The 51,422-nt window shown below is 38.8% G+C and carries 59 protein-coding genes and 1 pseudogene; 7 read left to right on the top strand and 53 right to left on the bottom strand.

Annotation, left to right across the window (positions count from 1 at the left end):
- From BLR42_RS14315 to BLR42_RS14265, 12 genes are all read right to left on the bottom strand, one after another.
- Window positions 1-483 (bottom strand): hypothetical protein (locus BLR42_RS14315; RefSeq protein WP_139165174.1); only part of this gene is annotated, 483 nt, incomplete at its 3' end.
- A 115-nt stretch (window positions 484-598) separates the two neighbouring features.
- Window positions 599-892: a zinc-ribbon domain-containing protein gene (locus BLR42_RS14310; protein ID WP_170832794.1), complete on the bottom strand. Its 294-nt coding sequence runs from the start codon at window positions 890-892 to the stop codon at window positions 599-601.
- 36 nt (window positions 893-928) lie between these two features.
- Window positions 929-1,927 carry a hypothetical protein gene (locus BLR42_RS14305; protein ID WP_091870472.1) on the bottom strand — a complete coding sequence of 333 codons (999 nt, stop codon included), beginning with the start codon at window positions 1,925-1,927 and terminating at the stop codon, window positions 929-931.
- Window positions 1,914-2,417: a hypothetical protein gene (locus BLR42_RS14300; protein ID WP_091870470.1), complete on the bottom strand. Its 504-nt coding sequence runs from the start codon at window positions 2,415-2,417 to the stop codon at window positions 1,914-1,916. Before BLR42_RS14300 ends, BLR42_RS14305 begins: the two co-directional genes overlap by 14 nt.
- A complete protein-coding gene (locus BLR42_RS14295) occupies window positions 2,401-2,988 on the bottom strand; it encodes a hypothetical protein (protein WP_091870467.1) in 588 nt (195 codons plus the stop codon). Before BLR42_RS14295 ends, BLR42_RS14300 begins: the two co-directional genes overlap by 17 nt.
- Window positions 2,989-2,998: 10 nt before the next feature.
- Window positions 2,999-3,520, bottom strand: coding sequence for a hypothetical protein (locus BLR42_RS14290; protein WP_091870465.1), 522 nt, complete (start codon window positions 3,518-3,520; stop codon window positions 2,999-3,001).
- A 22-nt stretch (window positions 3,521-3,542) separates the two neighbouring features.
- Entirely contained in the window at window positions 3,543-4,088 is a 546-nt protein-coding gene (locus BLR42_RS14285; RefSeq protein ID WP_091824139.1) for a MotA/TolQ/ExbB proton channel family protein, read from the bottom strand.
- Between the two features lie 142 nt (window positions 4,089-4,230).
- Window positions 4,231-5,229, bottom strand: coding sequence for a zinc ribbon domain-containing protein (locus tag BLR42_RS14280; protein ID WP_170832792.1), 999 nt, complete (start codon window positions 5,227-5,229; stop codon window positions 4,231-4,233).
- Between the two features lies 1 nt (window position 5,230).
- On the bottom strand, window positions 5,231-5,578 hold the full coding sequence (locus BLR42_RS14275) for a Mor transcription activator family protein (RefSeq protein ID WP_139165173.1): 348 nt from the start codon (window positions 5,576-5,578) through the stop codon (window positions 5,231-5,233).
- A 385-nt stretch (window positions 5,579-5,963) separates the two neighbouring features.
- Entirely contained in the window at window positions 5,964-6,455 is a 492-nt protein-coding gene (locus tag BLR42_RS24240; RefSeq protein ID WP_369094662.1) for a YfcE family phosphodiesterase, read from the bottom strand.
- A gap of 16 nt (window positions 6,456-6,471) precedes the next feature.
- Window positions 6,472-6,627 carry a hypothetical protein gene (locus tag BLR42_RS22830; protein ID WP_170832791.1) on the bottom strand — a complete coding sequence of 52 codons (156 nt, stop codon included), beginning with the start codon at window positions 6,625-6,627 and terminating at the stop codon, window positions 6,472-6,474.
- A gap of 240 nt (window positions 6,628-6,867) precedes the next feature.
- Window positions 6,868-8,808, bottom strand: coding sequence for an oxidoreductase (locus BLR42_RS14265; protein ID WP_026512180.1), 1,941 nt, complete (start codon window positions 8,806-8,808; stop codon window positions 6,868-6,870).
- Between the two features lie 276 nt (window positions 8,809-9,084).
- On the opposite strand from BLR42_RS14265, the gene BLR42_RS14260 reads away from it, so the two are divergent.
- On the top strand, window positions 9,085-9,696 hold the full coding sequence (locus BLR42_RS14260; RefSeq protein ID WP_091870458.1) for a TetR/AcrR family transcriptional regulator: 612 nt from the start codon (window positions 9,085-9,087) through the stop codon (window positions 9,694-9,696).
- Between the two features lie 407 nt (window positions 9,697-10,103).
- Here the strand turns inward: BLR42_RS14260 and BLR42_RS22825 are convergent, their stop codons facing one another.
- Window positions 10,104-10,247, bottom strand: a complete 144-nt coding sequence (locus BLR42_RS22825; RefSeq protein WP_170832790.1) for a hypothetical protein — start codon at window positions 10,245-10,247, stop codon at window positions 10,104-10,106.
- The gene (locus BLR42_RS14255) at window positions 10,247-10,564 is read right to left on the bottom strand and encodes a multidrug transporter (protein ID WP_091870455.1); all 318 of its coding nucleotides are present in this window, start codon (window positions 10,562-10,564) and stop codon (window positions 10,247-10,249) included. The genes BLR42_RS22825 and BLR42_RS14255 overlap by 1 nt, the downstream gene beginning before the upstream one ends.
- Window positions 10,565-10,768: 204 nt before the next feature.
- Between BLR42_RS14255 and BLR42_RS14250 the strand changes: the two genes are divergently transcribed.
- From BLR42_RS14250 to BLR42_RS14240, 3 genes are all read left to right on the top strand, one after another.
- Window positions 10,769-11,047, top strand: coding sequence for an HU family DNA-binding protein (locus BLR42_RS14250; protein ID WP_091870452.1), 279 nt, complete (start codon window positions 10,769-10,771; stop codon window positions 11,045-11,047).
- A gap of 381 nt (window positions 11,048-11,428) precedes the next feature.
- The gene (locus BLR42_RS14245) at window positions 11,429-12,616 is read left to right on the top strand and encodes an AAA family ATPase (RefSeq protein ID WP_242879341.1); all 1,188 of its coding nucleotides are present in this window, start codon (window positions 11,429-11,431) and stop codon (window positions 12,614-12,616) included.
- Window positions 12,613-13,353 (top strand): hypothetical protein, encoded by a 741-nt coding sequence (locus BLR42_RS14240; RefSeq protein WP_091870450.1) that lies wholly within the window; start codon window positions 12,613-12,615, stop codon window positions 13,351-13,353. Before BLR42_RS14245 ends, BLR42_RS14240 begins: the two co-directional genes overlap by 4 nt.
- A 110-nt stretch (window positions 13,354-13,463) precedes the next feature.
- On the opposite strand, the gene BLR42_RS14235 is transcribed toward BLR42_RS14240, so the two are convergent.
- From BLR42_RS14235 to BLR42_RS14045, 39 genes and pseudogenes are all read right to left on the bottom strand, one after another.
- Window positions 13,464-13,910 carry a hypothetical protein gene (locus BLR42_RS14235; protein WP_091870447.1) on the bottom strand — a complete coding sequence of 149 codons (447 nt, stop codon included), beginning with the start codon at window positions 13,908-13,910 and terminating at the stop codon, window positions 13,464-13,466.
- 186 nt (window positions 13,911-14,096) lie between these two features.
- Window positions 14,097-15,569, bottom strand: coding sequence for an AAA family ATPase (locus tag BLR42_RS14230; protein ID WP_091870445.1), 1,473 nt, complete (start codon window positions 15,567-15,569; stop codon window positions 14,097-14,099).
- A 626-nt stretch (window positions 15,570-16,195) separates the two neighbouring features.
- A pseudogene (locus BLR42_RS14225) lies at window positions 16,196-16,519 on the bottom strand (carboxymuconolactone decarboxylase family protein); the annotation flags it as partial.
- A 19-nt stretch (window positions 16,520-16,538) separates the two neighbouring features.
- On the bottom strand, window positions 16,539-16,703 hold the full coding sequence (locus BLR42_RS22820; RefSeq protein ID WP_170832789.1) for a hypothetical protein: 165 nt from the start codon (window positions 16,701-16,703) through the stop codon (window positions 16,539-16,541).
- A 187-nt stretch (window positions 16,704-16,890) separates the two neighbouring features.
- Window positions 16,891-17,493, bottom strand: coding sequence for an LURP-one-related/scramblase family protein (locus tag BLR42_RS14215; RefSeq protein ID WP_091870440.1), 603 nt, complete (start codon window positions 17,491-17,493; stop codon window positions 16,891-16,893).
- A gap of 97 nt (window positions 17,494-17,590) precedes the next feature.
- Window positions 17,591-17,893: a magnetosome magnetite crystal formation protein family gene (locus BLR42_RS14210; protein ID WP_091870437.1), complete on the bottom strand. Its 303-nt coding sequence runs from the start codon at window positions 17,891-17,893 to the stop codon at window positions 17,591-17,593.
- Between the two features lie 162 nt (window positions 17,894-18,055).
- Entirely contained in the window at window positions 18,056-18,658 is a 603-nt protein-coding gene (locus tag BLR42_RS14205; protein WP_091870435.1) for a pyroglutamyl-peptidase I, read from the bottom strand.
- Window positions 18,655-19,182, bottom strand: a complete 528-nt coding sequence (locus BLR42_RS14200) for an NUDIX domain-containing protein (RefSeq protein ID WP_091870432.1) — start codon at window positions 19,180-19,182, stop codon at window positions 18,655-18,657. Before BLR42_RS14200 ends, BLR42_RS14205 begins: the two co-directional genes overlap by 4 nt.
- Window positions 19,183-19,209: 27 nt before the next feature.
- On the bottom strand, window positions 19,210-19,521 hold the full coding sequence (locus tag BLR42_RS14195; protein WP_242879339.1) for a hypothetical protein: 312 nt from the start codon (window positions 19,519-19,521) through the stop codon (window positions 19,210-19,212).
- Window positions 19,522-19,565: 44 nt separating this feature from the next.
- Window positions 19,566-20,495: a hypothetical protein gene (locus BLR42_RS14190; protein ID WP_091870430.1), complete on the bottom strand. Its 930-nt coding sequence runs from the start codon at window positions 20,493-20,495 to the stop codon at window positions 19,566-19,568.
- Window positions 20,496-20,754: 259 nt separating this feature from the next.
- On the bottom strand, window positions 20,755-21,003 hold the full coding sequence (locus BLR42_RS14185; protein ID WP_091870427.1) for a hypothetical protein: 249 nt from the start codon (window positions 21,001-21,003) through the stop codon (window positions 20,755-20,757).
- 173 nt (window positions 21,004-21,176) lie between these two features.
- Window positions 21,177-25,295 carry a C40 family peptidase gene (locus BLR42_RS14180; protein ID WP_091870424.1) on the bottom strand — a complete coding sequence of 1,373 codons (4,119 nt, stop codon included), beginning with the start codon at window positions 25,293-25,295 and terminating at the stop codon, window positions 21,177-21,179.
- 249 nt (window positions 25,296-25,544) lie between these two features.
- On the bottom strand, window positions 25,545-26,096 hold the full coding sequence (locus BLR42_RS14175; RefSeq protein WP_091870480.1) for a flavin reductase family protein: 552 nt from the start codon (window positions 26,094-26,096) through the stop codon (window positions 25,545-25,547).
- A 25-nt stretch (window positions 26,097-26,121) separates the two neighbouring features.
- Window positions 26,122-26,706: a nitroreductase gene (locus BLR42_RS14170; protein ID WP_091870421.1), complete on the bottom strand. Its 585-nt coding sequence runs from the start codon at window positions 26,704-26,706 to the stop codon at window positions 26,122-26,124.
- Between the two features lie 384 nt (window positions 26,707-27,090).
- Window positions 27,091-28,770 carry a M3 family metallopeptidase gene (locus BLR42_RS14165; RefSeq protein WP_091870419.1) on the bottom strand — a complete coding sequence of 560 codons (1,680 nt, stop codon included), beginning with the start codon at window positions 28,768-28,770 and terminating at the stop codon, window positions 27,091-27,093.
- A gap of 145 nt (window positions 28,771-28,915) precedes the next feature.
- The gene (locus BLR42_RS14160; RefSeq protein WP_091870416.1) at window positions 28,916-30,193 is read right to left on the bottom strand and encodes an ATP-binding protein; all 1,278 of its coding nucleotides are present in this window, start codon (window positions 30,191-30,193) and stop codon (window positions 28,916-28,918) included.
- Window positions 30,194-30,411: 218 nt separating this feature from the next.
- A complete protein-coding gene (locus tag BLR42_RS14155) occupies window positions 30,412-31,212 on the bottom strand; it encodes a DUF5131 family protein (protein ID WP_091870414.1) in 801 nt (266 codons plus the stop codon).
- A 48-nt stretch (window positions 31,213-31,260) separates the two neighbouring features.
- On the bottom strand, window positions 31,261-31,536 hold the full coding sequence (locus BLR42_RS14150; protein ID WP_139165172.1) for a hypothetical protein: 276 nt from the start codon (window positions 31,534-31,536) through the stop codon (window positions 31,261-31,263).
- A gap of 174 nt (window positions 31,537-31,710) precedes the next feature.
- Window positions 31,711-31,833 (bottom strand): hypothetical protein, encoded by a 123-nt coding sequence (locus BLR42_RS23805; protein ID WP_278289276.1) that lies wholly within the window; start codon window positions 31,831-31,833, stop codon window positions 31,711-31,713.
- Window positions 31,834-31,936: 103 nt separating this feature from the next.
- Complete coding sequence (locus BLR42_RS14140; RefSeq protein ID WP_091870409.1) at window positions 31,937-32,488, bottom strand: hypothetical protein; 552 nt, start codon at window positions 32,486-32,488, stop codon at window positions 31,937-31,939.
- 9 nt (window positions 32,489-32,497) lie between these two features.
- On the bottom strand, window positions 32,498-32,926 hold the full coding sequence (locus tag BLR42_RS14135) for an SWIM zinc finger family protein (protein ID WP_091870407.1): 429 nt from the start codon (window positions 32,924-32,926) through the stop codon (window positions 32,498-32,500).
- 11 nt (window positions 32,927-32,937) lie between these two features.
- Entirely contained in the window at window positions 32,938-33,378 is a 441-nt protein-coding gene (locus BLR42_RS14130) for a flavodoxin domain-containing protein (protein WP_091870404.1), read from the bottom strand.
- Window positions 33,379-33,491: 113 nt separating this feature from the next.
- Window positions 33,492-33,878 carry a hypothetical protein gene (locus BLR42_RS14125; protein ID WP_242879336.1) on the bottom strand — a complete coding sequence of 129 codons (387 nt, stop codon included), beginning with the start codon at window positions 33,876-33,878 and terminating at the stop codon, window positions 33,492-33,494.
- A gap of 22 nt (window positions 33,879-33,900) precedes the next feature.
- Entirely contained in the window at window positions 33,901-34,164 is a 264-nt protein-coding gene (locus BLR42_RS14120; RefSeq protein ID WP_091870477.1) for a hypothetical protein, read from the bottom strand.
- A gap of 290 nt (window positions 34,165-34,454) precedes the next feature.
- On the bottom strand, window positions 34,455-36,815 hold the full coding sequence (locus BLR42_RS14115; RefSeq protein WP_091870403.1) for a hypothetical protein: 2,361 nt from the start codon (window positions 36,813-36,815) through the stop codon (window positions 34,455-34,457).
- A 1-nt stretch (window position 36,816) separates the two neighbouring features.
- Complete coding sequence (locus tag BLR42_RS14110) at window positions 36,817-37,305, bottom strand: hypothetical protein (RefSeq protein WP_091870401.1); 489 nt, start codon at window positions 37,303-37,305, stop codon at window positions 36,817-36,819.
- Between the two features lie 71 nt (window positions 37,306-37,376).
- Complete coding sequence (locus BLR42_RS14105; protein ID WP_139165171.1) at window positions 37,377-38,033, bottom strand: IS630 family transposase; 657 nt, start codon at window positions 38,031-38,033, stop codon at window positions 37,377-37,379.
- Window positions 38,003-38,521 carry a COG3415 family protein gene (locus BLR42_RS14100; protein ID WP_044917184.1) on the bottom strand — a complete coding sequence of 173 codons (519 nt, stop codon included), beginning with the start codon at window positions 38,519-38,521 and terminating at the stop codon, window positions 38,003-38,005. The genes BLR42_RS14105 and BLR42_RS14100 overlap by 31 nt, the downstream gene beginning before the upstream one ends.
- A gap of 152 nt (window positions 38,522-38,673) precedes the next feature.
- Complete coding sequence (locus BLR42_RS14095) at window positions 38,674-39,618, bottom strand: hypothetical protein (protein ID WP_091870397.1); 945 nt, start codon at window positions 39,616-39,618, stop codon at window positions 38,674-38,676.
- A gap of 97 nt (window positions 39,619-39,715) precedes the next feature.
- Window positions 39,716-40,696, bottom strand: a complete 981-nt coding sequence (locus BLR42_RS14090) for a hypothetical protein (protein ID WP_091870395.1) — start codon at window positions 40,694-40,696, stop codon at window positions 39,716-39,718.
- Window positions 40,697-40,719: 23 nt separating this feature from the next.
- Entirely contained in the window at window positions 40,720-41,088 is a 369-nt protein-coding gene (locus BLR42_RS14085) for a hypothetical protein (RefSeq protein ID WP_091870392.1), read from the bottom strand.
- A gap of 66 nt (window positions 41,089-41,154) precedes the next feature.
- On the bottom strand, window positions 41,155-42,096 hold the full coding sequence (locus tag BLR42_RS14080; RefSeq protein WP_091870389.1) for a hypothetical protein: 942 nt from the start codon (window positions 42,094-42,096) through the stop codon (window positions 41,155-41,157).
- Window positions 42,097-42,414: 318 nt separating this feature from the next.
- Window positions 42,415-43,704, bottom strand: a complete 1,290-nt coding sequence (locus tag BLR42_RS14075; protein WP_091870386.1) for an ATP-binding protein — start codon at window positions 43,702-43,704, stop codon at window positions 42,415-42,417.
- Between the two features lie 163 nt (window positions 43,705-43,867).
- Complete coding sequence (locus BLR42_RS14070; RefSeq protein WP_091870384.1) at window positions 43,868-45,718, bottom strand: VirD4-like conjugal transfer protein, CD1115 family; 1,851 nt, start codon at window positions 45,716-45,718, stop codon at window positions 43,868-43,870.
- The gene (locus BLR42_RS14065; protein WP_091870381.1) at window positions 45,711-46,250 is read right to left on the bottom strand and encodes a hypothetical protein; all 540 of its coding nucleotides are present in this window, start codon (window positions 46,248-46,250) and stop codon (window positions 45,711-45,713) included. Before BLR42_RS14065 ends, BLR42_RS14070 begins: the two co-directional genes overlap by 8 nt.
- A gap of 9 nt (window positions 46,251-46,259) precedes the next feature.
- Window positions 46,260-46,955: a hypothetical protein gene (locus tag BLR42_RS14060; protein ID WP_091870378.1), complete on the bottom strand. Its 696-nt coding sequence runs from the start codon at window positions 46,953-46,955 to the stop codon at window positions 46,260-46,262.
- 87 nt (window positions 46,956-47,042) lie between these two features.
- A complete protein-coding gene (locus tag BLR42_RS14055) occupies window positions 47,043-48,116 on the bottom strand; it encodes an NINE protein (protein WP_091870376.1) in 1,074 nt (357 codons plus the stop codon).
- A gap of 94 nt (window positions 48,117-48,210) precedes the next feature.
- The gene (locus BLR42_RS14050) at window positions 48,211-48,606 is read right to left on the bottom strand and encodes a hypothetical protein (protein WP_091870373.1); all 396 of its coding nucleotides are present in this window, start codon (window positions 48,604-48,606) and stop codon (window positions 48,211-48,213) included.
- A gap of 119 nt (window positions 48,607-48,725) precedes the next feature.
- Window positions 48,726-49,085 carry a hypothetical protein gene (locus BLR42_RS14045; protein ID WP_091870370.1) on the bottom strand — a complete coding sequence of 120 codons (360 nt, stop codon included), beginning with the start codon at window positions 49,083-49,085 and terminating at the stop codon, window positions 48,726-48,728.
- 177 nt (window positions 49,086-49,262) lie between these two features.
- Here BLR42_RS14045 and BLR42_RS14040 point away from each other — a divergent pair, with 177 nt between their 5' ends.
- The 3 genes from BLR42_RS14040 to BLR42_RS14030 form a co-directional block, all read left to right on the top strand.
- Window positions 49,263-49,487 carry a helix-turn-helix domain-containing protein gene (locus BLR42_RS14040; RefSeq protein ID WP_091870368.1) on the top strand — a complete coding sequence of 75 codons (225 nt, stop codon included), beginning with the start codon at window positions 49,263-49,265 and terminating at the stop codon, window positions 49,485-49,487.
- Between the two features lie 590 nt (window positions 49,488-50,077).
- A complete protein-coding gene (locus BLR42_RS14035) occupies window positions 50,078-50,839 on the top strand; it encodes a ParA family protein (protein WP_091870365.1) in 762 nt (253 codons plus the stop codon).
- The coding region (locus BLR42_RS14030) for a hypothetical protein (protein ID WP_207648551.1) at window positions 50,839-51,422 on the top strand (584 nt) is incomplete at its 3' end. The genes BLR42_RS14035 and BLR42_RS14030, both read left to right, overlap by 1 nt.

Here is a 51,422-nt window from a genome sequence, read left to right as displayed (position 1 = left end):
CCATTTATCCAGAACCCATGGCGGATATACAATTGTTTTATCATTGTCCATAATTTCTCTGATTTCAGAATTTAGGAGTTTCTCTATTTCTCCCCATCTGCTGATAATTGAGTCATAATCTTCCTTACTTCTGAACATTGATAGATCACTTGGCGTACTCTCGCTATATGTAAAGCACTCATTGCAAGCTATCTGATAAAGCCTTGCTAATAGCTTTTCATCTTTATTGCTCTCATAAAAACCGATTAAGTCATCAAACAGTTCTTCCAAATATACTTCCGTCTGATCACCACATACCCATTCAGAAGCGCTTGGCATAGAAATAAGCGCCATATCTCCCGTCTTTTTCCCAACAACTACGGCATGGTCATCAACACAAACGCCAAATACCATGTAAGAATCAGGATACTCATATATCGATATAAGCGGCCACAGTTCTGATTCATGTTTAATTATTTCATATGCATCAAACAGAGAAACCAAAGTGTTCTTCCTCCATTATCTTTGTTAAATCCGCCGTTTTGCAGCTCTCGTATTTTATGCCTATAGTCTACAAAACCCAATGGACATAATTTGTCCATTGGGTTATATCTCATAATTAAAACATTCCAAATTCTTCGCTAATTTTTGTGATAGGTGATTTGCCGCATACCGGACAATACTTACTGTTATCACCACCTAATGTATTAACTGTCCATTTATTCCCACAGGCCTTACATTTGTACTTTACCGTTACTGGCGGCCCATATACGCATGTAATCCCATTATCAAAGGGATCAAATTTGCCCTCTCCACGTTTGGTTCCACAGTAAGGGCAAAATTTATCTTTTTCTCCTAATGGTTTATGACAATTACCACAATAACAATCATCTTCCTGGAATCTATCGCTCATATTCATCCTCCAAGGTTCTGATAACTTTAATCAACGTCACTTTTTATTTGTATCCTCCACAAACCTAAGAACAGTCATCACATCACTAATATTATTTGGCTCCTGATAAACATATACATAAACGAGAATAGCATTATCTACCTCTTGAAATATGAATTCAACCTGATATTTTTCACCAAGTGCCTGTTTATATGTATCCCTGTAATACTTATAGCTTGCGCCATAATAAGTAGTTATAGTTTTCAATGGAAACTCTTTTAATGTATCCTTACCTAGAATGTCCTTTATTATAGCTTTTTCTATCAGATCATTTTCTTTTTGATCGTTGATATCAACCATTTTCGTCTTGTCAAAGTAGCAAATAAAAAGGCTTTCCGCTTTTGCCCTTTTCTTCCCTATCTTATTAAGAGTGTATTGATATCCGGGCATATTACCCAATTTTTCACTTTCAATATCATGCTCGATTGCCTTCCATCCAGACGGAATAAAAAAATTAAAGCCGCTTTCAGCAAACGTTCTTTTGACAAGAGATGTTTTGTTTACTATCGTTCCATCTAGCAAAATATATGTATCATCTGCATAAAATGTATTAGGGCTACTCATAACATTATCTATGTTCATGCTTAGACTATATTTGACAAGTCCCACATTCAGTTTCCCAAAAAGGCTTATCTGATCACCTTCTTTAAAGTTTTCTAATGCAGCTTTATCAGTCGTTTTACACGTAATAACTCTTTTTGTTTGCTTGTCTATCCCTAAAGAGAGTTCTTTATTATTTTTTTTCTTAGAAATTATGGTTCCACTAATCAGATAAGGATTTTCATTATATTTTTCCTTCGCATTTTTAGGATCTGATTCAAACGCATTAATAACGACATCAGCAGAAGTACATTGATATAAAACGTTTTTTTCTGTATCCAATATTACATCTGGTTTTGCAAACCATGCTCCACATAGCATAATATTCATTAGGATCAGCATGGTACATACTGCTATTGTCCCAACTCTTTTTCGTAAGTGGTTAATCTGCATCATATTTAAACCCCATTTCAGAACTCAATCCTAATAGTATTTCATCAGCTTCGCGATATACATGAGCTTCTGCATAATCGTCTATTAAGCGAACTTTTTCACTACCGGTGTAAAGCTGTTTTATTTTTTTTGATAACTCATCCGTAGAAATGGCAACATCCTCCCCATGAACAAATATTTCTCTGTCCCGGATTCTTACCTTTATAGTTTCTATTTCCTTTTTACCATTACCTGCGGGCTCTACTGAATTAACCTGCTTCGACTCGCTACTTTTTTCTGTTGAACTATCAGATGATTTTTCTTTTTGGGTATCTTTTTCTTTTGTTTTTCCTGTCTCCTCCACTCCTAAAACGGAAATTTCTATTGCCTTATCAAGATTAATTAATGTATCTGTTGTTAGTTCTACCGACTTTTTTCCAAATCCGCACATGAGAGAAGCACATAACAATAAAAAGATAGCCATTCCTATCCGTTTTTTATTCGTCTGTTTCATATTCAAATCCCTTCTCGCTCAGAATTCTCATAACCTCATGAAACGTGTGAGCTGAGGCATAACCGTCAATGACATATATAGTATTTCCCTCGGGAAGCCTATTTACTTCTGTTTCAAATTCTTCTACATCACAAACGAATTCATCTTTAAATAATATGTCCGTTCCCTTTACTATTACATACTGAGTGTATACTACCCCATCATCAGAGACATAATTCCCAGATGGATCAAATCCTTCAGCCAATTCTCCATTAATTGGATCTGTATCTTCACTTTCTAATTCTGTTGAAAATAAAATGCCAAATCCCCTTTCACCATATCTCAAATAGACACCTGAGAAAAACAATATGCAGCCTACAAAGAATAAAATTCCGGTTTGAATCCAATAGCCTTTCCTAGCTTTCTGTAATAATGCAAAAGTTCTAGGTGCTGTATAATGCGCATAATCATCCTTCCGTTTAATAACTATCTGATAGTTCTTATATAAAGGCTCAAATAAGTACATCAGACACATAAAAACGGATACCAATATCATAATTGCGCCAATTATCATCATAAATATAGGTATCATAATTATCCCTTTATTTTTCTCTTATATTGGGGTACTCACTACTTAACTGAGTAAAGATTTCCTTTATTGCTTTTTCATCCCTGTAAAGAATATCTTCATCATCTTCATTAAACGACAAAACAACTACTCTCTCAGGATTTTCAGCAACATAAGTACTAAGATATTTGTTTAGTTCATCATACCCATCTGAAACACGCAGTCCCTTTAGTTGCGGTATTTCTGGTATTTCAGACTGTTTGTCTGAATTCAAGATGGTAATATGTCTAGTGACCAAGTCCTCATCATATTGTGCATTCACAGTGATATATGAAATATAATCCGATACCGAACCTAGTGATTCTATTTGATCACTATAGAGTTTTTTCAATTCGTTAAAATCATTTTCTTGTTGCTGAATGCTTTCTTCCTTAGCTGCATACGTGTTCTTTGTTTCTTGGAGCTGACACATAACAACCAGCAGTATAATGAAAACAACATCCAGCAATGAAGTTAAATCTATTAATTTGTTAGATTTGTTCCTACGTCTCTTCATATCTTAATCCCTCAAAAATTAGTTATTCAGATATATTTCCCAGCATTACTGCGTTATTAACCTTCTTATCATAATCTTCGAGGATAATTTCTGTTTCATTTATTGTTCTTGAAGGACCAACAGCATCTACAAACTTCAAAATAATGGCAAAAATCAGTCCATAAAAAGTTGATCCCAATGCCAAATGTAATGAAGAGAATATTGTGCTAAGGTCCTCCGTATTAAGCTGCATGATGAGTCCAGCAACAGTTCCAAGAATTCCAAAAAGCGGGAATAACGGAATCAATTGTGAAAAAGCCTCATGCCATGAGCATGTTTTGTTAAAAGCTGTTTCCAGTTCCCTTATAGAATCTGGAGTGACTTTTTCACTATCTGCCTGATCTTCCACTTCATGAGTGTTCTTGTTCAGCATACTTTTTGTATTTTTCCAATTCATAATGGATTTTATTTGATTGTAGTGCCCTAGAATAGCAATATAATTACCCACAAGTAAAACAATCAGTAACACACCACAGATTAGAATTATGGCATTCATTTTGCCCGCCAAGAAACTGTAAATAGAACTCATTTGGACCCCCTTATGAATAAATATGATTAATATACATTATACATCATGCTTGTCGATATAACGCTAAAATTTACTTAAAATATCATCGCATAATGTTTAACATAGAGCCAAGGCGTTTTATTACCCTGGCTCCGTAATAGTATCATTCTATCTCCGCTAATTTCTTATATATTCTTGTTGTTACTTCCATATAATATGCATAATCCGCAGGTGACATATTGCTAGTGTTGAGATTTGATATCTTGGTAGCAAAATCGGTGTATTTTTGCATTATTTCAGTATAATCTCCAAGCATACTTGCAACATCAGAAGAGTTTGACTTGTATTTCTTCATAAATTCTATGTACTCATCCATGAATTCCTCATAACTATCAAGAAGGTCTTTTAAGTCTACGCTTACTCCTTCTGCACTTGATGATACAGATTTATTTACCTTTGCAGTATTAAGCATCCTGTCATATCTGGCCATAGCTTTATCCGCATAGCCTGAAGATGTAACTATTGTCACCGCGACAAATTTCTTGCTGTATGAGTTATAAGTAGCTACACATTTCATATGTGCGCTTATTCCTTCATATGTACCTTCATATGCTTTTGACCAGCACGGCAAACTATCGATATTCATATCATCTGTACTTACTTCTTTAGGTGAAGTAAGAATAGCATCAGCATTAGATTTGATTGCCTCATAAATCTTGGCTTCTAAGTCCTTATCCGCAATATCAAATCCTTCAGGTATGTCTAGATCCGTACTCTCAAACAGGATATATGATCTACCACCTTTTGTTTTATAAGACTGTCCTCCGCTCGCATTCGAATCTGCGAACTCATATGCTTCAGACATAGGGAATACTATCCCACCTATCTCTATATCAGTTGTCTTCTCCTTTCCGATAGCTTTAGGAAAATCCTCATTCATCTCATGATAAATGAATGCTCCTGCACCTATTACTAACAGCAGAAAGATTATAAGTATAATCTTCCATACCTTTCTCTTCTTTTTGGGCTTTTTAACATTATTATTTTCTGTATAACTGATGGGATTTTGTGTACGATCTTCGTTTGAGACGGCTTTGCCGCAATTAGTACAGAATTTTTCGCCTTCCTTCAATTCAGAACCACAATTAGAACAAAATGCCATATCACACCTCCTCATTCTCATGCTTGATTTCGGTAATAATCTGCCTTATTCTCCTCTCAGATAGTCCCATTGCCCTTGACAGCTCAGCAGGTTTCTGATCATTCATATTTTCCTTTATGAATTCCTTTGTGTATTCCTTGGAATATAGCCTCTGGGGAAAGGTAACATTTAGACCTGAAAATCTCTTCCAGATTTTTATAGTTGCGGCATCCCCTAGTAGTTCTGCCAATTCCTTATAAATTCCTCCATATAGGTCTGGATTACTATTCACGCCTTCTATCACCTCCTCATTTAATTGTAATTTTTCCGATTTGAAATTATCCTTTGTTATTTTCCTTGTATTTTTCATGTGAAATTTGCACTGCATATTTCCTTTTATATTTGCAGTGCATTCCTCCTTTCACTACAAGGTGTGTAATTTTTGCGGAATTAATTCAGAGGTGGCATAGCCGCGAGTGCAGATAGCACAAGACTTTTCATATATTAATAGAAGAATCAGATTAGCCATTTTGAAGAAAAAAAGACACCATAGCATATTGCTATGATGTCGATACTAATCATCCACCTTATAACTAAAGAAAAATAGACAATACTATTTCCCCAAACTGGTTAATTTATTTTTGCTCTCCTCCTGCTACTATATAAGCATAGAAGGAGGACCCTAAAAATGAATACTAAAGGAAACCTATAAGGTACCGTCACTGTGGCAGGATCCCGGTGGCGGTGCTTTTGGGTTATGGAGTATCTTCTATTTCTTTGATTTCTGGGATAATCTCATAATCATCTGTTACCGTTACAACTGCATAAGTGGCCCTATCCCCACTAACCTGCGGATAACAGATGCTTCCCGGATTTACAAGAGTGATATTATTTTCTTTGTCCTTTACAATCTCAGCAAAATGACTGTGCCCGAAGAGGACAAGATCAGCACATCTCGATTTAGCAGCCTCTTTTAAGGTCTTAAGGCTTTCCTCATATTTAACATTGTAGGCATTTCCATGTGTTACCCATACGTTTAAGAAGCCAGCCTTGAATTCCTCGTTAAGTGGAAGACTGTTTCCAAAGTCACAGTTGCCGCGGACTATCTTTACTTCATAGGATGGATCATCTCCTGTTATGGAAGAAATAGAATCCTGGATATCACCGCAGTGAACAAGAAAATCAAAGGGAGATTCCTCTTCAATGGCCTTTTTTGCAAATCCCGGATATCCATGTGAATCTGATATTACTAGTATTTTTTGTTCATAACGGTATCTCCGTTTCGTTATTATCTAAGGGATAAATGAAGAAATCCTTTGCATCAAGCTCCTCTTCTTCCCCAAAGATGTTAAGCTGTTTTGCACCCTCCAGCATATGGTCATATGCTTTCTTTTCTTCATCTGTCAGTTCTCTTGCCACGATAGGTCTCCTGCCTGTATATTACTCTTTTCTAATTATATGGCACTCCGGATTAATTAGCGAGACCAGACAACACCATGGGTATTCCCACAGCACCGCCTGGCCTCTATTATCTGAAGAATCTTTAAATCTCTTCAAGTAAATAATTTTTAGCTTTTAAAGTTAGCTTTGACCATTAGTAAAATCGTCAAAAACGGTTGATATTGAAAGGGAACTATCAAAAGAAATTCCGCATTCAAATCAAAGACTTGAACCTGCATAGAATCCTTCTCTTACAGCATCACCAATCTTGCCGAGTTTCATGCTATCACCAATGATTCTTGTCTTTGTAGGATATTTATCCCTGATCTTTTCGGCAACATCTCTTACAGGTCTCATTCCAAATGCTGCAATAACAGTATCTGCCTTTATTTCTTCCCTTGAACCGTCTGCTTTCTCAATAGTAACTGCATCAGATGAGATGGAAACAACTTTTGAATCGGTCTTCATCTCTACCCCATTTTCAGCAAGCTTCTGGAAAAGTGTTATCTTATTGATGAACATTACATCCTTTCCACATTCAGGAAGCATCTCAACAATGGTAACTTTCTTTCCAAGCTCAGAAGCCATCTCAAGGGCTCCATCAAGACCTGAAAGTCCACCACCGCAGATTACAATGTTATCACCCTTGATCCTGGACTGATCCTTATGTGCATCCAAGATAGTAACCACATTGCTGCCATCTATTCCATCTATCGGAGGAACAAAAGGCGCTGCTCCTGATCCTATAATGATGTTATCGCAATCAGAAAGGAATGCTTCATCACCCTTAACTTCTGTGCCGAGATGTATATCAACACCCAGTTTTTCAAGCTGTACTGTAAGATACTTTGTGAATTTCTTAATGTTTGTCTTGAACTTAGCTGTGCAGATATCGCCCATCACTCCGCCAAGCTTATCGGACTTTTCATAAAGTGATACCTTATGACCCACAGTTGCAGCGACACGTGCAGCTTCCATTCCGGCAGGACCGCCACCAATGATAACAATTTTCTTGGGATTCTCTGTCTTAGTAAGCTTAAAGCGCTCTTCTTCCATAGCCTGAACATTAACCGCACAGGAAAGCTTTGTATGGTTATTCCAGATTCGTCCGATACAGAATTCATTACATCTAAGACATGGACGGATATCCTCTACTCTTCCCTCAATAAGCTTATTGCAGATATCGGGATCAGCTATAAGCGCACGTCCAAAGTTTACAAAATCTGCGTTGCCAGATTTGATGAGTTCCAATGCTGTATCAGGGTTGTGTGTTCCTGCGTTGAATATCGGAACAGTAACTGTTTTTCTTGCTTCCTCGCATACATAAGCCATGCATGCTTCTCCGAGATATGACGGAGGGAAGATATAATCAAGAGTCTCATAGCAACCTGCATCGATATCAAATGCATCAACGCCGCCTTCTTCCAGGACTTTAAGGAGTTTCATACTATCTTCAAGCGTTCTTCCACCTTCAAAGCGGTGATCTAATGATATTCTGAAAATGATGGGAAGCTTATCGCCAACAACACTCTTCATTGCCTGAACTATTTCAACGGGGAAACGAGCACAGTTCTCAGGACTTCCGCCATACTCATCAGTTCTCTTGTTCCATACAGGTGACATAAACTGATCGATAAGGTATCCTGCGTGCGCATGGATCTCTATTGCATCAAAGCCGGCATCCCTAGCCAGTCCTGCTGCAAACTTAAATTCTTCCATCATTTCCCTGATCTCATCTTTAGTAAGTGCATGGCACTTAATACTGGGGTCAAATACAGATGAGGTCTCTGATGATGAAATTGGAGGATTGCCCAATGTGTCAGGGAAGGCATTTCGTCCTGTGCCGGGACTTATCTGACATACAATCTTGGCGCCATAACGGTGAACTCCATCACAAACTGCTGTAAGTGACGGAAGAACGGTGAAACTGTCAAGATATCCCTCCATAGAACCCTGTGCAAGTCTTTCATTAAGCATCTGGCATCCCAGGAAGATTATTCCTGTACCGCCCTTAGCTCTCTCTATAAAATAGTCAATTTCCTGTGCATCCTTTCTGCCATTAGTAAATGCAGAGTTTGTGCCCATTGGGCTCATACCGATGCGGTTCTTGACTTCCATGTTCCCAATTTTAAACGGTGTAAACAATTCCTTATAATCCATTTTCTCCTACCTTTCCTACCCAAAAATGTTTTTGCATATTTACACAAGTAAATATATAGTTGCCATACGTAAATTATCACGTCATTAAAAATGTGTGTCAATAAAACATGGTGTCCAATCTGTATTTCTGTCACCTTACACAAATTTGTCTGACAACTTTTATTAATTTTTCTTACGGTATAAGAGTTTCGAAATAAAAAATATTTTACTATCGACACTTATAATAGTGCATGATATTATTGTATGGTTAATTTATGTTTACCGGGGTAAATTTATATGAAACAAATTACAAGAGATTCCATTAAAAATACTGCAATAGAACTTATAAGAAAAAAAGGATATTCCAGTGTCACCATAAATGACATCTGTGATTCATGTGGCATTACGAAGCCGACTTTTTACAAATATGCAGGCTCTAAAGATGAGCTTGTCCTGGATCTGTATGATACAACAGTAAAAGAACTGGTATCTGATCCTTACCATTTCATAGAAACTGATTCCTCATTAGAACAGCTTTTGTATATCTTCTCAAAACTGATAGAAGATACTACTGCTTTTGGATATGATCTTTTCAGTCAGATGATAATAGCAAATCTTCAGGATAACCGTCATAGCCTTGACATGCGCGATTCACTTACCAGAATGGGTGAACTCATAATTAAAAAAGCCCAGAATAAAGGCGAAATAAGAAATATGAATGATCCCCAAATACTGTACCATTCTCTTGCCCACCTCTTTACAGGCCATGAACTCAAATGGTGCATCAGCAATGGGGAGAGCAATGATTTTGAAGAATTTTATCTGGGTCTTAATGCCATGCTTGACGTAAGGGATGATCTGCGAGACTTATATAAAGACTACCTTACAAAACCCCAAAATAACAAATAACCCCCTAAACAATCCTCCCGGAAATGCACTATTTCTGTGAGGATTTATAGAAGTTTATCAATGAGAAGATACCTTATCTTTTCATGCGGTTTGAATATGCTTCTTTTCAGGAAGCTTTGACAGTTCCTTCTTAGGTATCATCGTGAGGAGTCCATGACAAAACGTCAGCTTTCCTTTTTGTTTCCTAGAGTTTTGATTTACGGTATTCCTTGTATCATATAAACATCAGAAATGATAACAACTCCCTCATAAGAACACAAAAACTTTTCTTCAAAAAAATAAGCTGGAACTTACGTGACAAAGTTCCAGCTTTCCCCATTAATGGGGTGCGGTGACTGCAGAAAAATATCCATGCCAATCATCCACCGCCATTTCTATATAATACTGTCCCTGTGATTTTCTATAGTTTACTCTTCCAATAAATCGTTGACGATTTCCTGCATTTTAGCATCAATCTGTGCAATCATTATGGCAGATGCTTCTACAGCATACCGGCAAGTATCGTTTACACCATAGCATACAATTATGTTCGCGTATCTGTTATCTTTCATTATCCTATCAGCCTTTTAATTATATCTTTTGTATCATCACTGAAGTCCTTAAGGTCTTCCATGGTTATGACCTTGTACCTTAAGAGAGAGACAAGATGATCATAAAAGTTTGATCTGCTTATATCTGTGATCACAACTCCGGGGTTTCTCTTGTCAGACTTTAGGCGCCCTTCAAGTGCCCAGTATTTATCAGACGGGAGCTTATCGCTGTTTAGGATTTCCTTATATTCCTCAACAAGCTTCCCCATATATGCTTCCTGCCACTCAGGAAGGTTCTTTCTAAAAAGTTTCCAGTCTTTTTCAGACAATCCTGCCATATTTCAAGTCTCCATTTTTCTGAATTATTACTTATAATTTTAAGGTTGTAGTATGCGTTTTACAATAATGAAGCCATGAACAATTGATGAACTAAACCTCATAAAATCAAGGAAACTTATTCACAAAATACGGCATAAGGCGTAAAATGAGACCAACCAGGGCGCAGTGCCCACAAATACACATTCTTACGGAGGTGACAAAGTATGAACAAGACAGAACTCGTTGAAGCTATGGCTAAAGAGACTGGCCTTAGCAAGAAGGACACAGAGAAGGCTTTAAAGGCTTTCACAGATGTTGTTTCAAAGCAGCTCAAGAAGAAGGACAAGGTTCAGCTCGTTGGCTTTGGTACATTTGAGACAGCTAAGAGAGCAGCAAGAAAGGGTAAGAACCCTCAGACTGGTGCTGAGATCAAGATCCCTGCTTCTATCGCTCCTAAGTTCAAGGCAGGTAAGGCTCTTAAGGACCTTGTAAACAAAAAGTAATCTGATTCATAAACCAAGTAACTATTAACTAAAGCAAATTTATCATTACAAATTAAGGCTGCTCACGAGAAAGTGGACAGCCTTTAATTTTGTTCTGATTTTAGTGCCTGTTGCCCGATCCAGAGCATATGAAATGGTCGAAGATTTTCTATATTTGCAACCGCTCTATTTTTGAATTAGATATGCCATTTTTAAGAATAAGCATGCTATTTAATTTCAATTTAGATAAGCACAAAATATACTTTTCAGTGACATTAAAAAGGCTGTTAGGTGGCTATTTTATGCGATTCTATAAAATTTAGATACACACTTTTTTAAAGAAAGTGCTATAATTATCTTGAATTTAGATAAAGCATTTTTTTCTAAAAGGAGCATATTTAAATGGGAGAAATGGAACTAAAAAAAATAGCTATTCAGAACTTTAAGTCATTATATGATGTTACATTTGAGCCGGGCAGAGTAAACGTATTTATTGGCGCCAATGGTTCAGGAAAGTCTTCTGTTCTGGAAGCCATAGGCGTCCTCAGTGCTGCTATGACAGACAGAGTTAATTCAAATAGTTTGCAGAGAAAGGGTGTCCGCCTTAGCACTTCATCTTTGTATAAATCTAAATTTTTGTCTGTTGAGAAAGAATCAAAAACAGTGGATTTTTCTCTGGAATGGCAGCTGGATGGACATGATTATAATTATATAAGTCATCTTACGGTTCCTAATGATGATGATTCATGGAAGTATTTTGCAGAAAGCGTGTCTTGTGACGGGGATGCTGTCTATGGTCGTAGTAACAGAACCAGCGCCCAGCTTAATAACAAGATCGGTTATTTTACAATTTCTGAGTCACTTGCAGCAAAGGAATATACTACAGCGGCCAAATATATTGGAAACTATGGCATATATCAACCGGATACATTAACTCTTAGAGGAACAGTTGCGGATCCTGCACAGGCTAATCCCATTGGACTTAATGGAGGCAGACTTGCTGAGGCAATACAGGATCTTCTCCATGAGGATGGTGAGGAGTATATGTTTGGAAGCATGTTCATGGAAGACATGCTTGAACTGATTGACTGGGCATCGGAATTTAAAGTCAGTAAGCCTAAAAAAACAATATTGAATCCAGGTGTTCCGACCACTCAGCAGATAATAGAGTTTAAGGATAAGTACCTGAAAGATACTGCATCATTCACTGGCTACGATGCCAGCGAAGGTGCGCTTTATGTCTTATTTATGCTTGCACTTGCTATGCATGAAAAGGCACCAAAAATGTTTGCAATCGATAGTTTTGATCATGCCATGAATCCAAGACTTGCAAGAAAAGTTACGGAAATATTCAGTCAGAAAATAATCGAAGAAAATAAGACTGTATTTATAACAACCCATAACCCGCTCGTTCTTGATGGACTGGACCTGTCCAACGATGCCATACGATTATTTACTACGGAAAGGAATAGGCAGGGTCATGTTGAGATAAGGAGAATTCAGGTATCTGATAAACTTCTTGAGATGAACCAGCCATTATCCAGGCTTTGGATCAATGGAGTATTGGGAGGCGTTCCAGAGTTATTATGAGCAAAGTTATAGGAATTGTCTCTGAGGGTCCGACAGATTATCTTGTCCTAAAAGCGGTTATCGATAAGATTACCGGCGAAACCAACAGATATCTTTCCCTCCAACCGGAGCGGGATATGCTTGGTCGATTTGGCAATGGCTGGAAGGGCGTATGGAGATGGTGTGAGGAAACAGAAGAAATTAATACGCTGATGAAAGCGGTGCAACCTCAGATAGATGCCATTGTTATACAGATGGATGGTGACGTAATCCGTAAGGAAAAAGAGGTACACTGCCTTTGTGATTCAACAGTATGTAAATACAAAGGTGCAGTTTTTCCCCTGCATTGCGATAAACACGATATAGAATGCCCTGCTGTAGTTCCGTGCAAAGATCATGTGGATGGGAGCATAGGCATAATGGAACATGGAGAAAATGTTCTTGCGCTAGCGCTCAAAGCTGATGATATGAGCCATATAGCAATCACTATACCATGTGACAGTACAGATGCATGGGTAGTCGCAGCATATGATGATTTGGATAATATTGAGGATTATGAGGATCCATGGAGGACAATTATAGCAAAAAAGAAATATTATCACGGAATACGTGTAAGAGGTGATAAGAAAAATGTACTTACATACGCTATTTTCAGTAATATGGTCGCTGAACGTTGGAATGAAGTGACTCAAAAATGCATATCTGCTATGAAATTGGATCAAGAAGTTAAAAGAATTCTTCTTAATGAGAATAAGTAAATCATTTGAAAAATTTAACGTGTGCGTTTTTGACAAAAAGGCAAAAGCGCACACGTTATTTAGATGCCGAAGTAATGTATACGCTAAAAGTCCTTGCTTTTTGAACCGGTTTAAAATGTCTTTCCTTTCAGATTTGTAACTATAGGTGATTTGGAACTACCATAAGAATCAAAATTCTTCATATCCCCACTACCACTAATTACGAGCTTTGCATCGTCTTCGTAGTAATAGGCCATTATGGATCCATCTCCTGCAGTTGAAAGGTCATATGACATTGTTGCTGCATCACTGTCATAAGATGTTCCACCAATAGTAAATACCGTGAAATGTTCAGTAGTGAATGTAAGAGTATCTTCTGTGATCTCGTAGCTTAAATCAGTAACAGACTCGTTATCATCTTCTACTCTCTGGACCTTTATCTCTTCTGCTTCATCGGGGATTTCAATGCCAGTTATCTCAATATCAACTGTGCTTTCATGTTCTACTGGCTGCCAGGTAATGCCATCCACTAAAATCTCAATGTCATAGGCATCATAGATTGTGAAGCTAGCGTCCATATCATTTAGATTAGATACATTTTCTTCTATCTCTTCGAGATAGGTGATCTCTTTTACAGCTAACGGTCTTTTTCCAAATATGAAATACCATCACAATTTGAGATTTTAAAAAAATATTTTAATTTCGTTTATTTTTTCCACACAGTAAATCTTTATAGTCTGATAAATAGACTCGGCGGTTCCTTTTCAAGGCTCTACAAATAAATCGTCCATTGAAATAACATTAACGAAATCACCAAAGTAACCACTTCGTTTAATTCCAAATGTGGTAATCAACGTACTATGTATTGCAGCTCTTTTGGGAATCATTCCCTGAAGTAGTTTCTTTCTCCTCTCCAAAACAAGGTGGTACTCTTTATCTACATCAAATTCATCACTATAGAACTTTATCTCACACATATTCACCACATTGTCGTTGCGAGAAATAATAAGATCAATCTGCGTTCCTTCGGCATCCTCAGAGCCTCTTTTTGACCATAACGACTCTGTAGTGACAACCCCGCTAATGCCTAATGCCAATTTTATCTGATCTATATGATTCCAGCATACATTTTCATAAGCATACCCTTTCCAGGTTCTGACTTTTGGCGATTTTTCAATATTTATCCAATTTTTCCTTCCTGCACTTCTAGTCTTTTTCATGAACTCAAGATAGAAATTACAAAATGGATCCGTCAGCTTATATAAGGTCTCTTTCTCATTCCCAAAAGACCAGTATTCCGTAATGAAATCCCCATTAATTAAGGCTTTCAGTTGTTTTGATAAATCTCCACCATCTGTTATCCCAACATAATCCGTTAGCTCTTTTCGGGATAGCCCTCTCCTCTTAGTACTTATAGCCTCGATAATAGACTTCATAGCATCCGCATTTGTAAAAAGCGATGAAAACAGCCTGTCATATTCATCTTTTAAAGCAGCATCTTTTGAGAAAAAGATTCTGTCAATATTCTGAGGCAAACTCAATTCTTTTTCAAAATAATTCAGATAATATGGTATTCCTCCTACCATCATATAAGCCTGAATCATGTCATATCGTGACATGATTACGGACTTGGACTCAAAAAACTTCTCGCACTCATGTAAAGAAAATGGACGTAACTTCCTTTCATACGTTACTCTTCCATATAATCCCCCATGATTGTTAATCATGTTATCAAGAATCCAGGAACTGGAACTCCCACAGACAATTACCATTACATTCTTTCTATGGCATGCCCATCCATTCCAGAATGCTTCAAAACCTGTAATAAAGTTGGCCCTGGGAGTATCAAGCCACTGTATTTCATCAATAAAGACTAACACTCTTTGCGATTTGTCATATTTTTCAGCAAGCAAATCCTCTAGCATATAAAACGCTTCAAGCCAGGATTTAGGAGCTTTTTCAGCTTTAGAACCATATTCAATCAGTGATCTATAGAAATGATCGAGTTGTTCTTTCATCTTGCTTTTTCTTTTACTCTCTGTTTCCTCCTCATCATCAGCAGGAGACAGCCCGGAATGTCTGAAACATATCCTGTCTTCAAACACTTCATCTATAAGATAGGTCTTTCCAACTCTTCTTCGACCATACAGTGCAACAAGCTCTGCAGATTTACTATCATAGAGTTCATTAAGCTTTCGTATTTCATATTTCCTACCTATAATTGCGCTCTCACTCATTATTATAATCCTCGGTTAGTTGTATTATTATTGTTATTATCGAGGATTATAACATTTTAAAACATTTTTATCAAATGCTATAATCCTCGACATAACTTACTTTATATAGTATTTCCGAGGAATATAACAAGCTTGCAATAATCGTCTATACAATTATTACAATCCAATCCTAATATCAGAATCAGAATGAGACTTTATGACTCTGCACAAAATAACCATATCAACAATTTTGATATTTATTCCATATCAAATTCCGAATATGGATTATAACCTTTAAGCACCTTCACAGCTTCATTCGATTTTTCCATGTCCATGCTTTTTGCTTGGGCTTTTTAACACCAGCAGGCATTATTGCTGTCATGTAATGGTGTCCCAAAGCTTCATAATGCAAAGGTCTTGGGAAGTATTAAATTTCTATAAATTCTCATCTTTGCAAAGTAATGATTTATGAATTCACATATAAACTTCACTTTAAGTTACGATTTCCAATGTAAGATAACAGCATAGAATAAAACATATAACCCCCTCTCATAGAAAACACTTTTCTTCATACAAATAAAATCCGGATTCTACGTGACAAGAATCCGGATTTCCTCATTAATCCATGTATATTATTCCATTTAGTTAGCTTCATAGACTTCCTTTGCCAATCTGAATGCTGCCCAGGCTTTAGGCCATCCTGAATAGAATGCTGCATGTGTTATCACAGCTGCAATCTCTTTTTGGGTAACACCATTTTTCTTGGCATTCTCAAGATGATGATTAAAAGAAATATCTGTAAGACCCTGTGCCATGAGCGCAACCACAGTAATGATGCTCCTGGTCTTTAGGTCAATATCCTCATTATTCCAGTTCTCACCAAAAAGAACATCATCATTGAAATGTGCAAACTCCGGAGCAAAACTCCCAAGCTGATCTCTGCCTGCTGTCTGAACAATCTTCTCTGCCATACTATTTCTCTCCTTCTAATCAGATGGTAAATGTTGCACCAAATGCCATTATAGCTTTACTGTTACACATATTTACGAGGGAAAGTCTCTCCAAAAACTGTGAATATATCTTTTGAACAGCTGCATCGCGCTGCTCTTTTCTTACTTCTGCTTTTCTTGTATCCTGAACATCATTAAATCTCATGGTATATTCCTCCTCATCTGTGTTGGTTGTTTGTGTTTTCTTTATGTCTGTATTATGCTTCTTATCCGTTTTTAAAAACACAATATCCATTGGGAATATTATCTATAGATTTGTTTTTGACGAGAAAGACGAAAAAGCCACAAAAAAGCTCTGGACTCTATATCACAAGAATCCAGAGCTTATAGTTTTAATTTGATGAACCTACTGATGCAGAAGTACTTGCAGCTGTTTCTCTATCCCTTATCATATGCTGAAGAGTAATAAGGATAGCAACTACAGCCTTTTCGTGTTCAGGTTTATAGATATCAATACAGTATTTGTCATGAATGGAAAGCATCTTCTGGGATATCACAGCGATAATCTCTCCCTTCCCATCATATAACTCAAAGTTGAGACCCAGAATATTTCCTTTAAGCTGCCAGCCAAGACCTACAATATTTGTAATGTCCTTGATTATATGAAGGATCTCATTTGATATTTCAAAGGAAGCCCCGCCTGTCATGGAAACAAAGTGGCGCTCATGGAGAGTAAAAAACTTCCTTTCTATGTGGGCGACACTGTTCCCGGATGCATCAAAAATATCTGTCTTATCATGGATCGAAGGGAACTTGGTCTCAGCGTGATATACCACATTTTCTGCAGAATCGGTTATATCGATCTTATGATGAAGCGTAAATACCTTTGAAGTTGTAAAAAGAGATTTTGCCGGTTCACCAAAGCGTTCTACATTGTTGACATTCGCAGCCTCACCGGCTTCTCTGAATCTGTGTACCTTTGAAAATACTCCCATACTTTTTTCATCCTTTCTTTTTTACTGTTATCGTTACAATTAATCCTTGAAAAAAGCGGACGGTGTGAAGGTAACACACCGCCCGCATGCGCATCTATCAGTTAAACAATGTATACTCTCCAATATAAGGAAGAGGCTTTTCGCTCATATTGAAAGCTCTAACGATTCCCATGATGGAAAGTACAACACATGCGATTCCAAGGATGCTACCACCAGTTGCCAGGATTCCTCCTGCCTTTGTAAGGAATGTTCCAACAGTACCAATAAGGTTAATTATAAGTGCCTGATTAAGATGTCTCCTTACAAGCGTATCATTTCTATCACGCATCAGAAATGATACAACAAAACCAATCCATGTAATATAGCTAAGTACTGCAAAAAGCTTTGAATTCTTATACATAACAGTGTCCTCCTCATTTAGGCTTCCGCCGTAAACATTTTTTTCATATCAGCTCATCTGATGTTTACAGTATATGCGAATCCATACATGGAATATATATCCACTATGAGGAAAAATGTGCTGCTATTTTGCTAATATCGAGAACATAATTACTTTATTGCATCAGCTATTTGTGATGGTCTCTATGCAGACCTGAATTCCCCTGGCAATTTCAGATATACTAAGCTCGGATTTTGTAATTTCCTCAGAATCTGAAGGATTTGGGACATGTATGAATCCAGCAGGAATGCATAAATCCTTCGTTTTCAGGTAATTCATGATCCTATAGAAAAGATCATTACATACATAAGCACCTGCTGAATATGAAAGCTCAGAGGCGATCCCTTCTTTTGTCATCTCCCCAACTATTTCTGTTACAGGAAGTGTTGAGAAAATACCATCGGCCCCATCTGAATCAATTTTCTCGAATTTTGGATTATTCCCCTGATTGTCAGGGATCCTTGCATCATCTATGTTAACTGCGATAACTTCCGGGGTTATTTTTGTTCTTGTTCCTGCAACACCAAGCATAATTATGGCATCAGGTCTGCATTCATCTATCCTCGTTTCCAAAATTGATGCAGCCAAGCCAAATACTACTGGCAATCTCATCACTTCAATATCTGCCTCTCCTATTTTCTCAGGAAGCAGCTTTGCTACTTCATAAGAGGGATTCGTCTTTGCATTATCAAATGGCTCAAAAGCCGAAACTATTACCTTTTTCATAATCTAGCCTCAATATCCTTAATGCCTCTGCCCATCTCTTCATCATTGTGATCCATGATGTGTCCATAAAACTCGCTAAAGGGCATGACCCTGACATCATTGACTTCGTAGTGATCATAGTCAAATCCGCTTTCAGGGACTTCAACTCTGATCATGAATATGGAGACAAGCATACCTGTTCCATCATCCCAATCTTTGATGTAATCAAATGCAAGCTCCAGATCATCAGACATAACATTTATTCCCAGTTCCTCTGACAGTTCTCTTACAGCAGCTTCTTTGGGAGTCTCTCCTGCTCTTACGCCACCACCAGTCATATCCCATTTACCGGCATAGTATCTCGCCCTTAAGGATCTTTGCTGAACGACGTATCTTCCTTCTCCCTTCCCGGGAGCAGGACTGTCCTTTGTCTTCATTATAATAAGGACATGTCTGAAATATTCTCCTGAAAACTTTTTCTCATGCTTTTCAATTGTTTTTCCTGTAGGCTTACCGCCCCTTGTAAACACCTCAATATATTCCATCTTAAAATCCTGCCTTATTTCTTACGACTACATATATTCATCTATATATTGTTTTTCTATGTATTCAATCACATCTTTTCCATTCTGAAATTCTATATATCGTGGCTCTCCACTGGAATACGTAAGATGATATATTCGATAGGATTTGTTATCTAGCAAAAATAACACATCATCATTGGAATAACACTTTGCCAGAGCTTTCACTTTTTTATAAGGCGTCAGATCAGATTCCCTGGCAAGCTGTTTCTGGAAAAAATCACAATTAAAATCTGTGCCCCAGTTGAAGTCATCACCATATTTCTCCTCAAGCATGTTAATTTCATATATTATGTCAAACATATCGTTAAATATCCTATAGATTCTTTATCCTCTTTGTATACCTATCACTTTTCCAATCTTGCACTTATCCAATTTTTATAATCAGCAAGCTCTTCCTCGTCCGTTATATCAAACATAGCATCCGCCACAATAGCTGTAATCTTATCCCAGTCTTTTTCAAGGCAGATTCCATCCACAGACTCTGTCTGATACAGTTCCATGAGGGAGTCATAGTTATATTCACCGCTACCATCATTAGCTCCGCATCTCTGGAAAGAAACATGATCATCATACTTAATAATCATGTAGGTTTTATCTATATCAGAAAAGAAGATTTCGTATTCCTCTTCCCATGAAACAGCATCAAACAGCGCTTTAAATTTCTCAAACGGATTATTAAAAATCTCCATAAACCTATCTGATACAATCTTCCCTCTTTCCATGATAAGCTCCTTAATAAGCGCACTATCATTAAGTTCTTTCCGCTTTCCGTTAGCAAAATACATATCCTGACATGTCATTTTTATATACTCTTTAAAACTAAAGCCCATTTTGAACGAATCCCAGTTATCATGCATATAATCGAGAAACAACTCCCAGCGTTCACCACACCCCCTATGAATAAACTGAAGGCTGGGCTTTTGATTTGTATTCCCTGGAATCGGAGCAAAATTTCCAATTAAATGATATTCATATGGATTATCGCGTCCGACATTGTGCTTTGGATTATTCATTACATCAAATAAAAACCTGTAACTTGTCTCATTATTACTTACTGTCATCCAATTTCTATTAATATGGAATTCAAATGGCTCTGCCGGATTCTTATCGTTGAAATACTTAGCTATAATGGTTCCCCATATAATCTGACATAAAGGTGATTGTTCGCAATCCCCTACTGTCCATTCTTCGTCAAAAGAGTACTTTTCTAAATCTTTTTGGATTGAATCTTTTAAGATTGCTTTTTTTAAATCTTCTATCCAAATCGACTGCATACTTTTCCATAATCTCTTTTCCTTTTGCCTGCAATAGCACATATCTATACGGATCCTTTCCGTCCCATATAATCTCAAAGCAAGAATAGCTTTGGTAAACCGGCGTCCTAATAATTTTACATCTTTTCATACCCTTAAAAAAGCGATTGGATAGCCTACTATCCAACCGCTCCTAGATTTCGATACAGTATTCGTGTGATAATTCCCTGCATGCCAGATACCTCTTATGCAGGAGGACCATGTATTTTCTTAATATCCATTATCTTCCATTCCCCTCTACAAACCATTTAGAATACATTTCCTCATAATAAAGATTTATCTCTTTACCTGATACGAGGCAGGTATAAAGAAGTCCATAGCTTCCCTTTAAAGTCTTTCCAGCTGCAGTACATCTTATTACTTTTCCCACCTTGTAGACTCTTCCGTCCTTCCATTTGATCACAAGCGGTTTAAGCAGACCTTCCCTCTTAAACTCCGCTATTACATCAACATAAACTTTGTTACTCATCCTTCCTTTCCTCAGTGCTACTGTCACCAAATAAATCCGCTTTATTACTTGCCTAAATTGCCATCTGCTTCGTTGTCGTCAATCGTCGTACCACTCGGTACGATTCATTCCTCCGCCTTGCAGAATGACAATTCATTCCGCGTAAAAAGCTGAAGTACTAGATGACAGCAGCACTAATCAAACAGTCTGTAATATATGCTGAACTTGTTTGTCGTATCACAGACAACAGTATTTCTTGGTTCTCCAGCGCAGTGTACCCACTTTGCTCTTCCTGTTGCTTCGTCAAAACCTGCAAAAATTCCTATGTGGTTTGACTTGGCCCCCGGCGGAGAAATGAATCCCACATCCCCTGGTTTTATCTCTGAAAATGAAACTTGCGTAAGATGCAGTCCATTTGTGAAGTTACTGGTGCTCATGCCTGGCGGCTTAATCCCTGTTACAGACCAATAGCACCATGAAACAAATCCGCTGCAGTCCAGACCTTTCTTTGTCCTTCCTTTATAGTCCGCATCAACAGTTGTTCCAAAACCATTTCCCTCAAAACCGGGTACAGCAGGCTTTCCTCCCCAGTAATACGGGATCTGTCCTACATAGGAAAGAGCATAATTTACATAGGCCTGCCGTACCTCTGATACATCACCAAGACTTTCAATTATCTCTTTTATCTGCTGATCTGAGAGAGCACCCTTTCCAGAAGGAAGGTTCGTGCTGTCTGAATATACGTCAGTTCCGTAAATATCCTCCCAGTCGTTGTTATAGAGCTCATCACACCAACTTCTGTTCTTCTTAGATTTCCACCCGTCATTTCTGTAGAATTCATCAAGCATTTCGCCGTAAGAACCAGAAAGTGAAAACTCTATCTCATTTTCTTCAAACTCAGTACATTCATAGTTCTTCGGAGTTTTATACTTTATGATCCCAGTTCCGCTGTCATAGGCTTTATATACATCTTCCTTTGTAAGCACAGTCACATATATGTTTATGTCTCTATAGCCATACGAAACAGATATAGGATCTTCTTCTGTGTTATCTGCTCCCGGTACTGGATGCCCCGGGCAGTAGTTATATTGTTCATCGTTTATATCAGGTTTATTACCCTGCCACGTAGAATAAGCACTGTTATAATTATGCTCTCCAAGTTCGTATGCGGCATCATAGGCTTCCTCTGCAGCCTCATAGGCAGCGTTATAGGAATCAAAATCGACGTTACCATCTGCATCTTCGTAATCATCTATATTTGGAGCATAGTCAGACCAGCTTGGAAGATAATCTGACAGATAGGGCATATCATCAAGCCAGCTGTCGAAATCTGTATCGTAGCTCTCTTCGTCAAAAGTGCAGCCACTCTGAGTTTTTGGAGATAGTTCCTTATAAAACATCACTCCTTCGCTCTTTGCACTTGAAGCTGCTGAATACACGCTATCGTCATTACAGTAATAGGTCTTTTGATCGAATGTCTTTCCGTCATATGGAAATCTGTCATTACCTTCCTTGTTATAAAGCTCTGACACCTTATATATAGGCTTGGGGTTTAGCTTATCGAATATCTCATCCTGTAGATCAGTTATCTTATCCGTATGCTTGTCATCGTAGTAGTTATCCGCCATGACAGCTGATAAACACAGCACATCCTTAATATTCGTTGTACTGTTTCCTATGGTTTTTCCCTCAGAATCCAGGAAGTATATGTGATATCCGTTCTTCGTTTCACTTCCCGGAATGTCATTGTGATAAATCCCGGCATCGGGATCACTCGGGCTTTCCGGCGATCCGTAATGATAAAGCTTTACTCCAAAATATGCCTCATCAGGATACAGCCCCTTTGAATCAACGTGATCTGCATCATGCTTTGGCGGCGACGTTGCTATATCAATCGCTTCCTGATATTTCTGAAGATCCTTGTCCTTTAGTCTGCTTATCCTGTCAGACATCTTTTCATCAAGTATAGTGCTCTCGAAAAGCGTACCCTGACTTGCAACTATCGACTGGATAGTTGCTGAAAGTAAAAGCATTCCTACAAGAAGAAGGATTATCAGAAACAGTGCCACAAAAGTCCAGATGGCTACCTTTCGAAGTGCCATATATACTTTTCCGATTCCCGCTTTTACAAATCTAACAGGAATAAAGGGAATGAGTATTACTTGTCCCACTTTCTTTCCAATACGAGTAGTCCGCTTTATTGCAGATGCGGATTTTCTTACCGCTTTTACATTCCTTATCTTGGAGACAGTTTTACCTGCATTTTTAACGAATCCTGTGCTTTTCTCTATCGCCTTGTAGGGAGCGCTCTTCTTAACAAGCAATTTAGCATTCTTCTTTATTATTGCTGCCTTGCCTATTCCTTTTTTGTATGTCCTACCGGGAGCGGAAGCGGCAACCTTAACTTTTGCCTTACTTACAGCCTTTGCACCTGCAGGCTTAACGACTCGTTTGTGTAGAACCCTTCCTGCTATCAGAACAGGATTTATTTTCTTATTTATTCTGTGGATCCTCGAAAGAGCATATGCGGAAAGCCTTGTAAACTCTTTGGCTGCAATAACTGTTCGGATAGAATGCGAAGTGTTCCTTATTCCTTCTAAAGTGGCATCATCGCTGTACTTAAAGTCATCTATATTCCTAAGGATCACTCTCCCTGAAAGCGTTCTGAAAAAGCCACGCTTCCCAAACCTTCTTATCTCTCTTATCCTTTTTGATCTTTCATAAGTTCTAAGAAGCGGCAGAATCCTGTCCTTGTGCTCCTGACTTACATGTATCTTCCCAGTCTCTATTTTCTTGATAAACTTCTTTAAGTCCTTCTTGTTCATCTTCTGGGGATTCATCTTTCTTAAAAGCTCATCCTCATGATAGGAGAAGTAGGTTTTTATCATGTTTTTATTTAGAGAACCGCTCTTATAAAGATCAAAAAATCTTGTATTGTCTTCCCTAAGGAGCTTCTTCTGACGATCACTCTCCCATTTTGAAAGCAGAATAACGTTCTTTCCCCTTACCTTGGTTTTGGCAAAAACGTTCTCCACTTTCTTTGTTTTCTCGGCAAACTCGGACAGCTCAATCTTCGCTTCTATGGCATCTGCTATTTCCTGCCTGTGTCTAGAAATATACCGCGCAGTCTTCTTATTGACACCTGACTCTTTAAGCTTTCTTGAAAATACCTTTGCTTTCTCATTAGACCTGAGCTGATCTATTGAAATCTGACCTGCGCCAACCAGCTCTGCTGTCTTTGCTGTGTTCTTTTCAAGCTTTTGTGCTGCATCCTTCGCCATCCTTGCGCTGGCCTTTAGCCCCATCTGTCCAAGACTTTCCCATACGTCATTAACTATGGTTGATATGCGGTAAAAGTCACTTCCTTGTTCTGAATCAATTGAGTCTGTCTCTACTCCCTGCAGCATAACGGCAGATGTCATTGTCTTACCGGCATTAGCAATACTCTCACTAATCGGGATCTTTTCCCCGGATATCCTGAACTTCCTGCTGTAATCTTCTTTTTTTGAATCGCTGTGTTTTTCTGAATTCCCAGATATCTGTCCGCCGTCAGCTTTAATATCGCTGGCTTTCTCTGTATCCCCCGCTTCTTTTCTGCGGTCAGGGATTTCTTTTTCATTTAATCTCTTATCAAAACTCTGCGCTCTATAATCTGCATACCCTTTTTCTGACCGTTCTTTTGAATTATTGAGATAATAGATGCTAAAAGTCTCTGATTTCGAATGTTCCTTTTGGGATGCCGGAATAGCGGATTCTTTATGTGTTATTTCTTCCGAAAAAGAACCTGTATCCTTTGAATCTGAAACATCAGCATTATGAAATTTCCTGGTTTCAGCTGCTGCAACCAACTCCTCTGCATCTGGCTTATCCTTTGGAAGTTCATTTATATGATGCGAGAGCTCCTCAATGGTATTTATCTTGTATTTCTTAGCCGGGGCTTCTTCCTGCTTGCCAGCAGTCCATTTCTTATCAATAGGTTTTTCTTTACTATGAACTGGGTCTTTATTGGAAATCGAAGAAACATAATCATGATGTGGCTCTTCATCTATATCTGCAAAACCCTCATCCTCATCACCGCTTTTCTTAGGTTTCTTCTTTTTCTTTGATTTTTTCTTTTTGTTTATCAGTGTTTTTCTATCCTGGATCAGAAGATCAATTTCTGAACTGTCAGGCAAAAGCTCAGCTATATATGCTTCGTCTTCACCTACAATCTCCTTGTATTCAAGGTCAGACAGTTCCTCTGCCGGTTTATCAACTTCCTCCGATAAACTGCTTTCTATCTCAGGTTCAAGAAATGAATTATTATCTTCCATCTGTACTCCCTTACTTCTCTCTAATAAGGAAATACCCTCAAAATCAAAGATTTTTCAGATCCAGATGAAATATTTATATTCAAAATTTGATATTTATATATTTTATATATGTATATATCTTATATATAAAATTATTGACACAATAAAATATCGGGGCCTACAGCCCCGAACCCCTGTGAAATCGGGCTCTGGATGACATTAAACTGCAATATCATCCAGAGCCCGATTTTAAAAAGTGTTTTCACTCATTTATTTTAGTTTCTGCCCATCTGAAAAGGCATTTCCTACCTTCTCACCTATTCCAACATAAGCATTGTTAAATGGATCAAATGCTATCGGCTTTAGCTTTTTCATATCTACCTTGCCATCAGTGATCACACTGTCATCAGCACTTACATTTACTATCTCTCCAACAAGGATTCCATCGGAAAAACTCTTAACTTTACATTCCAATGCCAGAGGAAGCTCATAAATAAGCGGTGCATCCACGAACTCACTCTTTGTTGCATGGAAGCCTGCCTTCTCAAACTTATCCGGAACCTTTCTTCCGGATTCAATTCCTACATAATCGCATGCAACCACCTGATCTTCAGTAGCCATGCTTACAGTAAAAGCGCCCCTTTTAGCAAGATTATCAGTTGTCTTGTGCTCTGAAAGGCTAATGGATATCTCCTTAAAATCTGTTGTTATTCCCCATGCTGCATTCATTGCATTGGGTACACCATTTTCATCATATGTTCCGATAATAAGTACTGGCTGTGGGTACATAAGTGGCTTAGCTCCAAAGTTTGTTCTGCTCATTCTTTCCTCCTTCATTATCTACTCCTTAAATCCATGTAACAGGATTACCTTTTCTTTCAAGCGCAATGCGATTAGGCATTCCTGTATCAGGATATCCAAGGATAAGCCCTCCTGTTATTGTTTCATCTTCCTTTATTCCCTTTTCCTGCAGAAAGGCACGCACTGCCTCGTTTTCATCCAGCCAGTGGAGCTGGTTTATCCAACATGAACCAAGGTCAAGGGCATTGGCTGCTATCATCATATTTTCAAGCGCACAGGCACTGTCAGCTATCGCATTGCCATAGCCTTTTCTGTTTGCTGTCACTATAAGCACAGGTGCGCTGTAATAAAAATTATAGTTACCTGTTTTAGCAGCATTTATGGAATTCTTAAGAGAAATGTAGGTATCTTCAGTAATTTCCATCTTGGCAAATTCTGTTTTCACAAGCTCTGACAATTCATTAAGTACTTCCTTATCAGTGATCACAAAAAAATGCGTGGACTGGCTGTTAGATCCACTAGGCGCATAGCGTCCTGCCTCAATTATTTTTTCAATTATCTCCTTATCCGGAGCTTCATCCTTGTACTTTCTGGTGCTCCGTCTTGTTAAAATGGCCTCTAATGCTTCCATTTGACTCCTCCTGCTGAAAAAGCCCCAACGTGAGGGGCTCTTGATTATCTATTTTGTATGTTATCGGTTTGTTTAACTACTTTCATCTTGGTCTTTAGAATTGCAATTATCGTTTTTTGTCGTGAAAGATTCCAATCAAAAACATTGATGATTTCTTATGAGCTTTGTGTTTACCTCCATTTGATTGTGTGCAATTCTTAAAGCAATAATAAACCGCTCATAATCAAAAATCAATGCCTAATTGATGCTGATTACGAGCGGCACCGCGTTACCTTATATTCCGAGATAACTCACTTACAGGCCTTATTGTTCCATGATAAAAAAGATCAACAAAACACAAGAAAATTCCGGGATAGCCTTGCTGCAGTAACATATGGTTTACAATTAGTCCAACTGTAGCTTGTCTTCCAGATGCTCTGCGATTTCTTTTATTACTTCTTCCTCGTATGCAGGCTTTAGGCCAAGACTCCCCAAAGAATCCGCATAATCCTTGCTTCCTCCTATTTCGCCAAGCTTCTTAAAAAGTTCTGCGCCTCTTTCCTTATTCTTATTGAACTCAGCTGCAAGATAGCATGCGGAAAGGTCACACAAAGAATAAGTGATCAGGTAACGAGGGAACGAGAATACATTTGAGTTCATGCACATTACGCATCCCTGCTCTCTGAGTTCAGGATTAACATATTCAATCCCTGGATTGTAAATGTCCGATAACTCATTGAATTTATCAATCCACTCCTGAATATCTGCGTCAGGATGAGTATATATAAAGGTCTCAAATTCATGAAACATACAGTAGTTACCAATTTCATTTAAGACACTGGTTATATGACCTTGGATATATTTCTGGGCATCATCTCCGAAGAATAAATCCGCATATTCATATGATATCTGTTCCATAGTCTTGGATGGTACTTCTGAAAGATCCTGAACCTGACTGTACAGCTCCATCAGATCGAATTTGTTCATTGAAAGCTGCTGCTGGATTGCATGACCGTTCTCATGAAGGAATGTTGATACACTATCTGCGTCACCCAGGAAGTTACCAAATATATATGAAATCCTCAAATCATAGACCTCGGCAGCAAAGCCCATCCCAGTCACTTTTGTATCTGATAATTCGATGTCGAAATAGTCGTTCTCATTCATGCGACGGTACATGTCACCGAATTCCGTGCTTATGTCATCGAACATTTTCTGCGCCTGCCCTCGGACAAACTTAGCATCGCCTTTGGGCTTGGCATTTCCGTCCGGAAAGAATATTCCATTATCGTCGGATGTTAACTTCTCAAGTCCAAGCCTTTTACGAATTACCTCATTGTTCTTGGCTGTAAGAGGTGTGATGTACTTCTTCACATTTTCGCAGAACCGAGCAAGCTCCTTCTCACCGTAAGTAAACCTCTTCATACGAATATTCACATAATCAAGGTAATTATCAAAGCCATTAGCCTTGGCCAACTTATCGCGGGCGATTACAGCTCTTTTCAGGTACGCTCCTATCTTTTCTGCGTTGTCCGCATAACCCTTTTTGCGTGCATATCTTGCACGTTTACGAATACTCGAGTCGTTGGAATTTGCAAGAATCCCCAGACGTGATTCAGATATCTTTTCTCCATCAAAGTCAAATAACATCTTAGAGACAAACTTATGGCATTCTGCCAGAGCTTTCTGCTCTTCTTCCACAAATTCCTCGCCCGAAGCATGAAGAGCAGCCTTCTTCATCTCTGCTTCCAGCAGGAAAGTTCCATATATCTTTTCAAATGTCTTTTTATATGAGTTATTTGCTATGGCTTCAAACAAAGGTGAGCTGTCAAAACTCTCGCTCTGAGGTGCACAATACATATATTCCTGAGAAAAAAACTCATTGGTGCCATCAAGATAGTATCTGATGAGTGCAAGACACCCCATTGTCTCGGCATGCTCTTTTTTCTTGTTAAATTCTCTGATTGCCTCAGTGATTTCTTTATCATTAGAAGAATTGTTTACTAAATCTATTGTTTTCTGTAACTTAGTCCTAAGCTTGTCATAGTCAGGTCTTTCATACTTAATATCCCCAAACTTAACCATACTTGTCTCCCTTTATATTTTTTATTCCTCAGCTATGCAAGTTCAGCATTTATAGGTTTCCAATCAATTCATAGCCTGTGCAAATAATAATTCGTTCAAATCCGATTTCCCATCCAACATATTATTGGCAATTGTAATACTGTGACTAATTTCTAAGACAGCCTATAGGAACAACAAACACCCCGTCTGATCTTCTATATGCAAAAGGTGCTACGCCACATAAAACCATCATAAATGCTGGTTCACTCATCTTCTTATCATCAATGCTATCTCTCAAAGCAAGGAGATTTTTTGCTCCCTCTTCTATCAGTTCATCGCCTCCAAGCTTGATTTCAATAAGTCCATATCTACCATTTCTCAAATGCATAACAGCGTCACATTCAAGACCATTCTTATCCCTATAATGGTACACTTTACCATCAAGTGAATCCGCGTATATTCTCAGATCCCTAACACAAAGATTCTCAAAAATCAAGCCTGCGGTAGAAAGATCATTTATCAAATCATTAGGTCCTATTCCCAATGCAGCAGTAGCTACCGATGGATCCACAAAATATCTGGTATCAGAGCTTCTGATAGCAGTTTTTGATCTCAGATTTGGATTCCAAGCATTAGTATCTTCAATAACAAATATCTGTCTCAGTGCTGTCAAATAAGATCTCAGGGTGTTCTCACTGAAGGTATCAGTTTCATCTGCTTTAACATCGTTTAATATTGATGCCAAAGAAGCCTCTGAAGCAACACTTCTTGCATATGCCTTAAGAACCTTTCTTGCACGTTCAGGATCCCTTGTAACGCCATCAACTCTTGATATATCAGACTCTATTACTGCATCCAGGTAATCAGGAGCCTGAGCCAGGGCTACCTTTTTGCTCTTACCAATGCTCTTGGGCCATCCTCCGCGGCAGATTAGAAAAGCAATATCATTCAGTGTATGATCACAGGATCCACTTATATTGTGTTCGCTTGAAAACAATGCCCTAAGAGATACACTGCCATCAGAATCGCCCGACTCAAACAATGACATGGTCCGCATTGTCAATGAGGTAATTCTTCCCGTTCCGGTATGGGATATCTGTGCTGATTCCGGTGGGACGGCGGAGCCTGTAAGTATAAACTGCCCAAAATCATCTCTTTGGTCCACCTCAAATCTAACTGCATCCCACAGTTTAGGCGCAAGTTGCCACTCATCGATAAGGTGAGGGACCTCTCCTTTTAACAATTGCGAAGGATTAATATCTGCCATTTGCAGGTATTGCTGCTTTTTGGCGGGATCTTCCATATATATGACTGAACGTGCTACATGCTCTGCTGTGGTCGTCTTGCCGCACCATTTAGCACCTTTTATTAATACCGCTCCCTTTGCTTCTAGTTTATCCTGTAATACCTGGTCACAGATACGATTCATGTATTCTTTAGCCATCTTCGCCTCCAATATAATTGATCTCAAAAATATTTTAGCCTTCATTGATGGATTTGGCAAGATTGCGTTGATGGATTCGGCGCATTCTTATTGATGGATTTGGCGTATCATTATTGATGGATTTGGCGTATCATTGTTGATGTGTAGCGCAGAGCATTAAAAACAATCAACTTTTTGAACGCTTAGCGAAGGGATTATCTTTTTCGTTAAACTGGAAGTTATAAATCCAATCCAGCTTTATGCGCCTGGATATGCTGCAGCTTTCTTGGGATGTTATAAAGCTTCCCATCCTTAATCAGTTTAGCTCCTGTCTGGTGATAATAAAATGAGATTCCGTTCTCTTTACACTGTAACCATACCTTCTCTACCCATTTATAATCGCAGACCCTTGCATTTGCTCCAGACTCGCCACCTACGGAAACCTCCTCGATGAGCGGTCGTCCATCGGAAGTCCTGTATTTTTCGATATATGAACTTAGATCCACCTCAGTCAACATAGGTTCTATCATCACGGCATGATGATAAATCGGAAGATCCAGATAAACCGGAAGTCTCTTGTCCAGCATATCCTGATTCTCACAGGTAACGGCTATCGTAACATTCTCCCATCCGTTCCCCCATCCTGCTGGGAGATGAGCTGCAATACGCTCAGGTCTTTTAGTAATCATAAAGAATGTACAATCCGAACGCTCATGCATCATTTCCCAGGCATCTTTTCTCCATCCATCTGCATCGGGATGAAAGAAATCTGAAGAAAAGCATGTATAAATGTGTGACCCGCATGGAACCTTATACATGCCCTTATACTGTCCTGACCTTAGTTTTCGGATTGGGAGGTTAAAGTTATCTGTCTTATGAAGAACTGTAGGATCCTTCCCTATGGATTCATCTCTTCGGTAAACATAACAATTTAGGCACCCTGTACTCGCTCTGGTGCATCCATGCCACAGATTCCAGTTTAGAGCGAGCGGAGTCCGTGGATCATTGTACTTTTCCTCAAAAAATGATAATTGCTCCATTATGAAAGCCTTCCAGTTAAATATGAATCCCTCTCCACTATCCCAAAGTCACAGCCCAAATGCAAAGATTGCAACAATGTAGAATCCAACGATACTTGCCGTAGCAAGCAGATCCAAAACACCTAGGATACGGACGGTTTTATCCCCTCCCCCAAGCTTGCGGCCAGCAAAAAAGAATACAAATCCTAAAAATCCAAGAAATGTAGTTATGTTAATTACTGTCCTTATCACCGCGGAATCAAAGTGTGATACCATCAGAAAAATTGCTATTACTGCAGAAACTGCCGGTATTACACCGGCTATAATTGCTATTGTCTTTTTCATCGTAACTATTCCTTCTTTCACTCCACAGACCAAACATCTCCTATATTAAGCCCTCTATCCGTAAGCCATGCATCTTCTACAGATGCAAACTTTGTTTGACCCTCTTCATTTTCAAGAATTACGGAAACCTTTGGCCTTTCTCCGGGTGCAAGCTCCTCGCATCCAAAGTCTCCATCAAATATCTGCTTTTATGAAATCATCTATCTTAGTCTTGAGATCCACTTTTTCCATATGGACAGATTCCTTATCCTTATTGATCCATACCGCTGCCGCCTGATCATAGTCCATTTCCCACATTTCAAAACTCCACCTCTCTATACCAAAATTTAAATCTGACTTAGTCCGGTCGGATACGGGGTCCGTAACCGTCTAAAGAACAGACGCTAACGATCCCCAGCTCCTACTTTGTTAATAATTCAAATATCCCCATTGTTATCGCTTCTGTAATAAGCGGAACCATTCCAAACAGATATCCTGTCATTGGCTTTACTCTGTAATATTGCAAATAGAAAAACAGACTAAGTATTGCTGCTATCGCAGTTAATATAAGTAGAATAGCAGCCTTATCTATCGTAACTGTCTCCCAGGCAAAAGCCCGGTTTATAGATGCCACTTCAAGCATCGACCATCCTACTATTAAAAATAGTTCAGACGTCACCTGCCTGTGAAGAAAAACCCTGGTTCCATAGAGCAGAATCAAATATGTAACTATGCCAGTGGCTATAATAATGAGCCCTGAAATGAATCCTTTTTCTGGTGGTGTTTTAACAATCCCCATCATATTCACAGCAAGCCCCGACAAACCAACAATTGCTGTAGCAAGAAGTAGTATCCCATCAATCCCGTGCGTATGACTATCTCCATGTGATGGGCGAAATGCAACTCCCCACCATATCAGATAAAACACGCAGCATATAATCAAAAGAGCTTGTCCCAACTTAATCTGAACCATATGAATCCCTCACCAATATCTATTGCGTCTTTCTTCCTCTTCTATAAGTGCTTCTAGATATAACTGCTGGAGTTCAGCCTTGCTCAAACTGTAAACATACTTCCTCAGTTCCTCATAGTGACGCTGTTCTTCTTCCTCTTCCTCTTTTTCCCATTCCTCAACCTGCTTAAGGAAGTCCTCAGCAGCCTTGGGCTCCGCAGTGAAATAGAGAGCTATCATATGTTTACAGATAACTCTCCTTCCCTCGGCAAAGGGACAGGTACATGAAGATTTCCTCGGATGCTCCTTGTCTATGTGAACATGATAAAGCTGCTCACCCTGAACAGTACCGTCATATGTATATGACCCTGTTTTCTCTACAGATTTAGTCTTCTTAGTGTTGTAATAGTCCATACCACGCCATACTGAATTTCCACTGGCAAGTTCAATAAGCCCCATATTTACTCCCCTTACAGATTTTTATAGAAATTCACCGCCTCAGTAACCTCACCCTCCGTAGGATGTCCTTTCTGAATGCCACCAACAAGCTTGAATGGTCCAAATGCGTCAAATCCCTTACATTGGAATCTGCCCAGCTCCTTGCTCTGCTTGTCCTTTGCAACAACTGCAATACTGTTAAAGTTACTCTTAAGTGGATTTCCCGCTGTTGCGATGAAAAATACATCCTTCTGCGGCGGAAGGTTCACCTTAGCAAAAGTCAGCACCTGCTCGGCAAATTTCCCGTAGTATACTCCTGAAGCAAAGCCAATCCTCTCATATCCATTTAAATCTGCTTCTCTTTTCTCTGTTGCATCGATAAGCTCCACCTCGGGATTCACTGCCTTTATGGTATCGAGAAGCTTCTTAGTATTTCCATGGTGTTTGGAATAATAGATGATACATGTTTTCAAACTCTTATTTCTCCTTAAATCTGTCTGATAAATTAACCCTATTCCTCAATTATACAGAAAAAGGATTCTGATTGCCTACATTTAACAATCAGAATCCTTATATTTTCCAATCCTCATCCTGCCATCGCCACCATATCTGCGTAGCGTATAAGCTCCATTTCTATTCTATCCATATCGAGCGTTGTGCTTTTCTCATATTCACCGGCGTTACATGCCCTGTCATCAATATAGACATCACAGGTGATCTTCCTTGAATTGGAGCCGTACTTTTCTATAGTCTCAGGAAGGTTGTCATTAACAGCGTCAAAGTATAGTCCGTTATCCCGGCAAAACTCTATAGCTTTTTCAAGGGGTTCTCCTGCTCTGCACGTCCAGAGAATCAGCTTGTCCCCTTCCTTCTGCTTTTTTATCAAAAAATCAATGAGTCCTATATTAGCAGGACCAACTGAAGGCCAGTCGCCCAGAGAAATGGTCCCATCAAAATCCACTGCAAATACCATATCTGTCCTCTCTTTCCGACTGTCATGCCTTTGATTCAAGAAACCATTTTGCTCCATTAGGACAGTCTTCAAAATACAGATGTACTTCCTTTCCATCTACGATACATGTATATACAAGTCCTGCACCACCGGCTCTTCTGCTTGCTCCCGGGACGCAGTCCTTGACCCTTGTTATCTCATACCTCCTGCCATCTTCCCATTCAATTGACAATGGTCTTATCTGCCCCTCTGATGAGAACCTGACAATAGTATCCACATAAACCTTATAACCTATTCTTTTAGCCATATTGCTGCTATCACCTGCCATTCTGAAACTAAGGAATGCCTGTGCACGCTGACACTCCCTTGGATCAATATACCCACGCATGGCGAACAATTGTTCTGTTGGTGTTTATAATTATACGAATGTATGTTCTGTTTTGCAACCACTAGATATTGGGATGGGATATTTATTGGACTCCAGTTCCCGAAAACTGGGCTACGAACGGAGTATCCACCTTTTTCTCTGGTCTATTTTGGCAATAACAGACCTCATATATTGTATGGCTATTCTCTTCTTTATATTCTTGATGTATTTTAATCTCTGATCCTCTGCTTTACCGGTATATGGAAAATATCTTTAAAACTGCTATCAGGGTACACTTCCGTGAAATTGTCATTAAATGCTATATTACTCTGCGGAGTTATTATCAGTCCTTTCCCCGGCGATACGCTGCTCACATAAGGAATAAGTGCAGAAGGGATATTAAGTATCTCCTCAAATTTCTTTCTCTCAATCGGTCCCTGGTTAAGGAGCTTTACATATCCGCAGGCATTAACTGCATTTTCAAGGTATGTAGTCTTCGTTGGATTGTTAAAAAGAGAAAGGCTGTCTTTTATGACAAAGGTTGTTATCGTCTGCATGTCGGAAGAATCGGACAGATATTTGATGAAATACTCTGTTCCTTCAACAGTACGAAGGACATCGTCTGCATCATCTATGAAGATCCAGTTGCTTATTCCCTTCTTCTTATCCTTTATCCCCTTATTCCAGAGATAATCTAAGAGCATCAGCACTTCTGCATCGTTGCATGTCTTGTAAACCGTAATTCTTGCTCTTTCCTCTTCCATCTCTGCATCGTATTTATCATGAAGAGCGCTTATGCCCTTTGATAAAAAGGGATATTCAGCTCTTTTTTCCAAATAGAGCTCAGACATACTACTTTCTCCGCGTTCTCTGAACTCTTCTATGAATCTCTTAACTTCAGCCTCAACCTTTAAACCAATATCTTCAGCTTCTTCATCCAGACAGTCTGTTTTCACATTAAGTGAAGTAAAGAGAGCATCAAGATAATAGCCCTTACTTTCTATATCATCACCGATAAGACCATAGCCTTTTTCAATCTCAAATATGTCCGGCACAAGAAATTCTCTTACAGTTCCCCCAAGTTTTTTAGCAAAGTCATCATACTCATCACTTCTTACTATGATGCTGATATTATCATCAGACCCCATGACGGCACTTAGAATTTCTCTCTTCATCTGGTAGGTTTTTCCCGAGTGCTCTGTTCCGGCTATCAGTCCTGATAAGTTTACGTTGTTCTTCCGGTTTAGAAGAATCAGGGTATCATTTATGGAATTAAGGCCGCAGAAAAGTCCGTCCTTTTTCACAGCGTCAGCAACACCTATAGGTGAGAGTTTAGAAAGCCGCTTAGCATCAAGCACTCTGTATGCATCAATATAGCTCTTTCCTAATGGAAGGCAGCTCATCAGTCCCTTATCCTGCATATAATCAAGTGTCCTTATGGAAGTATCGAATTTCGCAGCGGAAATGTTCAAAAGCTCTGTATCTACATCTAGCATCTCAAGATCTTCTGAATACAAAGTTATGACAAAGATACAGTTAAATGCCCTGCCGGATGATGCCACCACCTTTTTAAGCATTTCTACCGCCTGTCTTGTAAAATATGCTTCCTCTGTTCTTCTCTTTAGTTCCTCCACAGTAGAAGTCGTATGATTCTTCCTGTCCTTTACGGTATCTCTCTTTGCTTTTTTGGTGATTATAGTATCCTTCTTAACTGTTTCTGCTGCACTGTTAAATCCCATCTCTTCATCAAGCGGTTCATAGATTGTAGAAAACAGCATGTTTGAAGATATATTTGTGATATCCGATACAAAGGAAGGACTGACATCCTCTGGGATCATGTTTATATAAAAGGATCTAAAATACAGTGGTCTTTCTGTCTTCTCACCAAGGATTCCATAGTCCACAAGACCAGCTCCGGTATTCATGGATACAGGAGCAACGAGGTCTTTTGTTGTAAGCTTCATGTACTTAAGGTTTCCAAGATCAAGCTCCTTTTCATCCTCAGAAAGCCTTATGATGTCTCCAAACTTATCGCCCAGGGGATTGTAAATGAGATACATAACCTTAAGCCTGTCCTTTAATGACAGTGCCCTTACTGTTATCCCATACATCCTTGAGAATGATTCTCTAAGCCCCTTTTCAATCTCTCTAAAGCGCTTATCAGCATCATCCGCTGTATCAGCTTTTAGGGAAGCAACAAAATAGAGGACTTTCCTTACATTGTTATGACCTATTTCGAAGTTTTCCATAATAACTTCATCATAGCTTTCAACTATATCCTCCATACCCTCATAGCTCTTAGGATCATAGAACAGTTTCGATAAATACTGCTTCTTTTCTACAAGCCTGTTATGTACAAGAAACTGAAAGGAAATGTCCCTTGTGAAGCTGTTAAGCAGATCCTCCATCTTCATGGCGGCTATCTGGGCATCATAGTCTTTCACGTTATCAGGATCTATCTCATCCACCAGATACATCTTTGTATATTTTCCGTTAAGGTAAATAAGACCTGCGCTTTCATAGCATTTTTCATATGGTATTTTTTTCTCTAGATAAGCAGGAATCCTTACTTTTTGTCTGTTTCCAAGCATCTTAATCCTCCTTCTCATCTTCTTTTTCAAATACTTCTGAATCTACTTCATAGGAATGGATATCCTCATTATTAAAAATGAATCTGATAGTATCATTTGCCCCATCCACCTTTGAAGATATAAAACTCCACGCAGGATGCATACCGCAGATAAAGTACTCGCCCATGTATTCCTTTGGCATGATTGTAAGCACGGTAACTGGACATGTATCTTCCTCTTCATCCCGGCTGTTTTGGGGAACCATCAGCTCTAAAAGCTGGGCTCTCATATTCACGTAATCTACATTTAAACTGTCTCCGAACTTTATATCTGCCATAACAAACCTTCCGCCCCTAAACAGCGTTATCTCCGGATAATCAACGAAGGTTTCTCTTAAGATACTTTCCTCATTATCCCCATCTACTATTTTTGTCTCCAGCCTTATTAAAGACCTGCCGACACCATAATCATCTCTCCCTGATGCCGCGCAGAATAATTCCTTTTCTTTCATACTTTTCTTACTCACCTCTGTATACTCTAGTGTACTGACACGTTCACAATTAATCAAAGTCGCTCCCCGCCTTAAAGAACGGGGTATAGCGATTTGAGTTTTATTCTTGCGTCAGATGTTTTAAATTGCCAGTCAACAGTTGCTTTAGTTGCATTACGCTCATCCTCCCATGCACTGAGTTCTGCCTTGAGTAAATCGATATTCGGTATGCGACGGGACAGACACTGTCTTGTCATAACATTAAGCTCAATTTCTGCTATATCGAGCCAGCTGCCATGCTTGGGAGTATAGTGTATTTCTAACTTTTTAATTATCCTGCGTGCTTCGTCAGGAGGAAGGATTTTGTATAATGATGCAGGTTTATGTGTATTCAGATTATCCATGACCAGGACTATCTTTTCTACATCAGGATACATAACATCAACAAGGTATTGGATTTCTTCAGCCCAGTCTTCAGCGGTTCGATGTTCTCGAACGCTGGCATGATGTTTGCCACCTAATGGTTCCACAAAGGCAAATATACTGCATGTTCCGTTACGCTGGTATTCTGAATCTATGATTGCATCATCTCCAGGTCTCATAGGAAGTGGATCTCTTACATCTCCGAGTAGCTGATATGGCTTTTCATCCATGCAGACTACAGGGCAATCCGGATTGTATGGTCTTTCATAGACATCCAGGATATCCTCCATTGCAGCTACGAATTCCGGGTCGTTTTTCTTTGGAATGCAGTAGTAGGAGTTTTTGTGAGGTCTAAGTTTGTTTTTTTTAAAGCCTTACGGATAGCTTCGCGACTAATGGTTTCATCAGTGTCCAAAACAACCTTGAGTTCATCTTCCAATAAGCGTATTGTCCATCTGCTATGTCCTTCAGGTGCCGGACTGCAAGCTATTTGAACAAGATGGGCTTCAATCCGACCATCAACCTTACGGCGAGCATTATTGGAATTCTCATTTCTGTTGAGACCTTTTAGGTAATCCATACCTTTTGTGGCATAGCCTTTAACAGTATTAGAGACTGTTGCATGACAGACTCCATTTGATTTATAGCATTGCTCATATGACAACATTTTTCCATGATTCTCATCAAGATCAAGGATAATCTGGCATCTTGTCCTTAGTGTTTTGCTTGTACTCTTCTTGCGAATTATCGACTTGATGCTTTTGAATTCTTCGTCAGTGAGATTGATATGATACTTTTTTGGTCTGCCTGCCATTGCTGTGCCTCCGTGCTTTTTCTTTTATTTTACCAAGAAATGGCACGGATTAATAGATATAATTTGATTAAATATCAACATGTCAGTACACTAGTTTTCATCTTACAAACCCCGGTCGGATACGGGGTCCGTAATCGCCCCAAATACGTGCGCTAACGGTCCCCAGCTTCCATGTTCCGGTATGGATATGTATATATCCCATTCCCTGTTATTTTTTCTCTATAGAGATTTCTTATAAACTCATCGCTTTTATCAATAAGCTTTAGCCTTAGATCCTCCGCTTCCCACTTTAGAAAGGGATCCTTGACCTTTCCCTCTATATCTCTTATGTTCTCTATGGTCCTGTCCTTTTGAAGAAGCAGTATTCCATTTACAATAAGAATCTGATTAAAGGAAAGTCTTTTATAGGTGAGCTTTTCTGCAAGAACCCTGGCTACTTTTAATGCATCTTCAAGGATTGCAAATGCTGAATCTGCCCCAGCGTTTAACAGCTTTACGGTAAGTATCTGAACATCCTTATCTGTTCCCACCCTAAAATGCTTGCACAAAATGCACTTAACAAAAGGTATCAGTATGTCGCCCTGGCAACCTCGCTCTTCAAAGCATTTGTCTGTATAAAGGAGCAGAAGCTTTTCCCATAACAGTTCCTTTTCCATAAGGACACCATCTGGAACGTACATTTCCAAGCCGATATCGGTCATCCTGTAAAAGCTGCTTCCAGATCCGCTCCCTATGATAAGAGCCTTTTCCCTTTGCTTTAGCGCCTTTTCTATGTCCACGCTTTTATCCGGGATGACTCCATCAGTCTGGGCAATATCAAAAAGTTTTACTGAAACAGCTCTTGCAAATACCAATTCATCCTCAAAACCATATATGGTTGCCGGTATGACAAATGGCTTTTGCCCTTCTGTTATCTTCATGGATAATCTCTCGAAAAGCTTTCTTCCTCCAACGAAAGATGCATCCTTGTTTAAGTCATATATATGGAGAATGCTCCGTAAATCAAAAAAGAGAAGTCTTGAAACCATCATCAGAAAGCGGTTAAGTTCCCGCTCCCTAATGATTGTTTCGAGCAGACTTCTCTCATACTCATTCACTTTCTATCACCTTCATGTGCCGAAGACAGCTTCAAAATGATATTTAGAAGCAAAACTCCGGCAGATATTGATATCGCCGATGCCAAAATGAAGCTGATCACTTGCATGAACATACTGCCTCCCCCTGCAGGTCCTCGCTTTCGCTCTCTTTTCTAATTAGCCTTTCTTCCTGCCTCTTTTTCCTTTGCATTTCTTTTTCCTTAAGCCTCATGGCAGCTTCTTTAGCATCATAGATTCTCTTGTCTGTTTCGACCGGGACAGTTTTCCCTTCCGGCTCTTCTTCTCTCATGGCAAGACAATCCTCAAGGGATCTTCTCCTTTTCATTTCGATAGCACTGTCCTGCCTGTTCCTTTTACTGATACGCTTTTTCTCATCCTGCTTCATCTTTATGGAATTGAGGATTCTCTCAAACTCATCAAGGCCATCATCAGAAGTAATGTTTACGTTTTCAGGTTTCTGTCGTCCTTTGAACTCAATAGGCTCAGCTTTTACCTCTTTACTACTCTCTTCAATATTCTTTTTGACCTCTTCTATCGCAGTGACTTTCTCCGTTACAGCTTTTCTATTCTTTTTGCCATTTATTAGTCCAAACATATTTATATCCGCTACCTTTTTCTGGATTGATCCTGCGGCCTCTTTCATTTTTCCAAAGGCATCCCCTGAAACAGACTCCTCCTTTTCACTTATCTGGGCTTCCCCATTCTCGGAAAAGCCCTCCCCATACCTCACTTCTTTCCACTCTTCGAAGCTGATATCTATATCCTTATCGATGCAGTGGGCTACAAGGAGGAATTTGAGGTACTGTTCTATAAGGTTTTTCTCCGCGTAGACCTCGGCATCCCTCTTTCCACTCGCTGCAATCTGAGCATATTCTCTGTTTTTCTTCTTTATCTGAAATCTCACAACCCTTGTCTGAAGCATGTAGTATAGCTCTGGAATAACTACCAGTCCTACGAACAATATCAGTATGAATACATCAAAAGATGCATCATTTAACGGCTCCGGCCAGTATTTGACGTAGCTGTTAAAAAACATTGTATTCTTTAGCAAGCTTGTAAGATTCTCAAAAAGCTGCATATAATCACTCCTTGTGCCTTATCTTAAAGTGTAAAAGTAAGTGGCATTTCAAACCCGGCCATATCGTTATGGATGTTTACATTCACTGTTCCAATTCCTCTTGGAAGCTTATTTAAGACGCTGAACACTTCCTCTTCGCTGGCGATCACGGTAAGACAGTCATCACCATACTTAATGTCCGCCTTTGTATTAACAGGAAGTAGTGTATAGTCTCCGATTTTTCTAAGTTCATCATAGATTGTTCCAAGATTCTTGTACTTATCGATATAGTCCTGATAAAGAAGTCCTGAGCCTGTTACATCCTTTACTTCTGCAAATCTGAACTTTCTTGCAGAGATAATTCCATGCCACTTATATCTCTTCTTTCTTGTAAACAGTGTCAGAAGAAGCATCCACAGATAAGGTCCGAGTTACTTCCAAGAAGGACGTTTAGCATTTCACCTTTGGCCTGCAGACTCTTACCGGATCCCGGTGTTCCAAGGATAAATGATAGATCCATCCTGAGCTTCTGACACATCCCACTTTGTTGTGGCATCATCTGTCTCATATGTGGTGCTTCCAATCGTAAAGACAGTAAAATGCTCTGTTTCAAAGCTAACACCATCATCAAATGCTTCAGAGCTAAGAAGTGTTACGCCTGCATTATCATCTTCAATTCTATAGACTTCGATTTCTTCTTCCGTAGGGATGTCTGCACCTGTGATCTTGATAGTTACGATACTGTCATGTTCAACAGGCTGCCATGTTTTACCACCTGATATGATTTCAATGTCGTAGGCTTCAAATACTTTAAAGGCGCCCTCACCTGTCTCATCATTTACTGACTGTTCAACAGCTTCTATATAGGTGACTTCCTTTACTGAAAGCTCCGCATCCTCTGGAAGCATTCCGATAGCATCTACCTTTTCGCTACCAACTTCCAGTGAGAGCTCTTTTTCTGTAAGAACATCTTCTGTAACAGATATTTCCTCTGTTACAGGCTCTTCCGAATCTGCTGGTGCATCTTCTGTTTCTTCATCACTGTTTTCTGTAGCAGTTTCGATCTCTTTACTCTCAGCTTCTTCATCCATCTTTATATCTTCCAAAGACTCAGGATCTTCAGATGCGATATCAGAAGCTTCTGTTTGTTCTTCATTGCCTTCCGTCTGATCATCTGTTTCCATATCCTGAATGGGCATTTTGTTTTCTTCTAAAGATATGTTTTCTTCTGTCTTATCTTCACTTTCTTCAATGTCATCTTCATTGGTTATTTCGTTTTCTTCAGTGAAGTTTTCATCTAGGTATGTATCTTCTACTGGCGCTATATCCTCAGCAGCATATGCATTTGTTCCAAGTGCGGAAAATGTCATAGCTCCTGTAAGGACATATGCCATAAGTTTAGAAACCCTGTTTTTAAGCATAAAAAAATCTCTCCTTATAATGGTTTTTTTACTTCTCCATATGAGAAATACCATCAAAATTTGAGATTTTTATTTTTCTTTGAAATTTTTTTAATTTTTATTTCAGCCCCAGGGATTTTCCTTATGGCACCGCCCCTTTAGGTTTTTGATTTATCTCCCTCATTTGGTCTCATGGTTTTTATATCAAATCGTAAATAAATGTAAAGGACAAGGGCTAACGCCAGCGCAGGAGCGCTTCCTTGACATTTCTTTCCGATTTGTTTTTTGGTAGTCAGGACCAAATAAGGGAGGGGCTATTTCGTGAATTGGCGGTGCCAATCAAATGGATGACACTCCCCACAGTGGAACGTTGATCATCCATTCCTGATCTATATAATCCGCACCGGAGATTCTTATCGCTTCCTTAGGCTTATATTTATCGCAGTACACCTTTAGGCTCTTTGATCTGAGGCTGACTTCAGCTTTTACTTCCAGAGGTACTATATCTTTTCCCTTTTGGATCATGAAGTCGGTCTCATAAGTAGATTTTTCACCTGAATAGTAATAAGGTGTATAGTCCGTATCTGAAACGAGCTGCTGGAGGACATACTGTTCACTAAGTGCCCCCTTAAATTCCGTAAAAATGTCACTCCCGGTAAGTACGCTTTCCACATCAAGTTCACTCATGGCACCAAGAAGTCCTATGTCTATCATAAACAGTTTGAATGCAGAAAAATCGACATATGACTTTAGGGGCATTGCCGGTTTTGAGACTTTATTTACCTTATATGCGATTCCGGCATCAACAAGCCACTGTATTGCTATCTCAAAGTCTTTCTGCCTTGCTCCTTTTTTGATCTGACCAAAGAAGAACTTTTTATTCTCCTTAGCGAGCTGTGTTGGCAGTGCATTCCATACCATTCGGATCCTGGGAAGTTCATTCTCCTTGACATGCTTACCAAAGTCGCCTTCATACTGGTTTACTATTGATAGCTGGAGGTCCCTGATCTCTGCATAATCTTTGCTTTCTGTGAATCTTTCAACTACTTCCGGCATTCCTCCGACAACAAAGTATTCCTTAAGGAGTTCTTTATATCTCTCAGAATAATCCTTAAGTTCTCTGTTTTTATAATCTCCAAGATATGATGAGAGTTTATCTTCACCTATGGCTGTAAGGAACTCCCTAAAGTTCATGGGATAGAGTCTTAGTTCATCAACTTTTCCTACCGGGAATGAAATCCCATCATGAAGTGCAACGCCAAGTAAGGATCCCGCTGCTATCACGTTATATTCCGGAGCTTCTTCGCAGAAGTATTTTAAAGATTCAACTACCCTTGGAGCAGACTGCACTTCATCAAACACTAAAAGTGTCTCTTTGGGATCAATCTCTACATGCAGGTTTATCTCAATGGCATCTATTATCCTTTTAACATCATAGTCATCATCGAAGATGCTGCTCATTTTGGAATTATTGTAGAAAGATATATAGACAGTGTTTTTATAATGTTCACGTCCAAACTCCTTCATCAACCAGGTCTTTCCCACCTGTCTAGCACCCCAAAGGACCATGGGCTTTCTGTGTTTCTTATTTTTCCATGCGACAAGATCATCCATCAGCATTCTTTTCATGACTCTATAACCTCTTATCTTTTGTTCTGATACTAAATTACCTTAATGATATTATAGGCGAAAAAGTGTATCATAACAACACTTTTTCCGACGAAAAAGTGTATTGTGACAACATTTTTTCGTCGGAATATCTTCTTAGAAGTCATTTTTCAGCGAATTTATTTTAGACAAAATCAAATTCCGAATATGGATTATAGCCTTCAAGAACCTCTGTTACCTTGTTTCTGTCATCCATGCTTAGGCGAAGGAATTGAAGGATCTCCGAAGGGGAGAGGTTTATCTTTTTTTCTTTTAGCATATTTATTATTTCTTCCACGTTTTCAGTATTTTTTATATCACCTGCATCTGCACTTATGAATCTTTCTATCAGATCTTCTTTGGTTTCTTCAACCATCTTTTGTTCTTCTTTTTTGCCACCTTGCTTTTCCCCGGGGAATCTATAATCATCATCTCCGACAAGAGCTACCTCCAGGCTCTTTAATACGCCTTTTTCAAGAGCTATAAGGTGCTTTGGGTTATATAGGTATTCATCCTTATAATCCCCTGATTTCTTATAATTTGGATGTTTTTCAAGGGGATATTTCTTATCAAGAAACGGTTTCATGGATCTTATAAAGACGATGCAGTTTTCATTTGTCAGCTGCTCAAGTTCTGTTGTGGTCTTTAGGCTCCTTCCCATGGGCTGGGTTGTTACCGTGTTTGATGATCCCCTGCCCTTTGTTCTTGATACATATTTTGTCACAATTGTTTCTTTGCCGAGACGCTCACTTATAAGCTTTACTGTGGATGCATCTATTCCTCCAAGAAAGAGCATTGAGTCGCAGTTTCCGACCAGGGTTTCCCATTTCTTTTCAAACAGGACCTCTATCTGTGCCTTATTCTGATAGATAAGGGCTATGGAGAGGTTATATTTTCTGCAGGTCGATATGGTGTTTTCAAGGTGTGGAATATTGCCGACATTTCCTGCTTCGTCGATTATCATTCTCACAGGAACATCCAGTTTTACCGATACTGTTCCTGTCTGTCTTGCCTTTTTATGTCCCTGCTTATAGAGGATGTCAAAGAGCTGGGTATAAAGCTCAGCTGCTATGAAATTATAGGTTGTGTTTGCCTGGGGCGTTATTATAAAGAGCGCACATTTCTTCTGGCCTATCTCTTCAAGGTTCAGTTCATCCTTATATGTGAGGTTAGCAATCTTTTCAAGCTTAAAGAACCTTGAAAGGATTGCTAGGGTTGATATGATGATGTTCTGCGCTGTTTTTCCGCGTCCTGCGGATTTGATTACTTTATAGTTTGAAACGGCGTAGGAGTCAGGGTTTGCTTTTTCAAGATCTGCAAAGAGCTTATCCAGTTCGTCCATCTCAACTTCGCTGTCATCAGCTGCATCCATCAGTTCCATGAGCTTAACTACATTTGTGAAGTTCCTCTTTTCCATGGGCTGTGTCTCAAAGAGGTAGCCGCAGATGGCTATGAGGAGGGTTCTTGATGTCTCGTCCCAGAACTTTGAATCGCCTCCCTTTGACTTAACAGGTCCTTCGATATTTGATATGAGGGCATCCACCATAAGGGGGATATCTGCATCCTCATAGATGTAGCAGAAGGGATTGTATCTCATGGAATTGTCCATGTCCTCGATATTCAGGTATTTAACTTCATATCCCATGTCGATAAGTGTCTGCCCAACGCTACGAAGGAGCTCTCCGGATGGATCCGTTACAACAAAGGATGAATTTCCCTGAAGAAGGTTTGGCTTTACAAAGTATCTTGATTTACCGGTACCGGATCCTCCAAGGACTATGGTGTTTAGGTTTAGCTGGGTAAGGTTTGAATCAAGGGATAGGCACACTCTCTGGGAATAGATCTGCGAATATGCTCTCCCAATCCTTTTTTCATCATTCCTAAAGCTCTTTCTTATGCACACTTCCTTTCCATAGCCGCTTCTTCTTGTTTTATATCGCATTTCGGCTATTTCTTTTATATCAATGTCTGAGAGCTTTTTCATGTAATCAGTCAACTTTTTTCTTCCTCCCCATGTTCCCAAAACCAAATATCTTTTTCATTCTCCATCTAAGGTAATCAGAATAGGTGATCTTTATTTCCCCGTTTATCATTGCCTCTTTAAGAAGTGGCGGTGACATAACATAGTTGTTTAAAAGGCTCTCATATGCCGTGTTAAAAGACCCTGAACCATATTCTTCACCCTTTCTCTCCTTCCCCTTTGATATGAACTCCGTGTACTGGTTAAGGGCATATATGGATCCAAAGAGTAGTCCTACAAATATCATCCCGCAATCTGTCGGGATAAGGCAGAGCGCCCCGGGGAGGGATATTTTGAGGTTGAATATTGGAAGTACCATTTCCCTCATGGAATATATATCCTGCATGACATCCGGGATGTTACTTATAAGGTCCTGCCCCTTTGATTCGTAATATAGCCTCTCAGAGCCAATAAATGCCCCTAAATACGACGATAAGATAAGGACCCATATAATTCTGCTTTTTAACTCTTTCTTTGCATTTTCGCCCTTTAATGGATCATTCCCCATATATCCCTTTTACCTCGCTACCTGTTCTCTCTTTTTTGTTGTCTTTTCCTTTTCTTTTTTCTGCTTCTCCTTTTCAGCTGCCTTTGCCTGCTGGATCTGCTGTAGTCTCTCCCTTATCTGCTTAATCATCCTTTCAGCTATTAGCTCGTAGTTTTTAGGTATGTTTATCTTATAGAGCATGTTTTCTGTCTGTTCTATGGTGTAGGGGATCTCTCTTTCCATGAATGCCCTTTCTATGTGGGGCTTTTCAATTTCTAAAACAGTAAAGCCTTTTTCATCTTTGCCCTGCTTATCCTTTTCCCCAAGACCTCTTATCTTTTCATAGGCTTTGTATACCTTCTGGGAATCGTTTATTTTCTCTTTCCCTGGGATAGACAGCTCTCCCCTTGTAAGGTATATAAATGACCTGCCACCTTCTTTATCCCCTATCCTTATCTTTGCAAAGGGAACCCTTTGGTCCTTTAGGGACTTCTCAAAAGCATCATTCTCGTTTTTCTCGATAATTGATCCCTTGATCTCTCCGCCATCTTTTGCGTGCTTTAGGATCATCTTTATCCCTTTATCTACGTTCTTGTCGTCGAAGGACTCTCCCTTTCCTGTTGCTATCTGTTTTATAAGTTCAATAAGAGCTTTTGATACTTCTGTAAGTGACTGGTTATACATATCAAGCTCTCTTGCCCCGATTTCTCCACCAAGATCTGCCATTACTTAATTCCTCCTCTTTACTTGCTCGTTTTATATTTGTCTAAATCCGGTCGGATACGGATACCGTAAGCGCCCAAAAAACGTGCGCTAACGGTATCCAGCTCCAATTCCTTTAATCATTTCTGTATTCTGAAATACCATGCCTAAAACTTCTGATATGCGCTCCAGCATGAACATGTATAGCGTCCTTGTCATAAGGAATCCTATAGCAGCTGAAAGCAACATACATAAAGCTGCCATCTTTACATCCTTTAGCTTTTTAAGGTAGATGATGTTTGATGACCTTATGCCATCCTCATATTCATTTCTCTTATATCTGTAATCACCGCAGATTATAGAAAGTACATCCAGCATTGGAAGAAGCCCTGCTCCTCCACAGGTAAGGGCATATAAAATACCCTCTATAATTTCTCCAACGATAAACTTATGAAATCCTGTAAAGCCAAGGATTGCTGTCTTTAGTGCATAAATTTTTTCATCTATCTCAGATACCTGATACCACTCCTTTTCTCCAACAAGGCCTGTTGATATGCCGAGTACTCTTTTTTCTTTGTATTTCCTTACAAAGGTGTTTCCTTCATCATCTGTGAAGATGTCTTTATAGTCTTGTGGAAGGAGCTTTCCTTCCCGATACTTTAAAATGGCGTAAACGTAAGTTAATGTTTCATCATCTATACGCTCTTTTATCTTACTGGAAACATCCTTATCACATGTATCTGTATCTTCTAAAATGTAACTGACTCCCTCATAGGTATATTCATCTACCTTTACGCTATTAGCTTTAATGCTTCTTACATTTTCATCATCTAAGTTTTGCAGGTAATCTATTTCAAGAGATGCTGACTCTATAAGATCGTAAGAAGATATGCTTTCTCCAAATCGGTTAATGCTCACTTCTCCCTGAACTGATTTCAAAAGGACCATCTGCCTTTCATTTAGTCCAAGGAACTCTCTTATCTTTAGATCTGCGTTTATGTTCCTGTCTGCCGAAGCGATTACTATGCAGCCATTTTCTGACAGAAGCACAAGCGGAATATGTAACTTATCTGAGATATAGATATCCTCAGCGTATAGCTCATCCCTTCCCCAGAGATCAATGAGGTATGAAATATCCATATCGTCAAAGCTGTCTAATTTTTCATTCTTACTTTTCCCTGGCATTTTTATTCCACCTCTCTATACATAAGTTTTAATCTGATTTAGTCCGGTCGGATACGAATACAGTAATCGCCTAAAATACAGGCGATAACTGTATTCAGCTCTCGATTGCCATTAGTCTTTCATAGCCTGTTAGGATATTCTGTCTTATCGCTGCCTTATCAGTTGTTGCAAATACAAGGATCGCTCCGGTATTTTCATCGTAGTAGTCTGCATTTTCCTTATCAGTTATTCTTATCTCTATCTCCCCATCTGATATGCCGGTAACTACTTCTGCCGGAAGGTTCTTAATCACTTCATCAACTGCCTTTAGGCATGAAGAATCTGTATCCTCCTGGTAAGACATTTTTAAAAACTTATAGTCTATCGTCTTTGTGCTCTCTTCTATGGTCTTTGTGTTATAAACTATCTTTCCGGCTGCTTTATCAAAGTTAGTCAGGATCACAATGACTATGACCATGATCAAAAGCGCCATTACTCTGTTTTTTCTCATAATCTTCTCCCGTCCTTAAGTGGTCTCATATATGAAATACCCTCAATTTGGAAGTTTTTAAAAATTGGCGCAAAAAAAGAACAGGCCGCCTGACCTGTTCCAGATATAATTATCTAATTTTATTTAGCATCCACGATATCGTAAATCTTATCAATCACTTCATCAACTGAAATACCGCCCTGATCATAAGGGCATACTGCAAGGAAGTTCTCACCATTATCCTTATATATAACAAAAGGATACTCTGGTATCACTTCTGAAAGCTTCTTGCCTATGGCCTGTATATCTTCATCAGATGTGATGTCGATAAGGACACAGTTTTCATTATATTCAAATTTCCCTGCGCTAATTTTCTTTAGCTGCGTAGATATCATGCCGATCTCAAATGCGAAGCTCTCTGCCCTGACGTCATGTTCATACAGAACGCCGGCACAAATTGCATCATCAAGATCGTATGCATTCACAATCCTTGTTGACATCAGTTTCTCCTTAATTGAACCTTGTGCAATTCAATTATGCATTTATAAATTAATTAAGCAATCAAAGAATATAACAGATTATGTCAATTATACCATAACTATATATTGTATGTACTTTTTATAGTATCTATCACAAATGGTAATGTCTTTTTATGCTATCCATAGAGGATATTAATTATGCCGATAGTATATGACAGACTATGGAAGACCATGAAGGCAAGAGGAATAACACAGTACAAGCTTATGAAGGACAATAATCTTAGTCCTTCTCTTTTTGCGCGCCTTCGCAAAAATCAGCCTGTCACCACTACAACTATCGAAAATTTCTGTAAATGGCTTGATTGCAACGTCGAAGACATTCTAGAATATCGTAAGGATCCCAGCGAAGAACAGAACGAATAGTATAGATATATTTTATATTGATATATATTGTATATACAAAATTGGCTTTGATTCAAAAGAATAATTATGTATATATTATATATATGTATATCATATTGAGGAATATAATATTGTTATATTTAATATTCGACTATATAAAATATATCTATCTTATATTCTTATATTTAATATTCTCATATATTATATTTACATATTTAATATCGACGTATATAATATATTTATATTTTATATACTGATATTTAATATTTATCTATTTTATATATCCATATTTTAAATAGACAAATATTTTATTCTCATATATAATATTGTTATATAATTTATAGCGGTATATTTTATATAGGTATTTTTTATTGATATATTTGATATAGTTATATTTTTTATTTGTATATCTTTTATATTCATATATAATATAGTTGTATTTTATATTCTTATATTTAAGATATTTGTATTTTTTATATCCGTATATTTTATTGATATATATTTTATGGTTACATATTATATTTGCCTATTTAATATATTAATATTTAATATGGGTATATCTTTTACATTTTATATTCGTATATTTTTTATATACCGGAGGAGAGTTTTACATGGGAAAAGTCTTAGGAATCGTCAATCAAAAGGGTGGAGTAGGAAAGACCACATCAACAATAGAACTTGCAGCTGCTTTTGTTGCACAAAAGAAAAAGGTCCTTGTCATCGATCTGGATCAGCAGGGTAACCTCTCAAAATATGTTGATGCTGATTTCACAAAGCCTACAATTTTCGATGTGCTTCAGGCAGAATGCGCAACGCTTGATGCTATCCAGAGATGCGGTACATTTGATGTTATTGCCAGCTCAAAAGAACTGTCAAAAGCAGACAGAACATTTACTGAATATCAGGATCTTTTCCTCTTAGAGGACGTTATAAAGCCGATAAAGGATGATTACCATTTCATTCTCATAGATAATGGTCCTTCAAGATCCACGCTTCTCACAATGGCATATGTGGCATCAGATGGCATTGTTATTCCTTCAGAAGCAGATGATGGCTCAATTGATGGTATCTGGGAAGTTCATAATGACCTTGTTAAGTATAGAGACGGAGATCATCCGGTTTCACATGCTAAGATTGAGCTTCTCTTGCTGAACAAATATGAAAACACCGTTATGCATCAGAATGCCAAGGAACAGCTTGAAGATATTTCTGCTGAGATTTCAGATAGTCCCTTAGTTGAAACCATAAGAAAGAGTATCATCGCAAGCGAAAGTAAGTCATTTAGACAGTCTATCCAGGAATACAGTCCTAAAAATAATGCAGCTGAAGATTACAGGAATGTAGCAAAGAAACTGGCAAGGAGGATGAAATAATGGCAACACAGTCAAGAAGAGAAAAATTAAACGCACTGAATAAAAAGAGAATGGATGAGCAGCACTCACCTAAGAAAGATACAACCATTGTAGACGAAATGCTTGATAACTATACTAAAGCATCAAAATCTTCAAAAAAGGCTGAAACCACTAAAGAAAATTCCACCAAGACTAAGCCTGCACCGGTTAAAAAGCCTGCTAAGACAGAAGAAGTAACCAAAGAAGCAGCTAAGGAAGTTGTAGAAGAAGTAGCAGTAGTAGCAGAAGTTTCTCCAGAGCCTGAAGTGATTCCTGAACCAAAAGAACCCGAGGTTGTAGCTCCTGTAGAAGAGTCATTCATAAATAAGCCGGAAGTAGAAGCTGTTCCTACACCTGAAAAAGACTATCTTAAGCTTTTGGCAGAGCAGTATGGTCTTGTCAATGTAATGGATAAATCAAGAGTAGGCAGACCGAAAAGAGAAGGGTATTATCAGAAAATATCACTTAATCTTAAAGCAGAGAATTTGATCTATGCCAAGGCAGTTGGTGGTAAATTCGGTGGTGTTACAGGTTATATTAACTACCTGATTGAGCAGGACATGAA

The sequence above is a fragment of the Butyrivibrio sp. INlla16 genome (assembly GCF_900104155.1).
In the GTDB taxonomy this organism is placed as follows: domain Bacteria; phylum Bacillota; class Clostridia; order Lachnospirales; family Lachnospiraceae; genus Butyrivibrio.
This window is presented reverse-complemented; position numbering and strand designations above follow the sequence as displayed.

Excerpts from the sequence above, each read along its gene's own strand:
- BLR42_RS14045 (WP_091870370.1), bottom strand. The coding sequence starts at position 49,085 with ATGTCAACAAGGATTGTGAATGCATACGATCTTGATGATGCAATTTGT.
- BLR42_RS14115 (WP_091870403.1), bottom strand. The coding sequence starts at position 36,815 with ATGCTTGGAAACAGACAAAAAGTAAGGATTCCTGCTTATCTAGAGAAA.
- BLR42_RS14140 (WP_091870409.1), bottom strand. The coding sequence starts at position 32,488 with ATGGTTCAGATTAAGTTGGGACAAGCTCTTTTGATTATATGCTGCGTG.
- BLR42_RS14110 (WP_091870401.1), bottom strand. The coding sequence starts at position 37,305 with ATGAAAGAAAAGGAATTATTCTGCGCGGCATCAGGGAGAGATGATTAT.
- BLR42_RS14065 (WP_091870381.1), bottom strand. The coding sequence starts at position 46,250 with ATGGGGAATGATCCATTAAAGGGCGAAAATGCAAAGAAAGAGTTAAAA.
- BLR42_RS14200 (WP_091870432.1), bottom strand. The coding sequence starts at position 19,182 with ATGGAATATATTGAGGTGTTTACAAGGGGCGGTAAGCCTACAGGAAAA.
- BLR42_RS23805 (WP_278289276.1), bottom strand. The coding sequence starts at position 31,833 with ATGTGGGAAATGGACTATGATCAGGCGGCAGCGGTATGGATCAATAAG.
- BLR42_RS14075 (WP_091870386.1), bottom strand. The coding sequence starts at position 43,704 with ATGAAAAGAATGCTGATGGATGATCTTGTCGCATGGAAAAATAAGAAA.
- BLR42_RS14155 (WP_091870414.1), bottom strand. The coding sequence starts at position 31,212 with ATGGAGCAATTATCATTTTTTGAGGAAAAGTACAATGATCCACGGACT.
- BLR42_RS14165 (WP_091870419.1), bottom strand. The coding sequence starts at position 28,770 with ATGGTTAAGTTTGGGGATATTAAGTATGAAAGACCTGACTATGACAAG.
- BLR42_RS22820 (WP_170832789.1), bottom strand. The coding sequence starts at position 16,703 with ATGAGATTTAATGATGTTCAGGATACAAGAAAAGCAGAAGTAAGAAAA.
- BLR42_RS14180 (WP_091870424.1), bottom strand. The coding sequence starts at position 25,295 with ATGGAAGATAATAATTCATTTCTTGAACCTGAGATAGAAAGCAGTTTA.
- BLR42_RS14055 (WP_091870376.1), bottom strand. The coding sequence starts at position 48,116 with ATGCCAGGGAAAAGTAAGAATGAAAAATTAGACAGCTTTGACGATATG.
- BLR42_RS14210 (WP_091870437.1), bottom strand. The coding sequence starts at position 17,893 with ATGTATAAGAATTCAAAGCTTTTTGCAGTACTTAGCTATATTACATGG.
- BLR42_RS14295 (WP_091870467.1), bottom strand. The coding sequence starts at position 2,988 with ATGATACCTATATTTATGATGATAATTGGCGCAATTATGATATTGGTA.
- BLR42_RS14290 (WP_091870465.1), bottom strand. The coding sequence starts at position 3,520 with ATGAAGAGACGTAGGAACAAATCTAACAAATTAATAGATTTAACTTCA.
- BLR42_RS14100 (WP_044917184.1), bottom strand. The coding sequence starts at position 38,521 with ATGGCAGGCAGACCAAAAAAGTATCATATCAATCTCACTGACGAAGAA.
- BLR42_RS14305 (WP_091870472.1), bottom strand. The coding sequence starts at position 1,927 with ATGATGCAGATTAACCACTTACGAAAAAGAGTTGGGACAATAGCAGTA.
- BLR42_RS14310 (WP_170832794.1), bottom strand. The coding sequence starts at position 892 with ATGAGCGATAGATTCCAGGAAGATGATTGTTATTGTGGTAATTGTCAT.
- BLR42_RS14240 (WP_091870450.1), top strand. The coding sequence starts at position 12,613 with ATGAGCAAAGTTATAGGAATTGTCTCTGAGGGTCCGACAGATTATCTT.
- BLR42_RS14185 (WP_091870427.1), bottom strand. The coding sequence starts at position 21,003 with ATGAGTAACAAAGTTTATGTTGATGTAATAGCGGAGTTTAAGAGGGAA.
- BLR42_RS22825 (WP_170832790.1), bottom strand. The coding sequence starts at position 10,247 with ATGAAAGATAACAGATACGCGAACATAATTGTATGCTATGGTGTAAAC.
- BLR42_RS14085 (WP_091870392.1), bottom strand. The coding sequence starts at position 41,088 with ATGCTTCTTCTGACACTGTTTACAAGAAAGAAGAGATATAAGTGGCAT.
- BLR42_RS14280 (WP_170832792.1), bottom strand. The coding sequence starts at position 5,229 with ATGGCATTTTGTTCTAATTGTGGTTCTGAATTGAAGGAAGGCGAAAAA.
- BLR42_RS14215 (WP_091870440.1), bottom strand. The coding sequence starts at position 17,493 with ATGGGAGTATTTTCAAAGGTACACAGATTCAGAGAAGCCGGTGAGGCT.
- BLR42_RS14275 (WP_139165173.1), bottom strand. The coding sequence starts at position 5,578 with ATGAAAAATACAAGGAAAATAACAAAGGATAATTTCAAATCGGAAAAA.
- BLR42_RS14120 (WP_091870477.1), bottom strand. The coding sequence starts at position 34,164 with ATGGCTAAAAGAATAGGTTATAAGGTTTATGTGGATACTATTGTCAGG.
- BLR42_RS14265 (WP_026512180.1), bottom strand. The coding sequence starts at position 8,808 with ATGGATTATAAGGAATTGTTTACACCGTTTAAAATTGGGAACATGGAA.
- BLR42_RS14035 (WP_091870365.1), top strand. The coding sequence starts at position 50,078 with ATGGGAAAAGTCTTAGGAATCGTCAATCAAAAGGGTGGAGTAGGAAAG.
- BLR42_RS14285 (WP_091824139.1), bottom strand. The coding sequence starts at position 4,088 with ATGAGTTCTATTTACAGTTTCTTGGCGGGCAAAATGAATGCCATAATT.
- BLR42_RS14205 (WP_091870435.1), bottom strand. The coding sequence starts at position 18,658 with ATGAAAAAGGTAATAGTTTCGGCTTTTGAGCCATTTGATAATGCAAAG.
- BLR42_RS14150 (WP_139165172.1), bottom strand. The coding sequence starts at position 31,536 with ATGAAAAAGACAATAGCAATTATAGCCGGTGTAATACCGGCAGTTTCT.
- BLR42_RS14190 (WP_091870430.1), bottom strand. The coding sequence starts at position 20,495 with ATGCAGTCGATTTGGATAGAAGATTTAAAAAAAGCAATCTTAAAAGAT.
- BLR42_RS14195 (WP_242879339.1), bottom strand. The coding sequence starts at position 19,521 with ATGTTTGACATAATATATGAAATTAACATGCTTGAGGAGAAATATGGT.
- BLR42_RS14175 (WP_091870480.1), bottom strand. The coding sequence starts at position 26,096 with ATGAGCAGAACAAACTTTGGAGCTAAGCCACTTATGTACCCACAGCCA.
- BLR42_RS14060 (WP_091870378.1), bottom strand. The coding sequence starts at position 46,955 with ATGGCAGATCTTGGTGGAGAAATCGGGGCAAGAGAGCTTGATATGTAT.
- BLR42_RS14050 (WP_091870373.1), bottom strand. The coding sequence starts at position 48,606 with ATGAGAAAAAACAGAGTAATGGCGCTTTTGATCATGGTCATAGTCATT.
- BLR42_RS14260 (WP_091870458.1), top strand. The coding sequence starts at position 9,085 with ATGAAACAAATTACAAGAGATTCCATTAAAAATACTGCAATAGAACTT.
- BLR42_RS14040 (WP_091870368.1), top strand. The coding sequence starts at position 49,263 with ATGCCGATAGTATATGACAGACTATGGAAGACCATGAAGGCAAGAGGA.
- BLR42_RS14090 (WP_091870395.1), bottom strand. The coding sequence starts at position 40,696 with ATGCAGCTTTTTGAGAATCTTACAAGCTTGCTAAAGAATACAATGTTT.
- BLR42_RS14245 (WP_242879341.1), top strand. The coding sequence starts at position 11,429 with ATGGGAGAAATGGAACTAAAAAAAATAGCTATTCAGAACTTTAAGTCA.
- BLR42_RS14080 (WP_091870389.1), bottom strand. The coding sequence starts at position 42,096 with ATGCTTAAAAACAGGGTTTCTAAACTTATGGCATATGTCCTTACAGGA.
- BLR42_RS14235 (WP_091870447.1), bottom strand. The coding sequence starts at position 13,910 with ATGGACGCTAGCTTCACAATCTATGATGCCTATGACATTGAGATTTTA.
- BLR42_RS14230 (WP_091870445.1), bottom strand. The coding sequence starts at position 15,569 with ATGAGTGAGAGCGCAATTATAGGTAGGAAATATGAAATACGAAAGCTT.
- BLR42_RS14255 (WP_091870455.1), bottom strand. The coding sequence starts at position 10,564 with ATGGCAGGATTGTCTGAAAAAGACTGGAAACTTTTTAGAAAGAACCTT.
- BLR42_RS14300 (WP_091870470.1), bottom strand. The coding sequence starts at position 2,417 with ATGAAACAGACGAATAAAAAACGGATAGGAATGGCTATCTTTTTATTG.
- BLR42_RS14125 (WP_242879336.1), bottom strand. The coding sequence starts at position 33,878 with ATGGTATTTGCAGTGGATTTTGATGGGACCATTTCTCTGGGCGACTGG.
- BLR42_RS14170 (WP_091870421.1), bottom strand. The coding sequence starts at position 26,706 with ATGGAAGCATTAGAGGCCATTTTAACAAGACGGAGCACCAGAAAGTAC.
- BLR42_RS14160 (WP_091870416.1), bottom strand. The coding sequence starts at position 30,193 with ATGGCTAAAGAATACATGAATCGTATCTGTGACCAGGTATTACAGGAT.
- BLR42_RS14250 (WP_091870452.1), top strand. The coding sequence starts at position 10,769 with ATGAACAAGACAGAACTCGTTGAAGCTATGGCTAAAGAGACTGGCCTT.
- BLR42_RS14135 (WP_091870407.1), bottom strand. The coding sequence starts at position 32,926 with ATGGGGCTTATTGAACTTGCCAGTGGAAATTCAGTATGGCGTGGTATG.